The 57,671-nt window shown below is 61.3% G+C and carries 49 protein-coding genes and 1 pseudogene (2 of these 50 cut by a window edge); 40 read left to right on the top strand and 10 right to left on the bottom strand.

The genetic code is table 11. The annotated features are described in order from the left end of the window. Window positions 1-599, top strand: partial view of a 3D-(3,5/4)-trihydroxycyclohexane-1,2-dione acylhydrolase (decyclizing) gene (gene iolD / locus ACFX4T_RS12385; protein ID WP_377652138.1) — the end only. It extends 1,363 nt beyond the left edge of the window; 599 of the gene's 1,962 nt are visible here — the last part of the coding sequence; the start codon falls outside the window, past its left edge; it ends in the stop codon at window positions 597-599. 92 nt (window positions 600-691) lie between these two features. Next, on the top strand, window positions 692-2,047 hold the full coding sequence (locus tag ACFX4T_RS12380) for an aldehyde dehydrogenase family protein (RefSeq protein WP_377652137.1): 1,356 nt from the start codon (window positions 692-694) through the stop codon (window positions 2,045-2,047). Window positions 2,048-2,122: 75 nt separating this feature from the next. Here ACFX4T_RS12380 and ACFX4T_RS12375 read toward each other — a convergent pair whose 3' ends face one another. Then, window positions 2,123-3,307 carry a Gfo/Idh/MocA family protein gene (locus ACFX4T_RS12375; protein WP_377652136.1) on the bottom strand — a complete coding sequence of 395 codons (1,185 nt, stop codon included), beginning with the start codon at window positions 3,305-3,307 and terminating at the stop codon, window positions 2,123-2,125. 190 nt (window positions 3,308-3,497) lie between these two features. On the opposite strand from ACFX4T_RS12375, the gene ACFX4T_RS12370 reads away from it, so the two are divergent. The 13 genes from ACFX4T_RS12370 (at window position 3,498) to ACFX4T_RS12310 (ending at window position 19,269) form a co-directional block, all read left to right on the top strand. Next, window positions 3,498-4,265 (top strand): SDR family NAD(P)-dependent oxidoreductase, encoded by a 768-nt coding sequence (locus ACFX4T_RS12370; protein ID WP_377652135.1) that lies wholly within the window; start codon window positions 3,498-3,500, stop codon window positions 4,263-4,265. 53 nt (window positions 4,266-4,318) lie between these two features. Then, complete coding sequence (locus ACFX4T_RS12365; RefSeq protein WP_377652134.1) at window positions 4,319-6,079, top strand: IlvD/Edd family dehydratase; 1,761 nt, start codon at window positions 4,319-4,321, stop codon at window positions 6,077-6,079. A gap of 69 nt (window positions 6,080-6,148) precedes the next feature. Beyond that, complete coding sequence (locus ACFX4T_RS12360; RefSeq protein WP_377652133.1) at window positions 6,149-7,162, top strand: D-2-hydroxyacid dehydrogenase; 1,014 nt, start codon at window positions 6,149-6,151, stop codon at window positions 7,160-7,162. Window positions 7,163-7,194: 32 nt separating this feature from the next. Next, complete coding sequence (locus ACFX4T_RS12355) at window positions 7,195-8,655, top strand: APC family permease (protein WP_223949006.1); 1,461 nt, start codon at window positions 7,195-7,197, stop codon at window positions 8,653-8,655. 25 nt (window positions 8,656-8,680) lie between these two features. Further along, window positions 8,681-9,691 (top strand): Gfo/Idh/MocA family oxidoreductase, encoded by a 1,011-nt coding sequence (locus tag ACFX4T_RS12350; RefSeq protein ID WP_223949007.1) that lies wholly within the window; start codon window positions 8,681-8,683, stop codon window positions 9,689-9,691. A gap of 314 nt (window positions 9,692-10,005) precedes the next feature. Further along, window positions 10,006-10,890, top strand: coding sequence for an ATP-binding cassette domain-containing protein (locus ACFX4T_RS12345; protein WP_223949008.1), 885 nt, complete (start codon window positions 10,006-10,008; stop codon window positions 10,888-10,890). Continuing rightward, window positions 10,887-11,885 carry an ABC transporter permease gene (locus ACFX4T_RS12340; protein ID WP_223949009.1) on the top strand — a complete coding sequence of 333 codons (999 nt, stop codon included), beginning with the start codon at window positions 10,887-10,889 and terminating at the stop codon, window positions 11,883-11,885. The genes ACFX4T_RS12345 and ACFX4T_RS12340 overlap by 4 nt, the downstream gene beginning before the upstream one ends. Before the next feature lie 55 nt (window positions 11,886-11,940). Then, entirely contained in the window at window positions 11,941-12,909 is a 969-nt protein-coding gene (locus tag ACFX4T_RS12335; RefSeq protein ID WP_223949010.1) for a sugar ABC transporter substrate-binding protein, read from the top strand. A gap of 134 nt (window positions 12,910-13,043) precedes the next feature. Then, the gene (locus ACFX4T_RS12330; RefSeq protein ID WP_377652132.1) at window positions 13,044-15,980 is read left to right on the top strand and encodes an FAD-binding and (Fe-S)-binding domain-containing protein; all 2,937 of its coding nucleotides are present in this window, start codon (window positions 13,044-13,046) and stop codon (window positions 15,978-15,980) included. Next, complete coding sequence (locus ACFX4T_RS12325) at window positions 15,981-16,181, top strand: hypothetical protein (protein WP_223949012.1); 201 nt, start codon at window positions 15,981-15,983, stop codon at window positions 16,179-16,181. It abuts the gene before it with no gap. 91 nt (window positions 16,182-16,272) lie between these two features. Next, complete coding sequence (locus ACFX4T_RS12320) at window positions 16,273-16,470, top strand: hypothetical protein (RefSeq protein WP_223949013.1); 198 nt, start codon at window positions 16,273-16,275, stop codon at window positions 16,468-16,470. A 583-nt stretch (window positions 16,471-17,053) separates the two neighbouring features. Continuing rightward, entirely contained in the window at window positions 17,054-17,719 is a 666-nt protein-coding gene (locus ACFX4T_RS12315) for a TetR/AcrR family transcriptional regulator (RefSeq protein WP_377652131.1), read from the top strand. Window positions 17,720-17,805: 86 nt separating this feature from the next. Beyond that, window positions 17,806-19,269, top strand: a complete 1,464-nt coding sequence (locus tag ACFX4T_RS12310) for an APC family permease (RefSeq protein ID WP_377652130.1) — start codon at window positions 17,806-17,808, stop codon at window positions 19,267-19,269. Between the two features lie 12 nt (window positions 19,270-19,281). On the opposite strand, the gene ACFX4T_RS12305 is transcribed toward ACFX4T_RS12310, so the two are convergent. Further along, entirely contained in the window at window positions 19,282-21,429 is a 2,148-nt protein-coding gene (locus ACFX4T_RS12305; RefSeq protein ID WP_377652129.1) for a glycogen debranching N-terminal domain-containing protein, read from the bottom strand. A gap of 666 nt (window positions 21,430-22,095) precedes the next feature. Here ACFX4T_RS12305 and ACFX4T_RS12300 point away from each other — a divergent pair. The 6 genes and pseudogenes from ACFX4T_RS12300 to ACFX4T_RS12275 all read left to right on the top strand — a co-directional run. Then, window positions 22,096-22,204 (top strand): annotated as a pseudogene (locus ACFX4T_RS12300) (GIY-YIG nuclease family protein); the annotation flags it as partial. 542 nt (window positions 22,205-22,746) lie between these two features. Beyond that, window positions 22,747-24,246: a class I adenylate-forming enzyme family protein gene (locus ACFX4T_RS12295; RefSeq protein WP_377652128.1), complete on the top strand. Its 1,500-nt coding sequence runs from the start codon at window positions 22,747-22,749 to the stop codon at window positions 24,244-24,246. Window positions 24,247-24,257: 11 nt separating this feature from the next. Next, window positions 24,258-25,496: an acyl-CoA dehydrogenase family protein gene (locus ACFX4T_RS12290; protein ID WP_377652127.1), complete on the top strand. Its 1,239-nt coding sequence runs from the start codon at window positions 24,258-24,260 to the stop codon at window positions 25,494-25,496. Between the two features lie 90 nt (window positions 25,497-25,586). Next, window positions 25,587-26,798 (top strand): acetyl-CoA C-acetyltransferase, encoded by a 1,212-nt coding sequence (locus tag ACFX4T_RS12285; RefSeq protein WP_377652126.1) that lies wholly within the window; start codon window positions 25,587-25,589, stop codon window positions 26,796-26,798. A gap of 85 nt (window positions 26,799-26,883) precedes the next feature. After that, window positions 26,884-29,007: a 3-hydroxyacyl-CoA dehydrogenase NAD-binding domain-containing protein gene (locus tag ACFX4T_RS12280; protein WP_377652125.1), complete on the top strand. Its 2,124-nt coding sequence runs from the start codon at window positions 26,884-26,886 to the stop codon at window positions 29,005-29,007. A gap of 119 nt (window positions 29,008-29,126) precedes the next feature. Continuing rightward, a complete protein-coding gene (locus ACFX4T_RS12275; protein WP_377652124.1) occupies window positions 29,127-29,948 on the top strand; it encodes an alpha/beta hydrolase in 822 nt (273 codons plus the stop codon). Between the two features lie 101 nt (window positions 29,949-30,049). Here ACFX4T_RS12275 and ACFX4T_RS12270 read toward each other — a convergent pair whose 3' ends face one another. Continuing rightward, entirely contained in the window at window positions 30,050-30,511 is a 462-nt protein-coding gene (locus ACFX4T_RS12270; protein ID WP_377652122.1) for a hypothetical protein, read from the bottom strand. 204 nt (window positions 30,512-30,715) lie between these two features. Here ACFX4T_RS12270 and ACFX4T_RS12265 point away from each other — a divergent pair, with 204 nt between their 5' ends. The 10 genes from ACFX4T_RS12265 to ACFX4T_RS12220 all read left to right on the top strand — a co-directional run bounded on the left by ACFX4T_RS12265 (window position 30,716) and on the right by ACFX4T_RS12220 (window position 42,388). Beyond that, a complete protein-coding gene (locus ACFX4T_RS12265; protein ID WP_377652120.1) occupies window positions 30,716-31,564 on the top strand; it encodes an MBL fold metallo-hydrolase in 849 nt (282 codons plus the stop codon). 79 nt (window positions 31,565-31,643) lie between these two features. After that, window positions 31,644-32,402, top strand: a complete 759-nt coding sequence (locus ACFX4T_RS12260; RefSeq protein WP_377652119.1) for an alpha/beta fold hydrolase — start codon at window positions 31,644-31,646, stop codon at window positions 32,400-32,402. 66 nt (window positions 32,403-32,468) lie between these two features. Then, a complete protein-coding gene (locus tag ACFX4T_RS12255; RefSeq protein ID WP_377652118.1) occupies window positions 32,469-32,906 on the top strand; it encodes a nuclear transport factor 2 family protein in 438 nt (145 codons plus the stop codon). Continuing rightward, a complete protein-coding gene (locus ACFX4T_RS12250; protein ID WP_377652116.1) occupies window positions 32,899-33,819 on the top strand; it encodes an alpha/beta hydrolase in 921 nt (306 codons plus the stop codon). The genes ACFX4T_RS12255 and ACFX4T_RS12250 overlap by 8 nt, the downstream gene beginning before the upstream one ends. Before the next feature lie 43 nt (window positions 33,820-33,862). Continuing rightward, window positions 33,863-34,456 (top strand): CGNR zinc finger domain-containing protein, encoded by a 594-nt coding sequence (locus ACFX4T_RS12245; RefSeq protein WP_377652114.1) that lies wholly within the window; start codon window positions 33,863-33,865, stop codon window positions 34,454-34,456. Window positions 34,457-34,592: 136 nt separating this feature from the next. Beyond that, a complete protein-coding gene (locus ACFX4T_RS12240) occupies window positions 34,593-35,327 on the top strand; it encodes a flavin reductase family protein (RefSeq protein WP_377652113.1) in 735 nt (244 codons plus the stop codon). Window positions 35,328-35,681: 354 nt separating this feature from the next. Beyond that, window positions 35,682-36,974, top strand: a complete 1,293-nt coding sequence (locus ACFX4T_RS12235; protein ID WP_377652112.1) for a PucR family transcriptional regulator — start codon at window positions 35,682-35,684, stop codon at window positions 36,972-36,974. 603 nt (window positions 36,975-37,577) lie between these two features. After that, entirely contained in the window at window positions 37,578-39,527 is a 1,950-nt protein-coding gene (locus ACFX4T_RS12230; protein ID WP_377652111.1) for a DUF3556 domain-containing protein, read from the top strand. Beyond that, on the top strand, window positions 39,524-40,972 hold the full coding sequence (locus ACFX4T_RS12225; protein WP_377652110.1) for a phytoene desaturase family protein: 1,449 nt from the start codon (window positions 39,524-39,526) through the stop codon (window positions 40,970-40,972). The genes ACFX4T_RS12230 and ACFX4T_RS12225 overlap by 4 nt, the downstream gene beginning before the upstream one ends. 441 nt (window positions 40,973-41,413) lie before the next feature. Beyond that, the gene (locus ACFX4T_RS12220; RefSeq protein ID WP_377652109.1) at window positions 41,414-42,388 is read left to right on the top strand and encodes a zinc-binding alcohol dehydrogenase family protein; all 975 of its coding nucleotides are present in this window, start codon (window positions 41,414-41,416) and stop codon (window positions 42,386-42,388) included. A gap of 976 nt (window positions 42,389-43,364) precedes the next feature. Here ACFX4T_RS12220 and ACFX4T_RS12215 read toward each other — a convergent pair. From ACFX4T_RS12215 to ACFX4T_RS12190, 6 genes are all read right to left on the bottom strand, one after another. Then, complete coding sequence (locus ACFX4T_RS12215; RefSeq protein ID WP_377652108.1) at window positions 43,365-43,637, bottom strand: competence protein CoiA family protein; 273 nt, start codon at window positions 43,635-43,637, stop codon at window positions 43,365-43,367. A 194-nt stretch (window positions 43,638-43,831) separates the two neighbouring features. After that, window positions 43,832-44,620, bottom strand: a complete 789-nt coding sequence (locus ACFX4T_RS12210) for an SDR family NAD(P)-dependent oxidoreductase (protein ID WP_377652107.1) — start codon at window positions 44,618-44,620, stop codon at window positions 43,832-43,834. 79 nt (window positions 44,621-44,699) lie between these two features. Beyond that, the gene (locus tag ACFX4T_RS12205) at window positions 44,700-45,512 is read right to left on the bottom strand and encodes a sugar phosphate isomerase/epimerase family protein (protein ID WP_377652172.1); all 813 of its coding nucleotides are present in this window, start codon (window positions 45,510-45,512) and stop codon (window positions 44,700-44,702) included. 113 nt (window positions 45,513-45,625) lie between these two features. Continuing rightward, on the bottom strand, window positions 45,626-47,044 hold the full coding sequence (locus tag ACFX4T_RS12200) for an MFS transporter (protein WP_216923434.1): 1,419 nt from the start codon (window positions 47,042-47,044) through the stop codon (window positions 45,626-45,628). 309 nt (window positions 47,045-47,353) lie between these two features. Continuing rightward, window positions 47,354-47,896, bottom strand: coding sequence for an ATP-binding protein (locus ACFX4T_RS12195; RefSeq protein ID WP_216923436.1), 543 nt, complete (start codon window positions 47,894-47,896; stop codon window positions 47,354-47,356). After that, window positions 47,896-48,543, bottom strand: coding sequence for a bifunctional 4-hydroxy-2-oxoglutarate aldolase/2-dehydro-3-deoxy-phosphogluconate aldolase (locus ACFX4T_RS12190; protein WP_216923437.1), 648 nt, complete (start codon window positions 48,541-48,543; stop codon window positions 47,896-47,898). Before ACFX4T_RS12190 ends, ACFX4T_RS12195 begins: the two co-directional genes overlap by 1 nt. A 142-nt stretch (window positions 48,544-48,685) precedes the next feature. Between ACFX4T_RS12190 and ACFX4T_RS12185 the strand changes: the two genes are divergently transcribed. The 9 genes from ACFX4T_RS12185 to ACFX4T_RS12145 all read left to right on the top strand — a co-directional run bounded on the left by ACFX4T_RS12185 (window position 48,686) and on the right by ACFX4T_RS12145 (window position 56,835). Beyond that, window positions 48,686-49,672, top strand: a complete 987-nt coding sequence (locus ACFX4T_RS12185; RefSeq protein WP_377652106.1) for a Gfo/Idh/MocA family protein — start codon at window positions 48,686-48,688, stop codon at window positions 49,670-49,672. After that, the gene (locus tag ACFX4T_RS12180; protein WP_377652105.1) at window positions 49,665-50,660 is read left to right on the top strand and encodes a LacI family DNA-binding transcriptional regulator; all 996 of its coding nucleotides are present in this window, start codon (window positions 49,665-49,667) and stop codon (window positions 50,658-50,660) included. Before ACFX4T_RS12185 ends, ACFX4T_RS12180 begins: the two co-directional genes overlap by 8 nt. Continuing rightward, the gene (locus ACFX4T_RS12175; RefSeq protein WP_377652104.1) at window positions 50,657-51,223 is read left to right on the top strand and encodes a VOC family protein; all 567 of its coding nucleotides are present in this window, start codon (window positions 50,657-50,659) and stop codon (window positions 51,221-51,223) included. The genes ACFX4T_RS12180 and ACFX4T_RS12175 overlap by 4 nt, the downstream gene beginning before the upstream one ends. Window positions 51,224-51,226: 3 nt before the next feature. Then, window positions 51,227-52,126: a sugar phosphate isomerase/epimerase gene (locus ACFX4T_RS12170; RefSeq protein ID WP_223949065.1), complete on the top strand. Its 900-nt coding sequence runs from the start codon at window positions 51,227-51,229 to the stop codon at window positions 52,124-52,126. Further along, window positions 52,126-53,118, top strand: coding sequence for a Gfo/Idh/MocA family protein (locus ACFX4T_RS12165; protein ID WP_377652103.1), 993 nt, complete (start codon window positions 52,126-52,128; stop codon window positions 53,116-53,118). Before ACFX4T_RS12170 ends, ACFX4T_RS12165 begins: the two co-directional genes overlap by 1 nt. Beyond that, a complete protein-coding gene (locus ACFX4T_RS12160; protein ID WP_216923456.1) occupies window positions 53,088-54,371 on the top strand; it encodes a CynX/NimT family MFS transporter in 1,284 nt (427 codons plus the stop codon). The genes ACFX4T_RS12165 and ACFX4T_RS12160 overlap by 31 nt, the downstream gene beginning before the upstream one ends. Before the next feature lie 134 nt (window positions 54,372-54,505). Beyond that, window positions 54,506-55,492, top strand: coding sequence for a Gfo/Idh/MocA family protein (locus ACFX4T_RS12155; RefSeq protein ID WP_377652102.1), 987 nt, complete (start codon window positions 54,506-54,508; stop codon window positions 55,490-55,492). Between the two features lie 134 nt (window positions 55,493-55,626). Further along, window positions 55,627-56,376: an SDR family NAD(P)-dependent oxidoreductase gene (locus tag ACFX4T_RS12150; protein ID WP_216923459.1), complete on the top strand. Its 750-nt coding sequence runs from the start codon at window positions 55,627-55,629 to the stop codon at window positions 56,374-56,376. Window positions 56,377-56,382: 6 nt separating this feature from the next. Then, a complete protein-coding gene (locus ACFX4T_RS12145) occupies window positions 56,383-56,835 on the top strand; it encodes a VOC family protein (RefSeq protein ID WP_216923461.1) in 453 nt (150 codons plus the stop codon). Between the two features lie 110 nt (window positions 56,836-56,945). On the opposite strand, the gene ACFX4T_RS12140 is transcribed toward ACFX4T_RS12145, so the two are convergent. Further along, window positions 56,946-57,671 carry the 3' portion of a carbohydrate ABC transporter permease gene (locus ACFX4T_RS12140; protein ID WP_216923463.1) on the bottom strand. The gene runs 135 nt beyond the window's last position, so only the last 726 of its 861 coding nucleotides appear in the window; the start codon falls outside the window, past its right edge — the gene reads right to left on this strand; its stop codon occupies window positions 56,946-56,948.

Here is a 57,671-nt window from a genome sequence, read left to right as displayed (position 1 = left end):
TTCACTTTGAATACGCCAATTCCTGCATGGGCCACGAAATCCCCGCAGGCCTCGGCTACCGTTTGGCCCGTCCCGATGCGCCCGGCGAGGTATATGTCCTGATCGGTGACGGCACCTACTTCATGCAGCCCACCGAACTGGTCACAGCCGTCCAGGAACGCAAGAAGATCATCACGATCGTGATCGACAACCGCGGCCACCAGTGCATCTGGCCGCTCCAGGTTGCCAAGGGCGGTCCGGGCCGCGAATTCGGCACCCAGTACCGCGAACGCAGCAAGGAGTCCGGCCGGCTGGACGGGGCGGTCCTTGAGTTCGACATCGCCGCCAACGCAGCCAGCATGGGCTGTGCTGCATGGTCCACGACGACGATCGAAGAGTTCTCGGCCGCCCTCACCGAAGCGAAGGAAACCGAAGGTCCTGCCGTGATCGTGGCCCGTGTTGAGCCGTGGCGCTACCTTTCCGGCAATGGCGCCTTCTGGGACGTTGGAGCTCCCATGACTTCGGAGCGACCCGCCACCCTGGAGGGTATCGCCAAGCACCTCAAGGGCCGTGAGCGCCAGCGCTTCTACGCTGCCACCACCGCACCTGAAACGCGCTAAGCGCACTGGGCGGGACCGCTACGCAGCGGTCCCGCCCGTCGTCTTACGGGCTTACCGTTCTTTCTGATTTTCGTAACAAAGGAGCATTCATCATGAGCGCATTTGCAGTTACTGATCCAGCCACCGGCACCATCCACGCCGAGTACCCGGCCGCCACTGATGCAGAGGTGGAAGCCGGGCTCAGCGCAGCACAGAAGACCTACCAGGAGTGGTCCCGCACCACCACGGTCGCCGAACGCGCGGCCTTGGCCAAGCGCCTTGCGGAACTGTTTGTCGAGCGCAAGGACAAGCTGGCCGCAATCATCAACCGGGAAATGGGCAAGCCGCTGCAGCAGGCAGTGGGAGAAGCCGAGTTCTCCGCTTCCATCGCCGCTGCTTTCGCCGAGCACGCCGAAGAATGGCTTGCCGATGAGCAACTCGAGGTCGCCGACGGGCTCCGGAGCTTCTTCCGTTACCAAGGCCTCGGCGTGATCCTGGGCATCATGCCGTGGAACTACCCCTACTACCAGGTGGCACGGTTTGCTATTCCGAACATCATCCTGGGCAACACGGTGATCGTCCGCCACGCCAGCCAATGCCCGGAATCCGCATTGGCGCTGGAGGAACTCTTCCGCGACGCAGGCTTCCCGGAGGGCGCGTACGTCAACCTGTTCGCCACCCATCAGCAGATCTCGAACATCATTGCCGACGACCGCGTGCAGGGTGTCTCACTAACGGGCTCCGAACAAGTGGGAGCGATCGTGGCTGAGCAGGCGGGGCGCGCGCTGAAGAAGTGTGTGCTGGAGCTTGGCGGCGCCGACGTGTTCCTGGTCCTGGACACGGACGACGTGGACCTTGCGGTGAAGAAGGCCGTGATGGGCCGCATGGGCAACACGGGCCAGTCGTGCAACGGTTCCAAGAGGATCGTGGTGCTGGACAAGTACTTCGACGAGTTCTCGGAGAAGTTCAAGGCCGCCATCGCCGGACAGTCCTACGAGAATGGCGATTTCGGGCCGATGTCTTCCGATTCGGCCACCAAATTCCTAGCCTCGCAGGTGCAGGGCGCGTTGGACCAGGGCGCCGAGATCCTGGTGGGTAACAATGAGCCCCAGGGCAACGTCTTCACGCCGACGGTGATCACCAACATCACGCCGTCCATGGACGTTTACAGCGAGGAGCTCTTCGGCCCTGTTGCGCAGCTCTACAAGGTCAGCAGCGACGCTGAGGCGATCAAGCTCGCGAATTCCTCGCCGTACGGCCTGGGTTCCGTGGTGATTTGCGACGACGTTGAGCGCGCCGAGCGCGTCGGCAACCAACTCGACGTCGGCATGGTGTTCGTGGGTGCCTACGACCTCAGCGGTGCGGACGTGCCGTTCGGCGGCGTCAAGAAGTCAGGTTACGGACGCGAACTGGGCAAGGTGGGCATGCTGGAGTTTGCCAACAAGAAGCTGTTCCGCTTCGCCAAGTAGGATTCAGCACAGCAAAATCAGCGCACCAAAAAGGAGGCCGGATCATCGCGATCCGGCCTCCCTTTGTCTTCAGTCTCAGGCTCCGTACGTGGTCTTCCCGGAGACTTCCGGGATCTCCACCCAGTCCCCGGAACCGGCGCTGCGCAAGGAGGCATCCACCAGCTCCGAAGCCGACCAACCATCGGCGGCGGAGGGTCCGAGCTGCTTTCCTTCGGCCACCGAACGCAGGAAGAGTGCGGCCTCGATGGTCTTGAGATCGTTGAAGCCGATGCCCGGACCGGGGCCCGGCTGGAAGCGGCCGAATTCGCCGTAGGACGGCGGCGTCATGATGGCGCGGTAACCGCTGCGGTCGGTGGCGAGCTCAAGCTGGTTCATGCGTTCGAAGTTCCAGCGCAGCGAGCCTTCCATGCCGTACACCTCGATGATGTATTCGGCGTGCGGGCCAATGGCTACGCGGGTGGATTCGAACATGCCGATCGCGCCGCCCTCGAAGCGGGCCAGCATGGCGGTGTAGTCCTCGTTCTCCACCTCACGGGTGACATCCGAGGCTTGGCCCATGTCGAAGGAGTTGGAGGAATTGCCGGCCGGCAGCGGGCGGTCCTTGATGAATGTTTCTGTGACGGCATTGAGCGAAGTGATGCGCCCCACCAGGAACTGTGCAAGGTCAAAGCCGTGACTCAGCACATCGCCCAGGACACCGGAGCCCGCCCGTGCCTGCTCGTAGCGCCACGTGAAGACCTGCGTCGGGTCCGAGGCGTAGCCGGTGAGCAGGCGGATCTGCACGTTGGTCACTTTGCCCAGCGCGCCGGAGCGGATGAGCCGCCTGGCTTCAGCTACGGCCGGTGCATGGCGGTAATTGAAGCCCACCGAGGTGATCAGCCCTGCAGCCTCGGCACCTTGGGCAATATCGCGGGATTCCTGGGCACTGCGGCCCATGGGCTTCTCGATCCAGAAGTGCTTGCCCGCTTCGATGGTTGCCAAGGCGATTTCGTGGTGCAGAAAGTTGGGGGAGCAGATCGAGACGACATCGACGTCCGGGTTCTCGAGCACTTTGCGGTAGTCGGTAGCCGTTTCCTTGTAGCCGAGCGCGTCCTCGGCATGGTGACGGCCGGCGTCGTCGGGGTCTGCGGCGATCACAAGCTCGGGGTGGCGCGGCAGTTCAGGGAAGAACTGCTTGGTGGCGAGGTAGGCGCGGGAATGCAGGCGCCCCATCCAACCCACCGAGATGAGGCCAACGCCAATGCGGTTCTGGTCTTCCAAAGTGGACTCCTTAGTTTGTGCCGTTCTCCGGCGGTGTGCTGTGCCGCACAGAAAGGCGGCATCTGAGGATCAGCCTATGGACGCCGGGAGTGTGCGCTGTGTCTCAATCTGAGACATCCAGCGAAGGCCTCCGGCTGTTTGAGTAGAACGTACTAGTTCAGCAACGCCAACAAAGAGGAGCCCGTCGACGATGATGCACCGCAGCACATGGAATCGGACGGAACCCTTGCGGGTGCTCGTCACAGGCGCGACGTCCGGCGTCGGGGAAGCGACCGCGAAACTGTTCGCCGCCCGGGGTGCACGCGTAGCCCTGCTTGGCCGGCGTGCGGGGGAACTGCAGCGCGTGGCGGACGATATCGACGGCGGTGCGCATCAGGTGGTCACCAACGTTGCCGACGCCGAATCGGTCAGGAACGGCGTCCGCGGCGCGATCCACTCCCTTGGCGGACTGGACGTGGCAGTCAACGCCGCGGGCATTGCCGGCTACGCGCCCCTCGAGGACCTGGACGAGCAGCGCTGGCGCGAAGTGCTGGACACCAACCTCTCCGGCACGTTCTACGTCGCGCGGGAAGCGGGCCTCCACCTGCGCAGGGCCGGGGGAGGAGCGATCGTCAATGTTGCTTCGGATCTCGCAACCATGGGAGTCGCCGGGCTGGCCCATTACTGCGCAGCCAAGGCCGGTGTGGTGGGGCTTACCAAGGCGCTTGCCGTGGAGCTGGCGCCCCATGTCCGCGTCAACGCCGTCTGCCCCGGCCCGATTGATACGCCCATGCTGCGCTCGGGCTTGGACGCCGAGCCGGATCCCCTCCGGGCCCTGCAGCAGAAGCAAAGCACCGTGCCGCTGAGCCGGCTCGCTGATCCGGAAGAGGTGGCAGCAGCCATCTATTTCCTGGCCGTTGACGGCACCTTCGCCACCGGCACCAGCATGGCATTCGACGGCGGCACGTCCGCCGCGTAGCTGCAACACCCAAGACCTCATATAGACAAACAAGCCAAGGAGCCTTGAAAGATATGTCCGAGTCGAATTACAACGACCTCCGCAGCGCACGATGGTTCGCGCCACACGACCTCACGGGATTCGTACACCGCACCGCCATCCAGGCCGAAGGTTTCTCACGCTTCGCCCTCAAAGACAAGCCAGTTATCGGCATCGCAAACTCCTGGTCAGAACTGGTCAACTGCAACATCCACTTCAAGCTGCTGGCCGACGCCGTGAAGCGCGGGGTTCTCATGGCCGGCGGGCTCCCACTGGAGTTCCCTACGATCTCCTTGGGCGAGAGCTTGATGAAGCCCTCTGCCATGCAGTTCCGGAATCTGATGGCCATGGACGTTGAAGAGTCCATCCGCGCCTACCCGCTGGATGCAATTGTGCTTCTGGGCGGCTGTGACAAAACCGTCCCGGCGCAGCTAATGGGTGCCGCCAGTGCGGATGTTCCGACCATCATGCTTACGGGCGGACCCCAGGAACCCGCCCATTTCCGGGGGAAACAGCTCGGGGTTGGCACGGACACCTGGAAGTACGCAGATGAGTTGCGTGCAGGAAAGATCACCGAGGCGGACTTCGACGAGCTTGAATCCGCCGCGAAACCTTCTGCCGGGCACTGCAGTGAGATGGGCACTGCCTCCACCATGACATCCCTCGTCGAAGCCCTGGGCATGTGTCTGCCGGGTACTGCCTCAATCCCTGCAGTGGACGCGCGCCGCGCCCAAGCAGCCGAAGCCACAGGACGCAGGGCAGTGGAAATGGCCCTGACGCAGGGGCCAAAGCCCAGCGAAATATTGACCAAAGAGGCGTTTGATAATGCCATCACGCTCTTGATGGCTGTAGGTGGTTCCACCAATGCCGTGGTGCATCTCCTGGCGCTGGCGAGGCGCGTTGGTTATGAGCTGCCGTTGGATCGGTTCCACGAAATCTCGCAGCGCACGCCTCGCATCGTCAATGTCCGCCCATCGGGTGAGTACTTGGTGCAGCAGCTGTTCCAGGTAGGTGGCATCTCCACGGTACTTAAGGAGCTGGCTCCACTCCTGAACAAGGACGCAATTACCGTCACGGGTGAGTCCCTGGAAGATGGCTACAAGACGGCACCGGAGCCGGATGGCGTTGTAGTCGGCACGCTCGAAGCGCCCTTCGACGCTTCAGGTGGCATCGCCGTCGTCCGTGGATCCTTGGCACCCAACGGTGCTGTGATCAAGAGAAGCGCAGCGTCCAAGGACCTGCTGCAGCACAAGGGTTCGGCGGTGGTGTTCGAGGACATTTACGACCTCGGCCGCAGGATTGATGATCCAGATCTGGATATCACGGAAGACTCCGTACTGGTCTTGCGCAACAGCGGGCCGGTGGGAGCTCCCGGTATGCCCGAGTGGGGCATGCTTCCCATTCCGGAGAGGCTGCTGCGCCGGGGCATCCGGGACATTGTCCGGATCTCCGATGCGCGAATGAGTGGCACGGCCTTCGGCACCACAGTTCTGCATGTTTCGCCGGAGTCTGCGGTGGGTGGCCCGCTGGCCATTGTCCGGGACGGCGATCCGATAGTGCTCGACGTCGAGAACCAGCGGCTCGACCTGGATGTCCCTGCCGAAGAGATCGAGGCCCGATTGGCCGAGCTCAAGCTCCCCGAGCCGAAATACCGGCGCGGCTACGGACGCCTCTTCGTCGACCACGTCAACCAGGCACATGAGGGCTGCGACTTCGACTTCCTCAAGGGTTTGCCGGGTGAAGAGCCGCAACGGCTGCCGTACGGACTGATGAGCGGTTGGCAAGGCGGCTGGTAGGCCGCCACCGGTACTAAGCACGAGTTTTTAGGGGCGCTTCTGCGGGAGCGCCCCTTGAAAGGAGAAAATGTGTCACGACCTAAAGTGATTGTCATCGTCCAGGAGGGCCGCCCGGCACCTCCCGTGGAACGTCTGGATGCCGAAGCGGAGGTGGTGGTGGTCCGGACCGCAGACGAGTTCCGGGCGGCGCTGCCGGGAACGGAGATCCTGTTCCTCAACGATTTCCGGACCACGCTCCTGCGTGAAGTGGGCCCCGGTGGCCTCCGCTGGATCCACACTTCCAGCATCGGCGTCGACAGCCTCATGACCGAGGAGATCATCAACAGCGACATCGTGGTCAGCAACTCCCGTGGGGTATGCGAGCGTCCCATCGCTGAGTGGGTCCTGGGCGTGCTGCTGATGTTCACCAAGGACCTCCGCCGCACGATCGAGCTGCAGCAGGCGCGGACATGGCAGCACCGTGAGACCGAGCCGTTGCTGGGCCGCAAGGTGCTGGTGGTCGGCCCGGGACCGGTGGGACGCGAAACTGTATTGCTGCTGCGCGCGGCGGGCATGGATGTCTCAGTGGTGGGCCGGACCGCCCGCGAGGACAAGCAGTTGGGCGCCATTGCCTCCTTCGACGAGCTGGATGCGCTCCTTGGAGAGGCCCAGGACGTGGTGCTGACTGTTCCCCTCACGGAGGAGACCCGTGGCCTGTTCAACGCTGCCCGGTTCGACAAGATGCGTGCCGGTGCCCGCTTGGTCAACGTGGGCCGCGGGGCCGTGGTGGTGGAGCAGGACCTCCTCGATGCCATCGACGCAGGTCACTTGGGTGCGGCAGCCTTGGACGTTTTCGAGAACGAACCTTTGGCGGCCGAAAATCCGCTGTGGAGCCGCAGCAACATCCTGGTTTCGCCCCATGCCTCCGGGGACCTGATCGGGTGGCGCGGACGAGTGGTGGACTGCTTTGCGAAGAACCTGCGGCAGTGGAAGACAGGACAGCCGCTGGGCGACGTGGTGGACCTGAAAAAGCTCGGCGGAACTGCTCCAAAAGGGCTGTCTCAAGCTGGTACAGTACTCCCACAATCCGCGTCGGTAGTGTGATTCAGCACTCTAAATTTCGTGACGAGGATTACATGTCTAGCTCAATAAAAGGCAAGCCGATAACGCCTACCCAAACCCAGGAAAACAAGCTCAGCGGAAATATGGGGGTGGGCGAGCTCGTGATGAACGTGCTCGCCTTTTCCTCCCCGCTGACCACAGTCGCGGGCACCCTGCCCGTGATGCTCCTCTTCAGCGGCCACACCGCTCCGGGAATCTACCTCCTGGTGACGCTGATGCTCCTGATCTTCTCGGTGGGATTCGTCAAGATGAGCAGGAGTGTCGAGGCTCCCGGCGGCTTTTACTCCTTCGTCACGGCCGGTCTCGGCAAGCCTGCGGGCTTGGGTGGCGCCCTCCTGGCGCTCGTGGGATACATCTTCATCGGTTTCTTTGCGCCGTCACTGTTCGCCCTGACGCTGCAGAGCTTCGTGGTCAATACCCTCGGTGGTCCGGATATCCCGTGGTACTGGTACGGACTGGGCATCATTGGCATCACAACACTCCTGGCCTACAACCGGATCGACCTTTCCGCGAAGGTGCTAACGGTTGTCATGCTGCTCGAGTCCACCGTGGTCATCGTCTTCGATGTTGCGGCGTTTGCCTCAGGTGATGTGTCCCAAGGCGTCGGCTTCTCCATGCCGTGGATCACCGACGCCGGATTGGGCCTTGCGCTGCTGTTTGCAGTTGGCAACTTCTTCGGCTTCGAAGCAACGGTCATCTACCGCGACGAGGTTAAGAATCCGGACCGGACGATTCCCCGGGCAACCTACCTGGCGGTGGTTGGCATCGGCTTGTTCTACGCGGTGGCTGCCTGGGCCTATACGGCGTTCCTTGGTGCTGACAACGTCCAGGAAGAGGCCAAGGCCAACACGGTAAACCTGTTCAACGACGGCTCAACCGTGTTGGTTGGCAAGATCTTTGCGGACGTCGGGGTTGTCCTGCTCATCACGTCCATCCTGGCTTCCATGCTGTCCATCCAGAACATCGCTGCGCGGTACAGCTTTTCGCTTGCCGCTGATGGGGCGCTTCCGAAGGCCCTGGGCCGGGTGCACCCTCGCCACAAGTCCCCCTATGTTTCAGCAATGGGAGTGGGGCTCCTCTGGGCGGTGGCCACCGTGGTGTTCACCTTGCTGGGCGTTGCTCCCGAGGCCCTCTATCCGATCGCGAGCGGAAGCGGTACTTTCTCGGTCCTGCTGTTGATGTTCATCACGAGCTTTGCTGTGCTGGTCTACTTTGTACGCCGCCGCAGTTTCGCCCCGGAATCGGTGTGGAAGACGATCGTGGCGCCGATCGTCAGCGTGATCTTCCTCGGCTTGATCACCTACTTGGCTATTGCGAATTATCCGGAACTGATCGGCGGTTCCGCCCTGATGACGGCTATTTTCATGACCTTTACTTTCGCGCTGTTCATTGGCGGAATTATCTACGCATACGTCCTGCGTTCAAAGCGTCCGGAAGTTTATGCACGCCTGGGCCGGCAAAAAATCGAGCAATAGACATTTCAACATCTGGAGACCTGCAATGACGCAACAGATCAGGGTTGGCCTGTTCGGGACCGGCAGGATCGGTCAAGTGCATGCCATGAGCTTGGCGACACTGGAAGAAGCAACGTTGGCTTGGGTGTGCGATCCCTTCATTGAGGGTGCCAAGCGAACAGCCGCCGAGTTCGGAGGCCGCGTGAGCGACGATCCCGGGGAAGTGTTTGCTTCCGGGGAAGTCGATGCCGTCATTGTAGCTTCGCCAACGGCCACCCACGTGGACCTGATCGAACAGTCGATCGACGCCGGCATCCCAGTGCTGTGCGAGAAGCCCATCGACCTGGAGATTGGGCGGGTCGATGCGCTCCGGGCCAAGGCGGCTGCTGCGGATGTCCCGATTGCTTTGGGCTTCAACAAGCGCTTCGACAGGCACTTCGTGGAACTCAGGCGGCGTGTGGGGGCCGGCGAGATCGGTGCCTTGGAACAGTTGGTCATCACCAGTCGGGACCCGGGGGAGCCTCCCGCAGCGTACCTGCCGCAGTCCGGTGGGATCTTCCGGGACATGACTATCCATGACTTGGACACGGCCCGCTACTTCATCCCGGACATCGTGGAGGTCTCGGCCAGGGGCGCGAACGTCTTCAGCGACGCGATCCGCGAGGCCGATGACTTCGATTCGATTGTGGTCACGCTTCGGGGGTCCAAGGATGAACTCGTGACCATCCTCAACTCGCGGCATTCCGTGTATGGCTATGACCAGCGCATCGAGGCCTTCGGATCCGCGGGCTTGCTTCAGGTGGCCAACAAGAACGACAGCCTGGTCCGGCACTGGGGCGCCAGGACGGTGGAGGGGATGGGGCCGTACCAAAGCTTCTTCCTGGAGCGCTATGCGGAGGCGTACCGGCTTGAGGTGGCAGAGTTCCTGCGCGCTGTCCGCGGGCTTCCCTCGCGGAGTCCTGGTTTCGAGGACGGCCGTGCGGCTTTGATCCTCGCTGACGCCGCGGAGAAGTCCGCCCGGACCGGTGCCGCGATAGCCGTAGACCTCGCGGCCTGACCCTTGAACTGCCCGGTTTGGGCACGGATTCTTTCGCAACAATCCGTGCCCGGACCGGGCTTTGCCTTTTAAGTCGAGGAATTGTTTCCCGCGGCAACAATTTTGGCAGGGCCCGTGTTCCAAAGTGGCACACATGCCCGGTTATCCAATCCGTCAAAGTTCAAGTAAGTGAAACAGTGTGGCGAAGGTCACGCAGTTATGGGGCTTTCCTTGAATTACCCCGGATTCTGCAAAATCAAACAACGTTGTTTGATGGTCCATCGCCAAAGGTGTTTCACCGGTTCATTTGCATGGCCCTATCAAACGAGGATGAGATGACCGACGCACCACCGGCGACAGCTCCACTTGTCGCCCTCAAGGACATACACAAGACATTCGGGGCGGTGTCCGCTTTGCGCGGAGTCAGCATCGATGTCATGCCCGGCGAAACCTTCGCACTTCTTGGAGACAACGCCGCCGGCAAGTCAACGCTCATGAAAGTGCTAACGGGCGTTTACCAGCCAGACCGCGGCTCGATTGAGTTGGACGGGAAGCGGACCGAGTTCCCGACTCCTTCCGCTTCCCGCGACCAAGGCGTCGAGATGGTCTACCAGGATTTTGCCTTGGCAGACAACCTCGACGTCCGGACCAATATCTTCCTGGGGCGGGAGCCGCAGAAGAACATCCTGGGTCCGCTGTTGAGGATCATCGACAGGAAGAAGATGGAATCCGAGACCAAACGGGTACTGGAACGCTTGGACATCCCCATCAACCCGCGCCTGAAGGTCAAGCGACTCTCCGGTGGCCAGCGGCAGGCCGTCGCGATCGGACGCGCCCTTGCCTTCGATGCACGCCTGATCATCATGGACGAGCCCACCGCGAACCTGTCTGTGGCCAAGGTGGACAAGCTCATCGAAGTAACCCAGCGCCTCAAGGACCTGGGCATCGCGGTAATCATCATCACCCACCGCCTCGACGAAGCCTTCGCAGTGGCAGACCGCTTTGCCGTCATGCGCCAAGGGCAAGTGGTGGGGCGGTTCCGCGTTGGCGAGGTTTCCGAAGCCCAAGTGGCCCACCTGATTTCCCACGGCACTCTGGACGACTACGTGGACACCGGCAGCGGCATCCCTGAGGAACGCCGCAGGATCGGAAGCACTTCATCAATGGAAACCGTTGATGCCCTGGCCGCGCGCGGTACGACGAACGGGAGCGACTCATGAGTATCACCATGGACAATCTGAAGACCAAACTGGGCCCTGCCGATCTCAAGGAAGGCATGACCGCCACCAAGGTCAAGCGCTTCATTGGGGATTACGGAATCATCATCCTGTTCGTGGTGATCCTCGTCTTCCTCGCCGCGGCAGCACCGAACTTCCTGACCCTTAACAACATCGTGAACGTCGTCAGGCAATCCTCCATCATCGGGCTGATCGCGCTGGGAATGACCTTCATCATGATCACGGCAGGAATCGACCTGTCCGTGGGCTCCGTAGTCGGTCTGGCCGGCATGACGTTCGCCCTGCTCGCTCCTGCCAGCGGCGGCGCCTTCTGGCTCCCGCTGATCGCCGGGCTTGGCGTCGGACTGTTGGTCGGTTTCCTGAGCGCGGCAATGGTTGTCTGGGGAGCCATCCTTCCCTTCCTGGCCACATTGGCCACCATGGCCATAGCCCGCACTGCAGCATTGGTGATTACAGACGGGCAGGTTGTCTCCGGCCTGAGCGGACCGGCCGAGTGGCTGGGATCCGGCTTCATCGGGCCTATCCCGGTCCCAGTGATCATCTTCCTGGTGGCCGCCATCATCTGCGAGTTCGTGCTGAGCCGAACCAAATTCGGCTCCCATGTCTACGCCGTAGGTGGCAACGAGGAATCGGCCAAGAAGGTTGGCATCTCCACCAGCCGCGTACTGTTCACCGTCTACCTCATTGGTGGCGTCACTGCCGCCCTTGGCGGCCTCGTCCTCACCGCGCGTCTGGACGGCGCCGCACCGGTGGCCGGTACCGGTTACGAGCTCCAGGTGATTGCCGCCGTCGTCATTGGCGGAACGAGCCTCTTTGGTGGCGTCGGCACCATCCGCGGAACCGTCATTGGCGTGCTCCTGCTGGGCGTGGTGATGAACGGCATGAACCTGATGGGCGTTTCCTCCTACTTCCAGCAAGGCGTACAGGGCGTGATCCTGGTCCTCGCCGTCCTGCTGAACCGCTGGAAGTCCGACTGACCCACAGCAGCAACAATCTCCCAACGCACAGACAAAACCACTGAAAGGAACAACCATGGGTATGCGACGTAAGATCGCTGCGGCGGTCGCAATGATGGCAGCGGGGGCACTCACCCTCACCGGGTGTGCCGGCAGCAGCAACGCAAGCAGCAGCGGAGGGGCGGCCAAGACCTACAACATCGGCGTTGTGGTCCTTGACCTGCAAGATCCTGACCTGGCCCACATGACCGACGCCATGAAGAAGACGGCGGAGGAAAAGGGCGTCAAGCTCAACATCACCGACTCCAAGAAGGACGTTGGCAGCGAACTGAACCAGGTTGAGGACCTCCTCACCCGCCAGGTGGACGCGGTCATCATGCAGCCGCTGGACGGCGATGCCAGCCAGAACGCGGCCAAGCGGGTCATTGCGGCCAACATTCCGCTGTTCATCCTGTCCACCGAGTTCGCCGACGGATCGAACGTCGGCTACAAGAGCTACATCGGCGTGGATGACACCGTGGCCGGCCAGATGCAGGCCGAATACCTCAACAAGCTGATGCCCAACGGCGGCAACCTCGTGTTCGCAGCAGGTATCTACGGTGCATCCTGGACCGACCGCCGCAAGTCCGGCTTCGACAAGACCATCAATAAGAACTTCAAGATCGTGGCTGAATTCCAGGCCAAGGGCAGCCGGGATGACGCCAAGCGCAACATGGAGGACACCCTTCAGCGCTTCCCGTCCGGCCAGATTGACGCGGTTGTGGCCAACAACGACGAAATGGCCATCGGTGCGGCTTCCGCCATTGCCGATGCGGGACGCACCGCGGAGTTCAAGGCCGTGGTTGGCGTCGACGGTACCGATCCCGCGTTGCAGGACATCAAGGCGGGCACCATGTCCGCAACGGTCCGCCAGGACTCCGCGGGTCAGGGCGTCAAGGCCGTCGAGGTAGTGACCGACTTCCTGAACGGCGCAAACGTGGACAACCGCTACACGCTGCCGTTCACGCTCATCACCAAGGACAACCTGTCTGAGTTCCTGAAGTAACTCCCTTCCGGACCCGGACGCGGTAACGGGCACAGTGGATCCCTCCACTGTGCCCGTTCTGTTTTGGCACACTACGGCAGGGTGGACACCTGCCTAAACTTCCAGGGGACCACTACGAATTGGAGAAGGCGAACATGCCCCATGGTGACGACGGAGACACGAAAGTAGAGCAGTTGCTGGCCGCGTTGCGCGGGCGAGGCATCGAGGTGGATGACTCTCCGCGACGGCTCTCCGAGTACTCCTACGATGCGTCCAACTACCGTGTCCGGCCTGCCGCCGTCGCCTTCCCGGCAAGCGTCGACGACGTCAGGAAAGTGGTGCGCGAATGTTCGGCTTCCGGCGTTCCCATCACCCCGCGGGGCGGCGGAACGTCCATGGCAGGCAACGCAATCGGTCAATCGTTGGTGATCGACCTCTCGCGAGGCTTGACTTCCGTAGGAGAGGTCGACGGCGGCAACGCGGCTGTCTGGGCGGACGCTGGCGTCGTCCTTGGCGAGCTGCGCTCCTACGTCGAGAAAGCGAGTGGCGGGGAGCTGACCTTCGCTCCGGACCCTTCGTCCATGACGCGGGCCACGATCGGCGGCTCCATTGGCAACGACGCGTGCGGCAACCATTCAGTGGCCTACGGGCGCATGACCCAGCATGTGCAGGAACTGGAACTCGTCACGGCCGATGGTGCCCACCTGCATGCGGGAAGGGACTTCCTGCGGGCCGTTGACGCAGATGACCAGCACTCCGTCGACCGGGCCAGCGAACTGCTGGTGGGCTTGAAGGAACTGGCCCAGGCCAACCTCGCCCCGCTGCGGGTGGAACTGGGAAACATTCCCCGGCAGGTTTCCGGCTACCACTTGGGGCACCTCCTGCCCGAAAGCGGCCTGGACGTGGCGGGCGCTTTGGCAGGCAGCGAAGGAACGTGCGCCATTGTGGTGCGGGCCAAGGTCCTGCTGGTCCCGAAGCCCCGGACCACGGCCCTCCTGTGTCTCGGATACGCGAATACCATCGACTCGGCCCGTGATGTGATGACCATCCTCGCTGCCAAGCCGAGTGCCATCGAGGGGCTGGATGCATCGATCGTGGACATCATGCGCCACCGACGGGGTGCCTCCAGCGTCGACTCCCTCCCGCGGGGCAACGCCTTCCTGATGGTTGAGTTCCCCGGGGACACCATGGAACAGGCGGCCTCCGATTGCGCACAGCTGCTGGAGAAACTCAAAGCCGACGGCCGGGTTGTGGATCACGCCCTTGTCACGGAGTCCCAGGAGCGTGCCAAACTCTGGCGGGTGCGCGAAGACGGGGCGGGACTCTCATCCCGGCGGATCGATGGTGTCCAGACCTGGCCCGGCTGGGAGGACTCGGCGGTCGCCCCGGAGCGCCTGGCAGATTATCTGGCGGAGCTTCTGCCCCTCGTGGAGAAGTACGGCTACACGGCCTTTATGTACGGGCATTTCGGTGCGGGCTGCGTGCACATGCGCCTGGATTACGACCTCCGAAGCGACACTGGCCGGGAGTCGTTTGCGAACTTCACCCGCGAAGCAGCCGCACTCGTGGTGGCCCACGGCGGCTCGCTTTCCGGAGAACACGGCGACGGCCGGGCACGCAGCGAACTGCTGGACGTGATGTATTCGCCCGCGATGGTGGGCATCTTCAGGGCGTTCAAACACCTCTGGGATCCTGCCGGAATCTTGAACCCGGGAATCATCGTGGACCCAGAGCCCTTCGCTGCTTCGCTGGCTCTTGAGGGCGTACCCCAACCGGGTCCTGCGCACGGTGAGCCGGCCGAGGTGCCGGGTGCCGCCGTCGTACCTTCTTCAGCTGGCCGCAGCCTGCTGCCGGTGGTGAGCCCGTTTGTCGGCAATACCCACGCATGTATCGGCGTGGGCCGCTGCCGGGCGACCACCGGCGGCTTCATGTGTCCCAGCTACCGTGCCACCAAGGACGAGAAGGACTCCACGCGAGGCCGGGCAAGGGTCCTGCAGGAACTCACCCGCACCAAGGGCACCAGCCACGACGGCTGGTCGAGTCCGGAGGTCCGGGAAGCCCTGGATCTGTGCCTGTCCTGCAAAGCCTGCTCGGCCGACTGCCCCACGGGCGTGGACATCGCAGAGGCCAAGTCGCAGCTGGTGGATGAGCATTACCGCGGCAAAATCCGACCCTTCACGCACTACTCCATTGGTTGGCTGCCGCGGTGGCTGCCGCTGTTGACTCGCATCGCGCCCATAGCCAACGCGGGGACCGGCTTCCGTCCGTTCCGTTGGGTGGGCGAAAAGTTGGGCGTCAGTGCCCGACGCCGGCTCCCGGCCTTTGCGCCGTCTGGCCGCATACAGCGGCGGGTGCGGGAAGCGCAGTTCACGGACAATGCCGACGTCCTGCTGTTCATCGACAGCTTCACGCGCGCCTTCCGGCCCGAAGTGGTCCCGGCCGCGGCCCGGGTGCTCCGCGACGCGGGCGCCTCCGTGGGCTGCACGCCCGACGCCTGTTGCGGGCTGACATGGATTTCCACGGGACAGCGCGATGGAGCACGACGGCGGCTGGCCAAGTTGATCAGCGGGCTCGACGACGGCACGGACCGCGACATCGTGGTGCTGGAACCGAGCTGTGCTGCGGCCATCCGGGACGAGGGTCCCAAGATGGTGGGCGGTGCTGCGGCCGCGCGCGTGGCTGCCCGGGTCCGATCGTTCTCCGTGGCTGTCGATGAGGCTATTAAACGTGGTTGGAAGCCGTCCGCCGTTCCGCCCAAAACCGCTGTCCTGCAAACCCACTGCCACGAGCATGCAGTCTTCGGTTCAGGTGCCCAGAAACGCGTTTTGGAGGCGTGGGGAGTGCCCAACCTCGTTGAATCGTCGTCGTGCTGTGGAGTGGCCGGTAACTTTGGTTTTGAGGCCGAGCACTTCGACATGTCCATGAAGGTGGCGGAACACTCCATTGTCCCGGCGCTGGATAGTGGTGAGGGGCTGGTCCTCACCGACGGGTTCAGTTGTGCCATGCAAGTCTCGCAGATCGATCCGGAACGCTCCAGTAAGCACCTGGCAATTGCCTTGGATCCGCAGAGTGCCCGATGGACGGAGAACTAGGTGGCGTACCTCGGCATTTTCCTCATCCTGGTGGCGGCCGGATTGCGCTTTGCAGGTTGGCATTTTGCGGGACCGTCCCGTGAAGCGAGGCCAACGGCGAGCTTCCGCGGCGTCCACGCGGTTCCCCTGGGGGCCGCCGCTTTTCTGGTCGCTGCGAGTGGGGTCTTTATCTTTGTCATGGGAATCAGTGTGGAGGGTTAACCCGTGTCTCAAACTGACACGGTTGCTGCGGGAGCCAGGGGCGGATCCTTGAAGGACCCAATAGCTCTATTACTTTTGAGAGTTGATCTCGATGATGAACAGGAAGCTCGCACAAGGACGGCACGTCGAATGGTTGCGGGAATCGGCACACTTCAAGGAAACCGATCTCGGCGAACGCACCGACCTTCAGCTGAAGCGCTCCGGAAAACTCGTTCACCGTCTCCTTCAGGACATGGCAGAAGGCCGCGATAGCAGCGATGCCTCACCGTGGCCCGCGCCGGGCTCCTGATACCCACAATCTGCGGCCCGTAGCGCCTGTTCCCTGGCACTGTGTGCAGGCGTTACGGCCGCTTCCTTAATTCCAGGAGGCAGAGTTGGCCGTTCGTGGATCCGCCGGCATGGCGGCTTCGTCCCAAGCGGAGTGCGGGACCTGGGACGCCCCGCCAGCTACCTACGTATTGCCCGTCAACTTCGGCGGTGCTGACGGGCCGGACCTGGCTACGGCTTGCCTGCTCCTTAATATGCCACCGGGAACATTGATCCGGCGCCTGTGCCGCACCAAGCACACCGTTAGGTTGTTCGCAGCGCCTGCGGCCTCCGCCCTGATAGAGGTTCCGTGGGGGAGGGACTGGCACCAAATGGCCTACGCCGGGAGACAGATCAAAGCCGTGCCCCAGGGTTCCCTCACGCTTTCTGTCCTCGGCGTCACTCTCACCAGCTGTGACGGGTACACGGACGACCTCGTGGTGGGCCGCGTACGGGAGTGTTTTGCTGACTGTCTCATCGGTAGAGGTGATTCTGTGTGGTTTAGGTCTTCTCAACCTAACGAATGTTAGTTAGACTCATTCCGTTACGACCCTTTTGAGGATGAAATGAGTCCATCTCCGCGTGAGCAGGCGAACGCTGCTGTCCGGGAATTCCTGTCCAAACGCGACTGGTCGGCACAGACGCCCGCCAGGAGGCGGATCCTCGTAGCTTTCCTCCGGCTGGCTGCCACCAACGGTTACAACTCAGTGAGCATGCGTACGCTGGGCCGCGAGCTGGGCCTGAAGGCCCCAAGCCTCTATTCCAGTTTTCCGCAGGGCAAGGACCAGATCGTGGCCGAATCGCTCCTGTGGTTCACCCACGGATTCGCCCGTGACCTCCTTGATGCAGTGCAGGGAGCTTCGTGCGCGGGCGACTACTGGGCGGCCCTTGTCCGCTTCCATGTCGCCCAGCAAGTGAGCACCCCCGAGGCCGATCTCTGGAATCTTCTGGTTGCTTCGGACAAGGTGGCGGGATTCCTTGGTCAAGGACTGCGTGAAGAGTTGGCCTTTTGGCAGAGCCTGCACGAGGAGATGTATACCGCTGCGGCCGAAGAGATGGGACTCGCCGTCACGCGGCAAACCATCCAAGCCATTTTTACCCTGCTCGACGGCGCCGCTCAGTGGTCCGCTTGGGACGGCACGGTAACGCATCTTGAAAGCCTGGCGGACCACGGGGTGGCACTAACCCGTTCCTTACTTGAGGTCGGCACCCGAAGCCGGGCGAGCGCATAGGCCGCGCTGTCCCAACATGGCACAACGCCCTTCCTAGCCCCGTCGATACTGTGATTCAGAACTCTATATTTGGTGATGAGGATTACATGAATAACACCACTCTTGACGCACCAAAGGTGTCGCGTCAGATCCAGGAGAACCGGCTCAGCGGCAACATGGGAGTGGGCGAACTCGTGATGAACGTGCTCGCTTTCTCTTCACCCCTGGCCACGGTGGCCGGAACGCTGCCGGTCCTGCTCATGTTCAGCGGGCAAACTGCACCTGCCATCTACTTGCTGGTTACGCTCATGCTGCTGATCTTCTCGGTGGGATTCGTCAAGATGAGCCGCAGCGTCCAGGGCCCGGGTGGTTTCTACTCCTTTGTCACAGCCGGACTGGGCAAGCCGGCAGGACTCGGGGGCGCTTTCCTGGCACTGTTTGGCTACATCTTTATCGGCTTCTTCGCGCCATCGTTCTTCGGGGTGACGCTCCAAGGGTTTGTAGCCAACACCCTCGGCGGACCGGATATTGCCTGGTACTGGTACGCGCTGGCCATCACGGCCCTTACCACCCTGCTGGCCTACAACCGCATCGATCTGTCCGCCAAGCTGCTGACCATCGTGATGTTGCTTGAAGTGGCGATCATCGTCGTGTTCGACGTCGTTTCGTTCTCGGCCAACGGGCTAGGGGCAGTGCAAAGTGCAGGGTTCGCCCTGCCGTCCATCGCTGACGCGACGCTGGGCCTGGCGCTCCTTTTCGCCGTGGGTAACTTCTTTGGGTTCGAAGCTACCGTTATCTACCGGGACGAGGTCAAGAACCCGGATAAGACCATCTCTCGCGCCACGTATTTGGCCGTGGCAGGCATCGGCATCTTCTATGCCGTGGCAGCGTGGGCCTTCATCGCCTTCTTCGGTGCGGACAAGATCCAGGCCGAGGCAGAGAACAACACGGTGAATCTGTTCAATGACGCACTCGTCGGCCTCGTGGGCAGGATCTTCGCCGACGTCGCCGTCCTTCTGCTCATCACGTCCGTCTTGGCTTGCATGCTGTCCATCCAGAACATTGCCGCCAGGTACAGCTTCGCGCTGGCTGCCGACCACGCGCTGCCTTCGTTCCTGGGCAGGGTGCATCCCAAGCACAAGTCGCCGTACGCCTCGGCACTGGCCGTAGGTATTGTGTGGGCGGTAGCAATCGTGCTGTTTACAGTCATCGGGGTGGCTCCGGAAGTGCTCTATCCGATCGCCAGCGGTAGCGGAACCTTCGCCGTGCTGCTTCTGATGTTCATCACAAGCTTCGCTGTCCTGGTGTACTTCATCCGCCGCCGCGGCTTCGCTCCGGAATCAATCTGGAAGACGGTCATCGCACCTTTCATCAGCGTGCTGTTCCTGGGCGCTATCACCTATCTGGCTATCTCCAACTACCCGGAGCTTATTGGGGGCTCAACGGTTATGACGGCCATCTTCATGACTTTCACTTTCGCGCTTTTCTTCGGCGGCATCGTGTACGCCTTCTTCCTCCGCTCGAAGCGCCCCGACATCTACGCGCGCTTGGGTCGCCAAAGGATCGACTGATTCGAACTCCCCCTATAGACCCCGGTCCGGGTCGCCTTCCATGAGATCGCCTACCCATGGCAGGTACCCGCGGTGGAAGACCATTCCCTCCGGCAGTCCGTCTACGGAAACCGATGAGCCGGAAATGTTGATATTGATCCTGCTCTCACCGATCGGCGCGTTGGCGATGTGCAAATCGCCGTAACTTTCTGGAAGGACAGGGTCCATCCAGATCCCACCCTGGGATACATCGGGATCGTAGCGCATGAGAGTGGACACCAGCATGATGGGTGCAGTGGCGGCCCACGCCTGTGGCGAGCAGGCAGTGGGGTAGGGCACGGGAGCTGAGAACGCCTCCCGACTGAAGCCACAGAACAATTCGGGCAGCCGGCCATCGGAGAACTCTGCAGCCTCCAGCAACGCCGTCGAGATACGCTGTGCTTCCTCCACGAAGCCATACCGCATAAGGCCTACCTGGATAATGGCGTTGTCATGCGGCCAGACAGATCCGTTGTGGTAGCTCACGGGGTTATAGGCGTCCATGTCGTCAGCCAAGGTACGCACTCCCCAGCCGCTGAACATTCGATCGGACATCAGGTGCTCTACTACGCTAGGTGCCTTGTCGTCGTCGATAATTCCGGTAGCCAGACAGTGTCCCATGTTGGAGGCGCAGGCATCGATCGGACTCTTGTAGCGATCCAGGGCGATTGCGAAATAGCCTTTGTCCGGCAGCCAAAACCGTTCATTGAACTGTTGCTTCAGGCGTACAGCGCGGGCGCGGAGTTGGGCCGCTTTGGCCTCGTCGCCGGCCTCATGCGCCATCCAAGCCGACGCTAAACATGCGCTGTAAACATAGCCCTGCACCTCGCTCAGCGCTATGGGAGCTTCGGCCAGGGTTCCGTCGGCGAAGTTAATGCCGTCCCATGAGTCTTTCCATCCTTGGTTGATGAGGCCTCTATCGTTGAGGCGGGCGTATTCGATAAAGCCGTCTCCATCCCTGTCGCCGTAATTCCAGATCCAGTCCATGGCGCGGTCCGCATGGGGCTGCAGGGCAGCGATGGTCTCTTTGGCGAAACCCCATCGGCTGACTTCGCCCAGAACCATCAGGAATAGCGGCGTAGCATCGACGCTCCCGTAGTATGCCGACTTTCCGCCAAGGGCAAGGCCACTGGATACGTCAAGGCGTACCTCGTGGAGGATCTTTCCGGGTTCTTCCTCGCTCATGGGATCCACGACACTGCCTTGCAGGTCCGCCAGCGTTTGCAACGTACCCAGTGCCAAGGAGGGATCAACGGGAAGCGCCATTGTCGAGGCCCAAAGAGAGTCCCGCCCGAACAGTGCCATGAACCACGGCGCCCCTGCAGCAACCACCACACGCTCGGGATGCTTGGGGTCCTCGATCCGGAGTGCCCCCAAATCTTCGTAGCTGCGCCGCAGGGTTCGTTCAATGGACCGGTTGCCCATCTGCACCACGGGGATTTTGGCCACCCACTCCTGCCGCCGACGGTCGCTTGGCGAAAGGGCGTCTTTGCCGGAGTGCGCACGGGGCTGGGTGTCTTCCACGCCCCAGGGCGCCACCGTCAGCCGCACGTTCCAGTGTCCGTGCGGAGGAACGGTCGTCCGGTACGTCACGGCCTCGGGCGTCACCACTGCGGTGGGGCCGCCGTCGATATTGACGCCCTTGGTAATGTCCTGCCATGTTGCCCGGATGATCAGCGAGTGGGCCTCCACTTGCCGGGTTTCCTGCCAGCTCCGCTGGACACGGGCCTCCTTGACTTCGAAGAGGTCCGCAAAATCCGACTCAACCGTCAGTGCGATGACACACTCCGCGGGGAGTCCGGAATAATTCCGGACGGTGATCTGCTCGGTGATGCCGGTGCCCACTTCCCGTAGTCGTTCCACGACCAGCGGGCTGTCGGCCCTCCCGTCCCGGCGTGCCACTCGACCTGCAAAGAGAGCCCGGTAAGGCTGTTTGACGTCCGCTGCAAGCGCCTCAACGGCTTGTTCGTTCACGGAAAGCTTCCAACAAGACAGGATGCGTGTGTCTTCGTAGAAAACCCCGTGTGGAAGGCCCGGAACTATGTCCCCGTTGGTTAGCGAGATGCAGAAGTTGGATCCTTCCACCAGCGTGACGGCCGCGCCCAATGCTCCGGCCACCGTGTCAGCATTCCACCCAGCCATTGCGGCTCCTTTGAGGATCGACATCGGAGTGGCCGTTCACGGATGCCCACCGTCGCCGTGCCTTCTGATGCCTCGTCGTCAGTATTTGTGACGCTACGCTTGTCGTCGCGTGGGTACCAGCCTTCAGCCAGCTCAGAGTCCGGGTTGTGTGAGTCAGGCTCTGGGGCGGTGCTGGAAAGGATGAGCGCAATCGTGCATGGGTGAGTGACGCACTGGAACGGCGAAGGCCCGACTAGGAGCTAGAGATCCGGCTTACTAATGTTCGACCTGGCCCACGAACTCGGCGTCTTCATCAGCCCGGAAATCCATTCAACGACCCCAGGAGTCAAGAGTCCCCATTACCGCAAAGGCGGTTTGACGTGTGGAACGCCCACGCCCCTGCTGCTTCGTCACGGGACGGGAATTCTCGCAGATACTTCCCACTCCCGTGGTTTTAACGCCGATGACGGATCTTTCGTCAGCTCGAGATTTGGACCCAGGGCACTCGACGGCGTGGTGCGGTGGCAGCGCTCTGAAGAGCCGTTTCTCGGCATTTGCTGCTGCGCCAAAGAACGCGCCACGGATCAAGCAACTTTGGAGGCACTGATAGCGAACGGTGACCTCGAAGGTGCCGAACGCATGCGAGCGAAAATCGCCGAAGACGAACTAGCCCTCGCCGACGTCAAGCGCCGCGCCGCGAACATCCGAGCCGGCTACGTCTATGTCATCTCGAACATCGGTGCGTTCGGGGAGAACAATGGTCAAGATCGGCATGACCCGCAGGCTCGAGCCCATGTGGGTTGGATCCTGAATCCAGACTCAACGGCACCGGGCGAGGTCATCCCCTCCCTATAGGCCCTGTATCTGTCAGGTGGCCAGCCTGTCACCTGTGTGGAGACGTGCGGGCAAGCCCGTCTCGCGCGCGGCCCACACCTAGAGCTTTCGCAACGACACTGCCCAAGTCGAGCGGGGACTGGTCTTTTCCCGTGGCTTCGGAGATGTTGAGTTGGCCGGCGAGATACTGCTTAAGGCATCGGCGGATCTCCTTGTCGTGGGGCCGTCAGTGTGCCGTTTCCCGACGCAGGAGCCGGTATCGGGCTCCTGGATGATCGTTGCGAGGTGTAGGGCGCGGTTCAGCACCGCCGCGGTTGAGTCGATGGCGGACGGTTGTCCCCGAAGGAGGCGGGGATGGAGAAGGGCATCGAACGGCGGCTTCGGAGTGGACCCGTTCGGCGTGGGACCATGCGCTCAGGATCTGTTCACGGATGACGAACTTTCATTCCCTGCTCGTCCTCGGGGGACGAAGCCAAGTGCTGCGCCGTTTCCTATTCTGAAGCGATGACTATCGAACAGGCTCATAACACTGACGTTTCCGTGCTTGTCGGTGTCCCCTTTGAAAGGGCACGCCAAGACCCAACGGGCGAATGCATCCGCGACCAGAAACGCTCGTTGGACAACCTTACATTCGCCCTGGAAACGGCTGCTCAAGCAGCCCGCCTCGCCGCCAGCGGCGTATCCCGGGGCGACGTGGTCGCCATCCTGCTGCCAAATTGCGCCGAGATCGTCACGACGATGTTCGCCGCTTGGTCTCTGGGAGCTGCCCTCACGCCGATGAACCCGGCGCTGACAGACCCGGAGGTCATCTACCAGCTCCAGGACTCCGAAGCGAAGGTCATCATCGGGGACGAACGGGCCCGGCGTCTTGCAACCGGACTGGAAATAACCTACGTCGACGCCTCCACGATCCACGCGGGCTCGCCTGCTGATCCGGACAACGCTCCTGCGGCTGTTGCCGCCGCAGGACCAAAGGATTTTGCTCTCATCATCTACACCTCCGGAACCACGGGAAAGCCCAAGGGCTGCGTCCTTGACCACAACAACATCACAGCCATGGTGACCTCCATCTCCACGCATTTGGAAATTGACGCCCAGGACACCAGCCTTCTAGTCCTGCCCTTGTTTCATTGCAACGGGCTGCTGATCGGGGTTTTGTCAGTCCTGGGTGCCGGCGGCACAGTCGTTATCGCCCCACGGTTCGATGCCAAGACATTCTGGGACGTGGTGGAAGCGGAACGGCCCACGTTCTTCTCTGCTGTCCCCACGATGTACGCAATGCTCGATGCTCAGACCACCGCGGCAGTAGATACCTCATCGCTGCGCTTTCTCGTGTGCGGAGCTGCACCGATGCCGGCCGATCTCCTCGAGCGCTTTCAAGACAGATTCGGCGTGCCTGTCGTTGAGGGCTACGGCCTCTCAGAGGGATCGGTTGCGTCAACATTGAACCCTCTGCGGGGATCCCGCAAGGCAGGCACGGTGGGGCCGGTGCTGCCCGGGCAACAGGTACGGATCGTGACCATGGACGGTGCCGCGGCCAAACAGGGCGAACATGGAGAGATCCTCATCAAGGGGGCCAACGTCATGCGTGGATACCTCGGGCGCCCGGAGGAGACAGCGAAAGTGCTCCACGAAGGATGGCTGCATACAGGCGACGTGGGCTATCTCGACGAGGACGGGTACCTGGTCCTCGTCGACCGGATCAAGGACGTGATCATCCGGGGCGGCGAGAACATCTTCCCGAAGGAAATTGAGTTCGTCCTTTACCAGCATCCCGATGTGCTCGAAGCCGCCGTGGTCGGACTCCCCGATCCGCTCTTCGGGGAGGTACCCGTCGCTTACGTGGCGCCGGTCCCGGGCCGGCAGCTCGATGTTGCCGAGCTGGAGCGGCATTGCCTGGCGTCCCTGGCCAAATTCAAGGTTCCCCGCCAGTTCGTCATCATTGCCTCCCTGCCTAAGAACTCTGTCGGCAAGATCGTTAAAGCCGGGCTGACGTCATGCTGACTCCTTCGTCTATGGCAACAGAGAGCACTACCGCCGGCCTCGGAACCTTCCCGGCGGGAACCGTTGAGCCCGCTTATGTGCTCACCGGGGCTCCCACGACAGACCCGGCTGGAGTGTTCAGCGACATCTCGGGTGCCGATGGCACTTTCTGGGCACGCGCCCGGTCGTTCGTCCAAGAGGAGGTCCTGCCCGTCATCGCCGGGTACTGGGAGCGGGGGGATTATCCACTGCATCTTGTCAAGCGGCTGGGGGAGCTTGACCTGCTCCGGGACGGCGTCAATTTGGACGGCTTCGCCCCTATGAGCAAGATGGCCGCCGGCCTGGTCATGATGGAACTCAGCCGCGGGGATGGCTCCATCGGAACCGCCGTCGCTGTCCAGGGCGGTCTGGCGTTGAGGTCCATCGCTTACTGCGGCTCGGACGAGCAGAAGAACCGGTGGCTTCCCGCGCTGGCGAGGGCGCAGCAGCACGGAGCCTTCGCGCTGACAGAGCCTACCCACGGTTCGGATTCCGTGGGTCTGGAAACTTCGGCGACAGCCACGGAAGGCGGCTTCCTGCTCAACGGCGAGAAGAAGTGGATCGGCAACGGCTCAATCGGCGGAATCACCGTCGTGTGGGCCCGCGGGGACGACGGGCAGGTGCACGGCTACCTCGTGCCCCAGGACTCACCCGGGTACCTGGCGACCACGATTGAGGGAAAGGCATCCCTGCGGGCGATCTGGCAGGCTCACATCCGGTTGGAGGGCGTCTTTGTCCCGGACAGCAATAGACTCCCCGATGCCAATTCGTTTAAGGACACCTCACGGGTGTTGGTGGCCACGCGTCTCGGCGTCGCCTGGTCCGCCGTCGGTCATGCCACTGCGTGCTATGAAACTGCGGTCCAATACGCCGCGCAGCGCAAGCAGTTCGGCCGTCCGCTCGCCGCGTCTGCGATCGTGCAGGAACGTCTGGCCAGGATGCAGAGCGAGCTGGCCACCATGCAGTTGATGGTCGTGCAAATGACGCGACTGGACGAAGCCGGCGCCCTCACACCTGCGCAGGCTTCTCTTGCCAAGTTCACCTGCACCCGCACGGCCCGCTCCGTGGCCGCCAACGCCCGCGACTTGCTGGGCGGCAACGGCATTCTCATCACCAACCGTGTTGCCCGGCACATGGCCGATATCGAGGCAATCCACACGTATGAGGGCACCGAGTCCATCCAAGCCCTAATCATTGGCCGATCCATCACCGGGATCTCGGCGTTCAACTAAACAGCCCGCATCCCACTAGTTCCGCGCCTGCCAGCCCAACCACCAACACCGCATTATCTGCCCTGACTTCTTTGCCCTGAAAGGCCCTCCATGAACTCCTCCAACTCGAACATTCCAGTCATTCTCGGTGGTGCCCGTACACCGTTCGGTCGTTTCCGTGGCGGCCTGTCAGCCTTTTCCTCCAGTGGACTGGGCGCCCATGCCATCCGCGCAGCGTTGGAACGCTCCGGCGTCCGTGCCGATCAGGTTGAGGCCGTTGTTGTCGGCCAGGTCTTTCAGGCCGGCGCAGGCCAGGGGCCCGCCCGGCAGGCCAGCCTCGGCGCGGGTATCGGTTGGGACGTCCCGACCGTCACCGTCAACAAGCTGTGCCTTTCCGGGCTTACTGCCGTGATTGACGCCGCCAGGATGATCCGTGCGGGCGAAGCCGACTTCGTTGTCGCCGCAGGCCAGGAATCCATGACAAATGCACCGCACCTGCTAAAGGGACTACGTTCCGGCGTTTCCATCGGAGATACCCCCTTACTGGACACACTGAACCATGACGGCCTCCAAGACCCCTTCAACGGACAGCTCATGGGCGGGGCCACAGATGCAGGCAATCCAGGCCGAGGGATAAGCCGCCTGGAGCAGGACGAGGTGGCAGTCCGCTCGCACCAGCGCGCCGAAGCTGCGCGCGCTTCGGGTATCCTCGCCGAGGAGATCGCTGCGCTGGAGGTACCCCAGCGCAAAGGGCCTGCCGTCACACTTTCCGACGATGAAGGCATCCGTCCGGCCACCACAGTTGACGCGTTGTCCCAGCTCACGCCTGCCTTCGCCAAGAGCCAGGACGCCACCATCACGGCAGGGTCTTCGTCGCCCCTGTCCGATGGCGCCGCCGCCCTTGTTATTGCCAGCAAGTCAGCAGCAGACGCCCTGGGCCTGGAATGGATTGCTGAGATCGGAGCTCACGGCCAGACGGCCGGCCCCGACGGCTCCCTTCACTCGCAGCCCTCACGGGCCATCGAAGCGGCGCTGAAACGCGAAGGGATCACGGCCGCTGAGCTGGACCTGATCGAAATCAACGAAGCTTTCGCCTCTGTCGTGATCCAGTCCGCGCGGGACCTTGGCGTCGAGACGGAGCGGGTAAACGCTGAAGGCGGGGCAATAGCGCTCGGTCACCCCGTGGGCGCTTCTGGTGCCCGCCTGGTGCTGCACCAGGCTCTTGCACTCAAACGTCGCGGCGGAGGAACGGGTGTGGTCGCTCTATGCGGCGGGGGCGGTCAGGGAGATGCCCTAATCATCAAGAAGCTAACCGGTGACTGACACTCGAGTTTCCCCATCAAAAATCCCCGCTGAGCCGCCCAACGCACTCTTCACCCCAACTCAGATCCTAGACAGGACAATCAAATTGAATTTTTCCGACTTCAAGGCCCTAGCCGATCTTTTCCCGGGCGAGGCGGTCTCCTATCCTCAACTCCGCGACATCCAGCTGGCCGGAGTAGGCACCTTTGCCCTGATCACGTTGGACAACAACGTCGATGGGAAGCCCACCCTGCTGGGGCCCAACACACTGATTGAACTGGCCACCCGGCTCAACCAGCTCAAGGAACGCGCAGCAGCCGGGGAGATCGTCGCAGTCGGTGTCACCGGAAAACCCAACTATCTCGCTGCAGGCGCAGATCTCCTCGCGATGCGGTCCCTGAAAGACCACAAAAGCAGGACGCTCATGGCCCGGCTCGGCCATGAGGTGTACGCGGTCCTGGCCTCGCTGGGCGTGCCGACATTCTCATTCATCAATGGAGCTGCGCTAGGGGGCGGTCTTGAGCTCGCTCTTGCGGCCAGCTACCGCACGGTCTCCGCCGGTGCCAGCAACATCGCTCTTCCCGAGGCCTACATCGGACTCGTGCCCGGATGGGGCGGCGTCTACCGTCTGCCACGGCTGATCGGGCCGAGGAACGCCGTCACGGTGATGATCGAAAATCCGCTCAGTAACAACCGAACGCTCGACGGCAAGGCTGCTTTCGCGCTTGGCATTGCCGACGCCATCTTCGATTCGTCCAATTTCCTCGCGGACTCCCTGGCGTGGGCAAGAACCATTCTTAGCGATGCCACTGCCGTTGAAGCCGTAGCCGCACGGCGGGCCGAAAGAACCAATTACGATGACACCGACTGGGACGCGGCCGTAGCCGGGGGCCGGGCCTTCGTTGAGCGTAAGACATCAAATGCCGCTCCCGCCCCAGCCAGAGTGCTGGACCTGCTGGATAAGGGAAAGTACTTTACGCAGGGGGACTCTGCCCAGGCTGAAGTGGAGGCCTTGGCCGAGCTCATGGACACACCGCAGTTCCGGGCTACCGTGTATGCCCTCTTGGACGTCGTTCGGAAGAAATCCAAACAGTCCGTCAGCGCATCAGAATCGACCCCCGCACGACCGACCAGAAAAGTCGGCATTATAGGCGCCGGCCTGATGGCCACCCAGCTCGCCCTGCTCTTTGCACGTGAACTCGAAATTCCAGTCGTAATCACGGACATTGACCAAGCGCGCGTGGACAAGGGCCTCGCCTACGTTCACGCTCAAGTCGACAAGCTGCTCAGCAGCGGGCGCATCTCAGAGGACTCCGCCAAGAGCACAACTGCACTTCTGACTGGGTCCGTGTCCAAGGAAGCGTTTGCCGACGCCGACATGGTCATCGAGGCTGTCTTCGAGGACATGACAGTGAAGAAACAAGTCTTCGCTGAGATTGAGGCCATAGTTTCGCCCGCATGCATCCTCGCGACAAACACCTCGTCATTATCCGTGACAGAGATGGCGGCAGATCTTCGGCACCCCGAACGCGTCATCGGCTTCCACTTCTTCAACCCGGTTGCCGCCATGCCGTTGCTTGAAATCGTTCGCGCTCCGAAGGCGAGCGACGAAGTTCTAGGCAAGGCATTCGCACTCGCCCGACAGCTGAGGAAATCCCCCGTCCTCGTCAATGACTCCGCGGGATTCGTCGTCAACCGTATTCTGCTGAGACTGATAGGGGAGGTCATTAACACCTTCGACGAGGGCACTCACCCCGAAATTGCAGACAAGGCGCTGAAACCCATGGGCCTGCCCATGACCCCGTTCAATCTCCTCGCCATGATCGGAATCAAAACAGCCCAGCACGTGACAGAGTCCCTCCACGCCGCATTCGGCGATCGGTTCCGGGTTTCGGCGAACCAACAGAGGCTCATCGACCATGGCATCGATGCCCTATGGGTCAGAAACCCTGACGGTACGCAGTCCGTCCCGGAACCGACGCTACAGCTTCTCCATTTCGGGCAGACCCCCAATAACCACACGGAGGTCCTGGTCCGCGTCCAGGACGCGCTCGCTCAGGAAATCGGACTCATGCTGGAAGAGGACGTGGTCCCGACCGCTGAGGACATCGATCTCTGCATGATCACAGGCGCCGGCTGGCCCATGCACCTCGGAGGCATCACCCCCTACCTGGACAGAGTGGGCGCCGCAGAACGGGTCAATGGCAAGACATTCCACCCCGCACCATGAATGCGGTAACCGGTCTCGCAGTCCGGGTTGGCACATATTTTGAGGTGGCGAAATGTACGGCGATACGACGCCTTGACCAATTGCACCAGTAGATACGATCAAATGAGGTTCTGGCAACGATGATGTTTGGCACAGGAAACGATATACACCTCGAAATGCTTGCTGCGGCCCCTGCCTGCGCCGCCGAGCCTCGCCCGACGCTCCTCTTTGTGCATGGGCTCGGTCACGACGCCACATGCTGGCGCAATTGGATGCGGGCGGCTTCCGCCGACGGTTATGCGGCATACGCGATCTCTCTCAGGGGTCACGGCGCGAGTGGAGGAAGCTTGCGCTCGGCGTGGCTAAAGGACTATGTGGCTGATGTCCTTCGCGCAGTTGAGGCTGTCGACGGAGATGAGGTCGTGTTGGTTGGGCATTCGCTCGGCGGCTTGGTTGTGCAGCGGGCGTTGGCATCGCATCCGGCGAAGGTCAGTGCCGGTGTGCTCGTCGGCTCGCTGACTTCTGGCCCGGCCTTCGGCACGTTTATTTCGGTGCTCCGAAACCATCCTTGGCAGGCGGTGCGGTACATCGCAGGTCGAAGCCTTCGGCTGCCCCCGGACATGCTGTTCGAGCGGCTTGGAGCCGAGGAGGCTGCGGAGATTTCTCGATCTCTTTGCGGCGAGTCGCCGTGGGTCCAGTACCAGCTGCTTTTCCACCTGCCCTCGAGGATAAAGCCTACTTACCCGCTGCTGTGCGTGCACAGTACCCACGACCGGATGGTTCCCGTATGGTCGGCGCGGGCAACCGCACGTCGCTATGACGCGGATGTACGGGAGGTGGCCGGGATCGGGCACGACATGATGCTCGACCACGGCTGGGAACTGGCCTGGAGCGCGATCAGTGACTGGTTGAAGGCGCTGCGGGTCGAAGAGATCACCAACAAAGCGAAGCAACATGGTTGAGGGCCAAGATGTCGAGTTCGAGGCCGCAGGGGAGGGATGCTGCGTGGCGGGCTGTAGGTCCAAAACGGCCCGGTCCGATCCAGGGATCTGATGGCGCACGGTTACACGGCGTCAAGAAGCGGCGGCTGGACGGGTTCGGCCGCCGTTTCGCTGCACTTGTCCAGACCACCATGCCACCGTAGCCACCGGTGTCGTTGATCAGCAGGCCGCTGTGTGGTCCATACCGGACGACCGCGATGCGCGATGACCCCGCCATAGTCGAAGGTCGCCGCCTTGGCCGGAAACCTGCTGTAGAAGACGTCATCGCCGCCCCGGTCATCGGCACGCTGCCGTCGAAACTCTTCACCCCTTGCAGGTCCACGATGCTGATCGTCCAGGAGCCCCGGCGGTGATTTCAGGTTAGTCGTCTCGGTGCGCTTGTATGTCGGCGGCGGCGAAGGGCGAATCTTCTCGTCAGACAGGCTGGCTGGGCAATGGGGGAAACGCGGCGCCATCGGCGCCGCGTGGTGGCCAGATATCCCGACGTCCAAGCCGATGAATACGTCGATGTTCTGCTCGTCCAAAAATACTGCACCACCCGTTCCCTCGTTCGGACGCGCTTAAACGCTCCGTCGGCAGTCTCGCCGGGGTTACCAGCGGCCAGGTGTGCAGATGGTGCGTACAGGATCGCGGAGGAATTGCACGCAAAGGCTTGTGTAAGAGGCATCACCTATGTGACTATTACAACATCGACTTAGTGCTCTGATACGGAACGGAACAACAACGCAATGACAAATCTGTCCTATGAAGTTTTGGTGCTCGACGGCACTCCGCGTGCGGGAGACCAGCGACTTCCCAGCGGCGAAGCGATCGTCTCTTCACCATTGGCGATCACATTGATTTCCGGGGAGCAGGACGCCGTACTGGTTGACGTCCCCTATACCTTCGGTCAAATCGAGCGCGTACGGAACTGGATCCAGGACTCGGGTAAGACACTCCGGTACGTCTACATCACCCACGCTCACGGCGATCACTGGTTGGGTGCTGGAGAGCTGCTTTTCAGCTTCCCCGGCGTGACGGTCTATGCAACACCCGGCACCCTCGGCCGCATGGAGCACGAAGCCACTGTCGGTCGGGAGAAGGTCTGGGATGCAATCTTCCCGGGGCTTGTCCCTGCGTCACCCCTGATCGCCGAGGCGGTTCCCGCTGACGGCTTGGAAATTGAGGGGAACCGGTTGGTTCCGATTGAGCTCGGGCACACCGACACCGACGACACAACCGCCCTGTGGGTTCCGTCGCTGGAGCTCGTTGTTGCGGGTGATTCGGTGTACAACGGCGTCCACCAATATGTGCTCGAATCTTCCCAAGAAGGATTTGCCTCATGGCTCGCGGCGCTTGACACCATCGCAGCGCTGAAGCCCAGGTTCGTCGTCGCGGGCCATAAGGCCCCCGGTGCCCCCGATAATCCGGAGAGCATTGAAGAAACACGTGCCTACCTCAAGGATGCGCAGCATCTTCTCGCGACGGTATCCAGCCCGGAGGAGTACTACAACGCAATCATGCGCCGGTACCCCTTCCGGATGAATCCAGGGCCCGCCTGGTATGGCGCAGTAGGACTTTTGAGCCGCACGCGTTAGAACCAGTTTTTACCAATTTTCCTGCAACAGCTTTCCCCTGACCCAATATCTGCATAGCTAATGACAAAGGAGTCATGCAATGTCCAATGATCAGCATCAAACGCTGCGGACCAAGATCGTCTTCGTTCACGGATTCCTCGATGACCGCTCCGCCTGGGAGGAGGTTCTGTCCCTGCTCGGAGAGGACTTCGAAGCGGTTGCCCTTGACCTGCCCGGCTCCGGTGCGCGCTTGAACGATGAAGGACCCTTCACGCTCCCGCGGCTTGCGGAGTCAGTGATCGCCGAGATCGACCGCTCCCACGAACCCGTCGTGCTCGTGGGGCAAAGCATGGGAGCTCAAGTCAGTGAACTTGCAGCCGCCGCACGCCCGGAAAAGGTAGCGGGACTGGTGCTGCTTACGCCTGTTCCTCTCGCGGGCGTCCACCTCGCCGGGGACGCGGCCGACTCCTTCCGCTCGCTGGGAGGCGACGCTGACGCGCAACGGCAGGGACGACTTGGCGTTTCGGTGTCCCTCAGCCCGCATGGTCTTGAAATCCTGCTCGCCTCTGGAGCAGCAATGCAACCCACTGTCGTTGCTCAGGTGTTCGATGCCTGGAACAACGGCGACGCTGCCGGGACTGCTCCCTCAGCCTATGCCGGCCCCACCCTCATCGCCCGAGGAATTGGCGATCCGTTCGTCACTGAAGATGTGATAAACGCAGGCGTGCTTCCGCGCTTCGCAAACGCTCAGCTGGTCAGCATCGCCGACGCCGGGCACTTCCCACATCTCGAAAAGCCGGAAGACGTTTCACGGATCGTGGGCGACTTCGTCCGCTCTTTGGACCGGGTTGAGGCCTGAATGTCCAAGGTAGCGTCGCGATTGGATACAAGCGCGCCCCTCGGGAAAGAAAAGGAATCAAAAACAATGAACCCCACAAACAGCATCAAAACAGACGAAGTCAGTGAGGAAAGCTGGACCGGAGCGTTCGCGGCCAAATCCGAGGAAGCCTTCGGAGAAGCGTTCACGGATGACGTTGTCCTTGAGGCGGCGGCCCTCCTGGTCCCGGTCAAGGGCCGCGCCGACGTAAAGACCGTGATGTCGACGGCCAGCAATTACTACAAGGCCCTTCGGTTCACCCACGAAGCCACAAACGGCCCCCGGACCTACGTGGAATGGGAAGCCACTGGCGCCTCAGGAGTCGAGTTCTCCGGCGTGACCGTACTTACCCGGAACGAGGAAGGGCTGATCCAGCACGTCTCGATCAGTCACCGTCCCCTCGCGGCCCTCCTTGAATTCTCGGCTGAGATGAACCGCCGCACCCAAGGCAAACTCGAACCAGGACACTTCCGCGCTGATGACTGAAACCCAGAACAAATACACGATCGAACGGGTCGGCTTCCGTGCCGACGGGAACGTTGAACTCCGGGGCAACCTCTACATCCCCACGGCAGGTGATGGCCCACATCCCGCACTGACATTGTCCATGGGGTACGGAGGAGTCAAGGAGCAAGGCGCCCTCCCTTACGCCGAAGCCTTTGCCAGCGCCGGTTTCGTTGTGCTCTTCCACGATCACCGGGGATTTGGGGAAAGCGACGGAACACCACGCCAGGACATCAATCCCTGGCAGCAAATCGAGGATTGGCGCAGGGCCATCACCTTCCTCGAATCGCGGCCGGAAGTGGATCCGGACCGGATCGGTCTGTGGGGCTCAAGCTACTCGGGGGGGCACGCACTCGTCCTCGGTGCCACCGAACCCCGGTTGAGGGCGATCGTCTCGCAAGTGCCTACCATCAGCGGCTATCAGCAAGGACTCCGGCGGGTGACCCCGGAAAAACGGGCAGTATTGGAGGCCTCGTTCGCGGCCGATGACCGGGCCCAACTGGCAGGCGAGGAACCGCACCGTATTGCCTTGGTCTCTGACGGGTCCGTCCCTGCCAGCTACACGGACCCGGAAGCCGTATCGTTCTACCTGCAGCCAATCCCTGACGGGCTCTGGGAGAACAACGTCACCGTACGCTCAACAAGAGCGGCCCGGGCATACGAGCCTGGGATATATATAGAACGCGTCTCACCGACGCCACTTCTCATGATCGTGGGGGACAACGACCGGGTGACACCGACTGATCTGGCTCTGGAGGCCTATCAGCGTGCCCTCCCACCCAAAGAGCTGCTGGTCTTCCCCGGAGGACACTTTGACGCCTACCTTGGCGAATTCGAAGCGACCTCCGGTGCAGCCCTGCAATGGTTCACCACGCACCTAATGCAGGACAAGTAGAGTAAGAGAACTGATCAACATGCCCAAAGGATCCGGACGCTATATGGCTTGGCCCGCTACAACCCGCTACGGTCTCTCTGTTGCGCCCGGAAATCTCGGTCTTGTCCAGGACTTCCTCAACACCATTACAGAGGGAACCATAGCTCCCCCTGACCTGCTCGCCACCCTAACCTCCGCGCAGGAATGGGCCGACAAGGTGACCGAACAGTGGATATCCATCGACGACCTGGGCTGGGCGAAGACCCTGCCCAGGTTGACGGAGACCGACCGCAAAGCTTTGCTGGCCTTCAGGGACCGGCTGTTTGAAGGCCTCTTCGGCCACTCCCACTCCGAAACCGCGCGCGGACTCGGCCGGAACAACCCCAGCTATCATCCCGTGATGACGGTTTCCGCCGGAGGTATCGAGCTCCGCCCCGACGGGGAGGGCTGGAAGTACTTCGAGACGGCGCTGCTGCTCATGTGCCACCAAGGTCAACTCGAAGGCGTCCTGCGGCGCATGAAGTCATGCAAGAGCGAGACGTGTGACGTCGTCTTCTACGACCGCTCCAACAACAACAGCGGCGCCTGGCATGACGTCAAGGTCTGCGGAAACAGGGCGAACGTCCGGGCCCACCGGGAACGCGCAGCAACCAACTAAAGGCCAACCAGGCGAACCTTAGTTTCGTCTGCATCAGTTGCATCCAGTTCCGCTGGACAGACCGCTACGGCTGCTCGCCGTCCATATCCACTGGCATCCTGCCCCGCCAACTCCAAGCAGAGGGCACTTTGCCGCCATGAAGAAAGCCATTGACCATGATCATCTCCACCGAGTCCCTCTCCGCAGAAGCCGCCTACAAGCTGCTGATCGGATCGATCCTGCCTCGACCCACGCCTGGGTCAGCACCATATCCCCCCAAGGGATCGCCAACATCGCCCCGATTTCTTTTTTCACGTGCGTCGGCCGCAGGCCGCCGATGATTTCGATTTCCCTGCAGCCCCGCGCTGACGGCGTGTCCTTGAAGGACACGTTCACGAATATCCGCGATACGGGGGAGTTTGTGGTCAACATGGCCACCGTGCCTAACTCCGATGCCGTGCACCGCTCCGCTTACGAATTCGCACCGGAAGAGGACGAGTTCGACCTCCTTGGCCTTGAAAAAGCTGCATGCGAGGTGATCTCCGTGCCGCGCGTAGCAACGGCGCCTATCGCTTATGAATGCAAGGTAGACAGGATCATCGCAGTCAATGAGGTGGAACATGTGGTTTGGGGGAAGATAGCGCGCTTCCACGTACGCGACGATCTCTACCTGGAACGCGGACGCATCGACACCGCCGCACTCGCACCGGTAGGACGGCTCGCGGCCGAATACACCTACGTTGAAAATGCGTTCACCACGCCACTTCCCGAGGAGACCCTGGCAGCGGTAAACGGCACCAGAATGCGGCGCATCGACGGATTGGACACCAACTTCTCCCCAATCGACACCCCACTCTGGTCCCCGTCAGGATCCACCAAACCTTCCGAGTAGTGGCATTGGCGACGTCCCTCACAACCACGGTTGCCGACGGACGTCGCCAGGACGCAACGGTCCGACACAACATGCCGGCGGGCAACGAGCGGTCTTTTGGTGACACTCGGCGTACGCCGATGTCAGTGGCGCCAGCACTCGATGCCGGATGTTGGTGATCAACCGGCCGCCGTCGGTGGTGTCTGGTCCCGGTCAGCACGCCGATCCAGCTCGCGAATGAGAGCCGCCACGTCGCGTCGTTATTATTTTTGCCCCTGGAGCGGTCGTGGGTACCCCGGGGAGCTCGCTGTCGTGTCCCGGCCGAGCTCCCGGCGCGATAGACGGCATGCTCGCCGACAATGATGCGGAGGCTTTGTGAGCGAACTGGTCGTGAGCACCACCGATGACCCTGTAACTGCACACGTGATCCAGATCGGAGCCGTGCTCAATGCACAGCTCTCCGGCATCGTCGCCCAGATGCGAAGCGGTTTGGTCGAGCGGATCACTGAGCTCGGCGGTGATACCGCACTCATCGGCCTGCTGGGGGCCAGCGTCGAAGGCAATGTTGATAACATCGTGCACGCCCTGCAGCACGGCATACGCGGTGAACAACTCGAGCCCCCTTCCGCGGCCTACGAGTATGCGCGTCGGCTGGCTCAGAGGGGGGTTCCCGTCAACTCGTTGATCCGGGCGTATCGGCTCGGGCAGCAGTACGTCCTACGACACGCATTCGACGTCTCATGCCGAATCGAGACAGCAGCTGATATCAGGGCCGGCGCATACGACCGCATGGTGACTGAGGTGTCCGATTACATCGACTGGATGTCGCAGGGTGTGGTTGGGGTCTACGAAGAGGAACGTGAGTCATGGCTGGCCGGCCAAGCCGACAGCCGTAACGCCAAGGTGCGGGAGTTGCTCGCCTCACCGGGGAACGACGTTGACGCCGCCGAAGCCACGCTGGGCTATCGGTTGCGGGGCCGCCACATCGCGGTCGTAGTGTGGGTCGATCAGCGCAGCACGAATCAGGACCAGCTCAGCCGGTTCACTAAGGCAACCCGCGCCCTGGCTGAGCGGCTCCGCAGCACCGGTCCGCCGCTGCTCGTCGGCGTCGACGGAGCTACGGCATGGGGGTGGATACCCGTTCAAGGCGACTACTGCTTTGATCCTGCCGTGACCGAATGGAATAAGGGATCCAGGCAGGAGATGCCGGTTCCACGCTTCGCACTGAGCGCCAGCGGAGTCGGACTTGAGGGGTTCCGTAACGCTCATCATCAGGCGCTTCAAGTCCAGCACCTGGCACTACACGCTCAGCACCCCACGCGCACTGTCCTGTCCTACGAGGAACCCGGCCTGGCCTTGGCGGCGCTGTTGTCGCAGCAATTGGACGCAACACGTGCGTGGGTCGCCACTGTTCTGGGCGATCTGGTGATCGACGACGAACTGCACCAGCGGCACCGGGAAACCCTCCTGGCGTTCCTTCGGCACGAGGGCAGCTACACGGCGACCGCGGAGGCAATGCTGATGCACAAGAATTCAATAAAGTACCGCATCGCCTCGGCCCAGAAGATCCTTGGTCGTGCGCTGCTGGAAGACCGGCTGTCCATCGAGGCAGCCCTGACTGTATGTCATTGGCTCGGGCCGGCCGTTTTGCGTCAAGTCCCGTCCTGACCGTCGGCCCTGCGGCATGCCACTGCCCGATGGGACCCTCTCAGATGGCTTTTGGTTTCTACGAACAAAGACGGCAGCAAGCTTCGTTTCGACGTGACGTAGGACACCTTCCCGTACCGGCCAAGAGTCGTGACTACCGCAATATCCGATCTGCGGATAGTCCCTCAAAGGGACCTTTGAACGGCAACGTCGCCGTACGAAAGGACACAGGCTATGGGCTATAAGACAGGGGATTTCCCTCCCGTGAACCTTGAAACATTTCTTGACAAACCTCTGTTTGAGCGCCTTAAGTCGCTGCACTGGGTGGATTAGGGGACGACCAAGGTGTTCCAGCTGATGAAGGTGAAAGTACCCGCCGCCATATTGTCCTCGAGTCTTTGCCGAGAAACCCCGTCGGCACGATCGATAAACCTGATCTGAGGCGGCGAACAGCGCCGTTCTAATCTCCCAAACCGGGGAGTGGCCAGCCGGCCTCTAGCCACGCCACATCAACTTCTATGCGCGGTTTTCCTCAGCCTGATGCCCGCGGTAACACCGCGATTTTCGATGCCAAAGCCACCGCACGATGAGTCGTGCCCAAAATCTGCCACCAAAGGAGTTGTCATGGGTTACAAAGTTCCACGGTTTCCGAATGCGGATCCCGAAGAGTTGATTCGCCGTCCGCTACAGAAACGTCTGAAGTTCCTGTCAAAGGAGTGGGGTGAGTGGGGGTTCGGCGCAGCGCGCAAAATCTCCGTGATGTATCTGGCCAAGCTGTTCGGGGCATGGCTGATCGGTGGCGCGCTCCTCGTCACCCTCACCTCGCACCTGAACCCGCTTGATGTGGGGTCATGGTGGACGAATCCGATTGTCTACCAGAAGTTCGTCGTCATGACCATGCTGCTCGAAGCCATTGGAATCGCAGGGTCCTGGGGTCCGCTTGCAGGGAAGTTTGGCCCGCTAACGGGCGGAATCCTATTCTGGTCCCGCCCCGGCACGATCAAACTGAGCCCTTATAAGTGGGTGCCCTTCACCGGTGGTAGTCGCCGCACCGTGGTCGATGTGTTTCTCTATTACGGCTTCTTGTTCTCCTTGAGCGCGGCGCTTTTCCTGCCGGGGCAATCTGCAGCGGACCTGCCGGCCCTTGAGCGATTCCAGAGGTTCCTAACAGACCCCGCTGACGGCGTACCGAGCTGGCTTTCGCAGAATGCCGAGAGCTTCCTGCTGATTCAGACCACGCCGCTCATTTTTGCGGTGATCTTCCTCGTGCTCGTCGGACTACGGGACAAGATCATCTTCCTTGCCGCGCGATCTGAGCAGTACCTCCTGCCAGTGGTGTTCTTCATCGCGTTCCCGAACCTGTTCGAGGTCACCGACATGATCATCGCGCTGAAGATCTTCCTGGTCACGGTTTGGGTGGGGGCGGGCTTCTCGAAAATGAACCGACACTTCAGCCTGGTGATCCCGCCGATGCTCGCCAACACGCCGTTCTGGCCGCCTCGGTGGCTTAAAAAGAGGACGTTCAAGGATTTCGACAATGATGACCTACGCCCGGGCCCCCTGGCACACTTCTTCTCGCACGTGTTCGGCACGATAGTCGAACTTACAGCACCCCTCACCATGCTCTTCGTCGTCGGCACAGCGTTTGGAGGCCAGACAATGGTAACCCTGGCGACGCTGCTCATGGTCGGTTTCTGCTTCTTCATCATCTCGACGTTCCCGGTTGCTGTGCCGCTTGAGTGGAACCTACTGTTCGCGATTTGCGCGGTGATTTTCTTCATCGGCTACCCGAACTCTGCCGGGTTTAGTGCGTTCGATATGTCGGAGCCGTGGATGCCTTTTGCGGTCATCGCTATTCCGCTGTTCCTCGTGATCTTCGGGAGCATTCGCCCCGACAAGGTCTCGTTCCTCGCCTCGCTCAGGCAGTACGGTGGCAACTGGGCTACAGCACTCTGGGCTATCCATCCGGATGCCGAAAAGAAGCTTCACCGGGTGTACCGCCCGACGAAGGATCAGATTGATCAAATCCAGGCGATGGGGCTGCCCTATCCACTGGCAGAGGCCTTCTTTGAGATGGTCCTAGGTTGGCGCTCACTTCACAGCCAAGCTCGTGGACTATTTTCGCTGCTGTTGAAGGAGGTACCTGATATCGACCACCGACGCATCCGCGAAGCAGAATTCGCCTGTAATGCGATGATCGGCTTCAACTTCGGCGAGGGACATTTCCACAACGAAGAACTCATCGCCGCGATCCAGGAAGAGGCGCAGTTCGAGCCGGGGGAGTTGATCGTGGCGTGGGTGGAGTCTGAAGCGCTCTGGCACGGCTACCAGGAATACAAACTGATCGATGCCGCACTCGGCGTCGTTGAGCGGGGAAGATGGCAGGTGAAAGATGCCGTCGAAGAGCAGCCCTGGCTGCCGAACGGGCCCATTCCCCTCACCATGACCTGGCGCTCGCCAGACTTCAACAAGCTGCAATTCACCGCGACCGATATTGTTGGGCCAGATGCGGTTCCCCAGCCACTCGATGAGTTGGTCGAATCCGAAGCGCACGCGGAGGAAATGGCTCGATGACCAGTGCGATTGTCGTCGGAAGCGGGCCCAACGGGCTCGCAGCCGCAACCGTGCTGGTTCGCGCCGGCGTCGAAGTCACCGTTGTTGAGGCCGCGGATCAGTTGGGCGGGGGCGCCCGCTCAACCGAGTCACCCCTCGCGGGACTTGTGCAGGATCACTGCGCAGCCGTGCACCCGATGGCTCCAGGATCCCCATTCTTTCAGACGCTTGACCTGGAAGAAATGGGGGTCCGTTGGGCCTACGCGCCCATCGATGCCGCGCACCCGCTCGACTCCGGCGAGCCCGGGCTTCTCCACAGGTCGATTGGGGATACGGCCGCGGGGTTGGGACGAGACGGGGGGAAATGGGAGACAGCGTTTGGTCCGCTGTCGCGGTCCTTCGACCGATTGTCTCCGGTCATCATGTCGCCGTTGCTCCGGATCCCGAAGCACCCACTATTGCTCGCCCGGATGGGAGCCGTCGCCGGCCCACCACCCACGCTCGTTGCACGGTGGTTCAAGGATGAGCGGGCGCGCTCGCTCTTCATGGGCGTGGCAGCGCACGCCCTCCAGCCCCTCACTCTGCCCCTGGTCACGGGCATCGGTGCCGGAATCATCATCGCCGGTCACGCTGTGGGCTGGCCCGTGGTCGAGGGCGGCACTGGCCGCTTCACTGAAGCGCACATCAGCACACTTCGGGCGCAGGGCGTTCAGTTCGAGACCGGACAGCGCATCAACCGGCTGCACGACCTCCCGCCCACGGACATCACTATTCTCGATGTGCACCCGCATGCCGCTGCAGGCATACTGGCCGAGCAACAGCCGCAGAGTGGCCAGCGCGCGTACCGGAAGTTCCGGCCCGGGGCCGCTACGTTCAAGATCGACTTCGCGGTGGACGGGGGCGTGCCGTGGCGAGACCCGGAAGTAGGCCTTGCAGGCACCGTCCACCTCGGAGGCAACTCTGCGGAGATCATCGCCACCGAGCGACAGGTCGCCTCCGGGCAGATGCCAGAGAGGCCTTTTGTGCTTGTCGGGCAGCAGGCCGTTGCTGACCCTACCCGAGCGAACGGCTCGATCGTTCCAATCTATGCCTACGCTCATGTGCCGAATGGCTACACGGGGGACGCGACAGAGCACATTCTCGCCCAGATCGAACGCTTTGCTCCCGGGTTCCGGGACCGGATCGTTGGGCTGAGCGTGCGCACTCCGGCCCAGACCGCGGCCGAGAACCCGAACTTCGTTGGCGGCGATATTCTCACCGGCGCCAAATCACCACTGCAGTTTCTTCTCGGCCCCAAGCTGAGCGCCCATCCGTACGATACCGGCGTCCCCGGCGTCTACCTGTGCTCGGCAGCAACGCCGCCCGGCCCCGGCATTCACGGCATGGGCGGATACAACTCGGCGCAGCGCGCGCTCCGGTACTTGACTCTTCATGCCGCAGGAAGAAGGGAGGTCTCCATATCTTGACCACACCAGGATTCACGGACGGTGATCAGCAGATGCGCGAGCTCGTGGCGCAAGTAGGGCGCAAGCTGCAAGAAATGGGTCCACAAATCGGCGACGACATGACAGAGCTGCTCTCAACACCTGTATTGGGATTGGATCAAGACCCCACTCGTCGAGATGCTTCATGCGAGCATCGACGGAAACGTCCGGACCCTGGGCGGGAACCGTAGCTCCCCCCGTCCTGCTCGCCACCTTAAATGGCCGGCAGAAAGAGCCGACAGGTGACCGAGCGGTGGATCTTTATGGACGACTTGCTCTGGGCGAAAACCCTGCCCAGGTTGACGGAAAACGACCGCAAAGTGCACCCACTGCCCTCATTGCCCAATCACCGCGCCTGCGAAAACCGAGCATCACGAACACCCTCAACGCAACATTGTCTATAAAGGAAGATGGAAGAAACCAGTGAAAGCAGCAGTCATACGTAGTTGGGGCGGTCCGGAACAATTTTCCGTTGAAGCGGTGCCCGATCCGGAACCCGGACCGGGCGAGGTAATCGTCGAACTTCATGCCAGCGCCTTGAACTGGCACGACGTCCTCGTCCGGCAAACCGGCCGGGGGTTCACAACGCCTAGCATTCTCGGCATCGACGGGGCCGGAATCCGCCAGGATACGGGAGAGAAGACTGTCATCTTCCCGGGGCTGAATTGGGGAAAGAATGCGGCAGCGCCCGGAAAGGATTTCTCTATCCTCGGTGACAGTACAGACGGAACCTACGCCCAACTTGTTGCAGTTCCCGTCGAAAACCTGTTCCCGATGCCCCAACACCTCTCGTGGGCCGAGGCGGCAGCGCTTCCCTGTGCGGGGCTCACCGCCTACCGGGCACTCTTCAAACGGGCCAAGTTGCGGCCGGGTGAGACCGTGTTGGTCATTGGCGCCGGCAGCGGCGTCTCCACTTTCGCCATCATGTTCGCTGCTACGGCCGAAGCCCGTGTGCTGGCAACGTCATCGAGTCGGGACAAGCTCGACTCTGTCCGTGCCATCGGTGTGGATAAGGGATTTCTCTACACAGACCCCGATTGGGTCCAGCAGGTACTCGAAGCCACCGGCGGCGGCGTGGACGTCATCATCAACGGTGCCGGCGCCAACCTGCGCGACTCCATGGCATGCCTGAAACCAGGAGGACGGATTGCCGTATTCGGCGCATCTGCAGGAACCACAGCTACAATCGACATCCCGGACCTCTATTGGGGCCACGTGTCGGTTCTCGGTACGACACTTGGAAGCCCCGATGACTTCGGACACATGCTCGAAATGATCGACAAGTACCAGATCCGCCCGATAATCGACTCCCTCTATTCCCTGACGGAAATCGTGGAGGCACACCGCCATCTCGAATCCAGAAACCATCTCGGGAAGCTCGTCCTGAGCCTCAGATAAGACGCTCCAAACCGCGAAGGAAATATCCGAGCAATCCGTGATAGCGCCGCTCGTCCCATCCTTCCGCGGCCCAGGTCGTTCCCGTCAATAGCTGGGCGGGACAACAGAATCTGGTCCCCAACGCGTAGTCGAAGTACTTGCCAGCGTTAGTCGCCGTTCAGGCACCCACATTGTGGGGCTCTCGCATGTAGCGAGGCTTGCTGTTGGCGATAGAGCCTTGGGCGGCTCCAGCCTATGAGGCAAACCGCGCCTTCCGCAGCGTCCTTTGACGCGGGCGTGCGCTATGCCAGTTTTTCCCGGATGATGGGGTTATTTGTTTTCCGTTCTAGGCTGTCGTAGCGGTGCCTTGGGCCGCCGCTCACTAGTTCATGGGGTGCGGTAGTGACGTCGACATGACTTATTGGAGACTCTGTCGGATATTTCTCGTGAAAGCGTGCTCTTCCTGAGCCATGGCGTCGGCGCCCGGTTTATACAGCCAAAGAGCATACGGCGGCATGGGCCAACCCGGGCCGGGGCCATGCCGCCTCGATCTTCAAAGTAGACACGGGGCTCACAGGCGACGCCTTCGGGTTCAGTCTGGGAGGTTCGGCCCACCGATGATCGGCACGATCTGTGCTGTTCTAGTCTTCGTCCCTCTCGGAGCCCTTGCCCCCTTGGACCGACAGCTCGCACACCGGCGACGGCGTCAGCCCACTGCGCTGCTCTTCAAATTCGCCTCGGCCTGGACAGGTTTACCGCACGATGTCAGCACCAACAGCAGAGCGGCGAACAACACCGACAGGAGATGCTGTGGTCGTCCTTGTCGCCGCATACTGGCCACCTGCAACCGGTAGATCGTGACCAACTGTATACGCCGAGTCTGCAACGGCGTCTAGAGCGTGTGGCGCCATTTAGAAGGCAGACCAGAGCCGCCTATACCAGCCTTGCGTCAAGCTGTGTCTTGGTCGCTGCATCCAGAGTATGCGCGTTGCCCGACTCAATCTTTGGGGGCATGCGTGCCAGCCCGCCCAGTGCGGCTTCCAGTTTCTGCAAGGAATGTGAAGGCGCTCCACGGCCTCGAAACCAATCGGCACTCCTGCCTGTGTCGGGCAGCAAACGCGGGCTGACGCTTCTGTCCCGCTCTGAACACAGCACGTCCCTCGCAGGACAGGCATACCAATTCCTGGCGAGTTGCTCTCTGCTCTTCCGGAGTAAGACCTGCAAATTGTGTTGCCGTCCATTCGGTGCCGTCCAGAACGCTTTTTGCCATATACAAGGGGCCTCCTCGTGTATTGCTAAATGAAACTTCGAGTGCCTCGCGAGGCCGTACAGGTCACCACACTGGGCACTATGGGTCTCGGTTCTTCATCTCGTACCCCGTGTGGTCGCGGATCCAATCGGATGTCCAAATGCCATGGACCCGCTGGTATCGTGCAGCGAGTCCATGACGAAACATCGGGACTGCTACTTCGAGCTGGGTCGTCCGGGGATATGGCTCAGGATGGACTTTGAGAAGCCGCCATCGACACAGATATCTTGCCCGGTGACGTAGCCCGACAAAGGGCTAACAAGAAATTCGATCACGTTTGCGATGTCCATAGGATCCCCAATTCTTGCCAGCGGGATAATATCCTCCCTTGCCTTCTTGATTTTGGGATCTTCATACATTTTTTCCGTCATCCGTGTTTGAGTCATGCCAGGGGAGACCACATTGACACGGATGCCGTCGGGCGCCCACTCCAATGCCAGAGTCTGCGCCAACATCGTCAACGCAGCTTTGCTTGGGCTATACGCACCTGATCCCGCATGGGGTTGTTGGCCGGACATGGAGGAGGTGAAACAGGCGGCGCCATGGCTGTCCTTCAAGTGCGGGTAACTCGCTTTGGCAAGAAGCCATGGGCCGCGGAGGTTCACGGAGAACATTCCGTCCCAGTCCTCAACGGACAGGTCGCATATGGCTCCGGGGTTGGCGATTCCGGCGTTGGCTACCAACGCGTCCAGGCCACCGAATTCTGCTACAGCAGCTCCGACCAGCTGGCTTGGCACATCCGGATCCCCGAGATCACCTGCCAAGGCGATGGCAGTGCCTCCGATTGCCTGGATTGAACCAACAACCTGCTCTTGGCTGCTGTTCGGTTCGTGTCCGCATACGGCAATCATCGGGTGCACCCCACGTGCAAGAGCCGCCTCTGCGAGTCTCAGGGATGCCGCTGCGCCGATACCGCTGCTTCCGCCACTGACCAAAGCCCTCATTTGCACAAACTCCTCTTTAGGGTTGATTCGCATTGAAAATTCACTACCAACAATTTGTAGAGCTGGATGTCCGGCGGAGCTAACTCTCCAGTTCCCAGCCGTGGTTCTTGAGGTCTTGCATCGCCTTCGCAAATTCTTGTACGGGCTTTTCCTCGCGGATGATCTCAAGTACGACGTTGTTAACTCCGCAGGTGTCCCTGACGACGCCGCCCAGCCCGTCCCAGTCGATGACGCCTGTGCCGATAGGGTCGTGACCCCAAGTATCCGTGCCGGTATCGGAAATATGCACGAGTCCTATGGATTCGTGGTGCTCACGGAGATTGGCCACGGGATCCTCTTCGATGTATGCGGCATTCGCCACGTCGTAGACGATCTTGACTGACGGGTCGTTAATTGTGCTGACAACACTTGCCAGGTCTTGAATGGTGGGGGTGAAGCAATACGGTGTGTTTTCAAAGAGCAGTCGTGTGCCACCCTGCTTGGCCAGTGGGATGAGACTTTCCAGGCTCTCATACATCCATCCGTAGGTGTTTTCAAGTGAGGGTGAAATCATCGGGCGGCGCGTGCCGGGTGATATGACAACCTCGGGTACGCCCCAGTCGGCAGCCAGCTCAATCACTGACTTGATGTGATCAATGCTTTTGCGACGCATGTTGGCGCCGGGGCTGGCCAGGTTAACGTCATATCCGCCAGCGTTCAAGGACCTGATTTTGGCGCCGTATTGGTTCAGTCTTGCTTTGATTGCCGTGCGCTCAGACTCTGGTAGTTCATCCGGCCAGCAGTGCGGAGAGCTGACTGGAACTTCGAACGTTTTGTACCCGTTGTCGACAAGTTCGGCTATCGCATCGATTGCCTTCGCTGACCAAAGATATGAAAACGTATTTATAATCATGCTGTTCACGTCGTAAAAGTCCTCTCAGTTCCGCGCCATGTAGAAGAAGGCTTCCCTTCATAACGCACTATGAATTTGCGCTGCGACCGAGCCGCCACAACTCCGCCGACCGTCTATTTGGAGTGCGTGGATACGTCGACCATCGACGTCGTGCCCGAAACCAGCTGCTTGCCTTCGAGTACCTCGGGGTCAGCCAGTGCCACCGTGGAACGGTCGCCGCGGTTGCCGGTCTCCGGCAGCGTGAAGTAGGCCACGAGGCAGAGGGCAACGACGACGATCATGTAGACCGCGACGAGCATCGGCTGCCCGGCACCAACGAATGCGGCGGCGATCAGCGGCGCAGTGCCACCGAAGACGGCAATCACGATCTGGTGCGCGAAGCCGATGCCCGATACACGGACGGATGCCGGAAACAGTTCGGCCTGGATGGTTGGATACACCGACTGCCAGATACCGAGAACTACCCACCCGGACGCCGATACCAGGACGTATACCCAGAAGCCCGGCTGGTTGAGGAGCAGGAGCAAGGGGTAGAAGAGAACGATCATGCCGATGGCGCCGATGATCGGGAAGATTTTGCGTCGGCCGAGTCGATCAGAGAGCGCGCCGCAAACAGGCACGATGATCACGAGCAAGGCGAGCCCGATGACGCTCCCGGCCAGGGTGGAGGCCAGGTCCCGCCCGGAGGTCAGCTTGGCGTAAGTGGGAAGGAACGTCGCCCAGGTGTAGTAGGCCACAGCCGGCGCCGAGAGGGCTGCTGCCTGAAGCAGGGCCTTCGGGTGTTCGCGAAGCAGGTCCATCAGGCGGGCTGCAGCGGACTTCTGATCGACGAGGGCCTCGGCCTCAAACTCGGGGGTTTCTTCTGCCCGCGCCCTCAGGATTAGGCCGACGATGCCGAGGAAGCCTCCCACGACGAATGGGATGCGCCAACCCCAGGCGGCGAGGTCGGCGGTCGAGAATGATGATGTCACCATTGCTGCGGCGCCGGTCGCGGCGAGGGTCGCGAGGCCGCTCGCCATGTTGGTGAAGGAGCCGAACAGACCCCTCCGGTTCGCAGGAGCGTGTTCGACCATGAATGCGATGGCGCTCTGTCCCTCACTGCCGGCCGAGATGCCTTGGAGGATGCGTGCAACCAGAAACAGAACCGGCGCTGCGTAGCCGATGGTCGCAAACGAAGGGGTGAGGCCGATGAGGAGCGAGCCGAGGGCCATCCCGGAGATGGACAGCGTAAGAATGACCCGGCGGCCAAAGCGGTCGGCCAAAGGAGAGATGATGATTCCGCTTAGTGGGCGTACAACGAACCCGACGGCGTAAGTGAGGAGTGCGGCGATCAGGGAGGCGAATGGGGAATCGCTTGGGAATATCTGCGACGAGAATACTGCCGCGAGCAGCCCGTAAATGTACCAGTCGTACCACTCAACGAAGTGGCCGATCGTGCCTGCCACCATGTTCAGGGTGCGGCGAGGATGCTTAGGCGTTTCGGGACGCCCCGAAGTGTCGGGACTCCCGACGGCCTCTTTTGAGGTCTTCATTGAACTCTCCATGTTTTCACGTTTGGTGCTGTGGTTGTAGTGCTTGTTCTGGGCACCTGGTGTGCGGGGCCGGGCCGCCTGCAAATGGGTCCGGCCGGATACCGGATGCCGAGAGCGGCGGTCGGTGCGGCGCAGGGGGTGCTGCTTGCTTTAAAGCGGAAGATCTTCCAAAGACCTCCAGGTCCCGGAATGAGATCGGTTGCTGAGATCGGTTGCATTCAACGATAGGGATGGCATGTGATGCTTGTCAATGCCCATTCCCTGCGCATCATCCAAGCCAATGCCACTGATACCCCACCTGCGGCCGCATCAATCGGCGGGGAGGGGAGCCTCGTTATTGAGGTCCTGAAACTGCACTCCGGACCAGGCGCATTCGAGGCTGCCATAAGTGGCCCAGTAGTCATCCCAGTGTGTAAGTTTCCACTGGTCGCGCTCAAGGCCACGACGGGTGAGCCGCGAACGCAGAACGTCCTGCGGCACCCGGACCCGTATCACTGTGATCTCGGGGGAGGGCCAGTCGAAGTCGGTTGCCGCCTGGGTCAGATAGTTCGGGTCGCCAAAATAGGCCCCGAAGGGGGCATCGAGGACTACGGAGCGGCCGAGGCGAAGGTTTACTCCTGCCACATCCATGAGAGTCTCGTACTCAAGGGGCAGCAGGTTGGCGCGATAGTAGTCGTTGGACTCGCGGTCGGTTGGGTCATGCCCCGTGGCAGTCAGTGCGAACTCGACAAAGCGGCCGCTCACCCGGTCCTTGTCAAGGTATGTCGCCTTATGCTTCTCAGCCGTTTGTTGGGCAATCGTCGTTTTTCCTGAGCCGGCGGGTCCAATGACGATGAAGACTTCCGGGGACATTATCGGCGGGCCTCTGCTACTGCAGCGAGGAAAGACCGGGCTGCTTCGGTGACGCGGGTAAAGTCGCCGTCCGGCTGCCATGCCTTTGTCACGTAGCTGCCCACGCCGACCCCTGCCACACCTGCGGCGAACCATTCGCCCACATTTTCCAGCGTTACACCACCTGCAGGCATGATGGGCAGATGTGCCAGTGGCGCCAGAACTGCTTTCGCATAGGCCACCCCGCCGGCTTCGGTGGGGAAGAGCTTGAGGATGTCAGCGCCTGCCTCGGCGGACTCGACGAATTCCGTCGGCGTGTACGCTCCGCTGATTGTTGGTACCTGGTATCGGTTTGCTGTGCGGATCATCGCGGGATTCAGCTGGGGGCTGACCAGGAACTCGGCGCCGGCGCGAATGCACTCGTACGCGGAGTGTTCATCGAGCACAGTCCCCGCCCCGACGGCCACGCCGCTTGGTCCGTGCTTTGCTGCCAGGCGGCGGATCACGTCTACGGCGCCGGGAATCGAAAGGGTGATTTCCAGTGCCCGGAAGCCTCCCTCGATGGCAGCCTCCGCGACCTTTTCGGCGATTTCGGCGCTCTCAAGTCGAACGATGAGGACGGCCCCGGACTCATCGATGGTCTGCAGGGTGCGAAGTTTCTTATACATGGTGGCCTCTCTCTGGCCGGGTGACGTCATTCTCTTGAGCCAACCCCGGCTCTGTTGATGTTTCGTTGACAAACTCTCCCACCATCCATAGTGTTATTGCAACCGATCTCAGCAACCGATCTCATACAAGGAGGTATCGCGGTTGACTCATGTACGAACAATCATTCTCGGCGCTTCCCATTGGCATGTTCCGCTCTGCGCACAGGCCATGGCCGAAGAGCACGAAGTCATCGCAGTAGGCGACGATGATGTCTCCCGTGTGCAGGTAAAGAGACTGGCCGACGGCTGGGGAGCGCCGGTTGAAGCTGACTGGCGGAAACTGGTGGATTTGCCCGACGTCGGGCTTGCATATGTGTTTGGTCCCCACGAGGGAATGGCAGAAAAGTGCATGGCCCTGATCGAGCGGGGCATTCCATTCGTGGTGGAAAAGCCATTGGGCACTTCGCTTGGCGAGCTTTCCACCGTGCGCCAAGCTGCCGAAGCAGCTGGTGTACCGGCCACTGTGCCCCTCGTCCAGCGCGGCGGACCCACAGAGAAGTGGTTGGCCAAGGCCGGCAGGCCCACCTACCAGCGAGCCTCATTCATTGCTGGCCCTCCGGGCCGGTATCTCGCCAATGCCAATCCGTGGATGCTGGACCCGGTCAAGGCCGGGGGCGGCTGCCTCGCGAACCTGGGCCCGCATTTTGTTGACCTGTTCCTCAGAGGGTGCGAGGAGTCTGCAGCGCAGGTGGATTCCCGACTCTCATCGGTTCTTCACGGCCAAGCTATCGAGGACCATGCCAGCCTGATCATCACCACGCCGGAAGGACGCGAAGCGATTGTGGAGGTGGGCTACGCATTCCCTGGTTCGCCGCTGAAGCGGTATTGCAGCTTTACCTCGGTCGGTGACACTGGATTCGCCACCGTTGATTCCGATGGCACAGCTACTTTCACGGCCCTGGACGGAACCACGGACGTCGACAAGATCAACGTGGACAGCGACCCTCTCTACGATCCATTTGTGCGCAGCGTCGCCCGGACACTGGAAGATGGATTCCGGGGCCTGCCAACGCTGGCCCAACTCGAAGATGTCATGCGCCCCATTTGGCAGGCCTATGACGACCAGTACGGAGGAAGAGAACATGCCTGACTTGAGTATCGACGTCGTCGCAAAAGCCGCCGGTGTCCATCGGTCAACGGTCTCCCGGGCCTTCTCACGCCCAGAGGCGGTGAAGAGCGAAACACGCGAGCACATCCTTCGGGTCGCCGAGGGGCTCGGCTACACGATGAGCCCGCTCGCACAGGCGCTGCGCCGGAAGACCAGCACCATCATTCCGCTGATCGTGCCCGATATCACCAACCCCTTCTTCGCGGAACTTGCCAAAACGATGACACAGGCAGCAGACGAGCGCGGCTACCAATTGATGCTTTGCGTCACCAACGGGGATCCGGCCAAAACCGATGGATATTTCACGGCCATGCAGGCCATGTACGCCCCGTTCGGGATCGTTGCTCCGTCGACAAAGGTAGATACCGGGGCGCTGAAGCGCTTCGCCTTCGGCCACAAGGTTGTGGTGATCGACCGCGTGGAGGGCGACACCTCCGTGCCCACCGTCACGGTTGACAGCCGCCGAGGCATCATGCTCGCACTGGAGCACCTGCATGGTCTGGGGCACACCCAGATCGGTTACGTATCCGGCATCGCGGGCACGCACACCGCTCAGGATCGGATGGACGCCTACTTGGAACTCACGGCCCAGAGCGGTAGCACACCTATAGTGCTGGACAGCGGGTCTGATCTTGATGCGGGCACCCGCGGGGCCGAGCATTTCCTGGACATGGACAATCCGCCAACGGCTATCATCGCGGCCAACGACATGGTGGCTTTTGCCGTGATCTCGGCGCTGGGTAGCCGCGGCGTGCGGGTGCCGGAAGACGTCTCGGTGGTCGGATTCGACGGTCTGGCTCTTGGTTCCCGGTTCAACCCTGCCCTGACAACGGTCCGCCAGCCGATCGCTGACATGGGGCACATTGCCATCGAACTGGCTGAAAAACAAAATCTGGACGGATCGGTGGATCATATCGTCCTTGAGCCTGAGCTTTTGGTCCGGGCTTCCACCTCGGGGCCGCGCAAATGAGCGGGGTACAGGAGCAGAGGCTCCGGCGTCTGCCGGGACTCCAGCACACAGACCACGTCGGGTTGACGGTTCCAAACCTCGAAGAAGGCATCCGCTTCTTCGTCGACGTCCTCGGAGCCGAAGAGTTATATCGCTCCGAACGCGGGCCCGACGAAGAATTCATGCCCACAAACTTCGAAGTCCCTGCAGATGCCAAGCTCACACTCGCGATGCTGCGCCTGCCACCAAACCTCAACATCGAACTTTTCGAATGGAGCAGCGCCGAACGGCGAGAAACGCAGCCGCGGCACTGCGACGCCGGTGGCCACCACTTGTGCTTCGTCGTGGACGACGTAGACGAAGCGATCGCAGTGCTGCAGGAAACACCCGGGGTACGCGTGCTCGGTGAGCGCAAGGAAGTCGCCGGCGACAGCCCCCGAGTAGCCGGCAACCGCTGGACCTACTTCATCACCCCTTGGGGATTGCTGATGGAAATCGTGGATCGATCCCGCGTCGCAGCCCCACCCCGGCTGGTCGGTCCTGCGGACTGGACAGCACCTCCAAACACTCCAGAAAGGACATAAACAATGCGGCTAGCCGGTCACACACTAGGCACCCCGGACCACACGGTTCCCCAAGCAATTGATCTATTCCGAGCCGCAGGGCTCGATGCCGCCGAAGTCATCTACCAGAATGACTACAAATCCGGATTGCCTTTAGGTGACCGTCGTGCCGCGATGGAGGCACTGAAAGCGGCTGAAAACGCAGGGCTTCCCATCGTAGGTCTGACGCCCTACACAACCGCCATCAACTCCCTCGACGACGCTGAATGGCGCACAGCTGTCGATGAATTCCGTGGCGCCATAGAAACCGCACACCTGCTTGGCGCCGACCGGGTCCGTGTCTATGCTGGCTCGTGGCACCCCGGGGACAACGACCACGATGCGCGGTGGGGACAACTGCGTAGGGCGTTGGAGACCCTTGCACCCGAAGCAGGCCAGGCCGGTGTTCGCCTATGCGTGGAAAACCACTTCGGCACCATGACCCAGACCGCAGCGGACACCGCTGCCCTTGTCCGGGAAATAGCCCATCCGGCCGTTCGCGTCCTCTATGATCAGGCGAACCTGACATTCACGCACGATGAAACCTACGAACAGGCCTTCGCCGTCCAAGGCGACCTTATCGGTCACGTCCACGTGAAGGATCTTGTCTTCACAGATCCCAACGCGGCCTTCCGCGCCACAGAAACAGCCAGGGTCAACGCCTCAGAGCGGGCAGTCCGTTCACGCGTCGTCGGAAGCGGCGTCGTTCCGTGGTCCCAGATCCTGGCTGCGTTGCTGCAGCACGGCTATGACGATGTGCTGAGCATCGAGCTCGAATACCGTTGGCACCCTCAAGACCTCCCCGCGCCCGAGGACGGATTCAGGGAATCCGTATCCGTTCTGCGCTCAATGCTCACCGATCTTGCTGAAGTAAGGAACGCCTGATGAACAACAACCGCCTCCGTGTCGGCGTCATCGGCGCCGGTAACATTGGCACCATCGCCCAACTGCCCACCCTCGTACAACGCGACGACGTGGAATTGGCCGCTCTGGTGTCCCGGCGCGAAGATCCGAGCAGCCTGGTCCGACGCTGGGGCTTCAACGCCGCCTACAAATCGGTGGAGGACATGCTTGCTGCGCAGGAGCTGGATGCCGTCTTCGTGCTGACGCCACGATCCGAGCATGCCCATGCCGTCCAGCTCTGCCTCAGCCGCGACGTGGACGTGTTCTGCGAGAAGCCACTGGCTCCAGCGACCGGTGAAGCAGAACGCCTGGCAGATCTCGCCGACGAGCGGGGACGGATACTGATGGTTGACTTCAACCGCCGTTATGCGCCCGTCTACACGGCCGGCCGGGAAGCTTTTGGCGACAAGGGTGCTACCTTCTGCGTTGCTCAAAAGAACCGCCCAGGATCCGAATACCGGGCGACATTCGAGAATGCAATTCACATGGTCGATCTCCTTCGCTGGTACTGCGGAGGCGAACCAGAACAGGTCGCCGCCCACGCCGCAGGTGAGGACCCCTGGGAAGAAGACGGCGTCGCAGCGACCATCCGCTTCAGCACCGGCAACACCGGCGTCCTGATGGCCGCCCGTACAGCGGGGGCATGGAACGAGAAGCTGGACGCCTATGGTGACGGCAAATCCGTCGAAGTCAGGGCACCTGAAGCGGTGTCCACCACCATCAACGGCATCACGACATCGCGGGAGCTGAGCGCCGAAGCGTACGGCTGGGCCACTGCGACAGACACCCTCGGGTTCTCTGCCGCCGTTCACCACTTCCTGGACCGGGTCGCTGACAGGGCACAGCCGCTTACCTCGGGCCGCGAAGCTGTTCACACCCAGCGCCTGCTGGACCAGATTCTCGCAGCCGCCGGTTTACCGACAGAAGAACAAGCCGGGCGGGAATGGGCCAGCCACGCAGTCAACGCAAGCTAACAGCAGAGAGACGGCCATTCCGGGGGCGTCTCACTGCGCTTGCAGGCATCCTGCTGGTGGCTTTCAGCGCCAGAGAAGCGGTGTCGGCAGTGTCCCCGCTCCTTGGCCAAATAAGCGCCGACCTTCCCTTCGACGCGGTAAGCACAGGGATCCTTGGGATGCTGCCGACGGCCGCCTTCGCAGTGATGGGTTTCTTTGCGTTGCCGCTCCTGCGGCGTATCCAGCTCGAACACCTTCTACTGATTGCCATCCTGCTGACAACATGTGGTCAGGTCGGCCGCGCAGCGGGATGGAATGTGTTGGCATTCCTGGTGTTCACCTGCATCGCCATGCTCGGGATTGGCCTGGTCAATGTCGTGGCTCCGCCTGTGTTGATGAAGTACTTTCCCGACAGAATCGGGATTCTCGCAGCGCTCCATGTCACGCTCCTAGGTGTCAGCACGGCCGTGGCCGCCCAATTTGCCATTCCTTTGGGAAATCTTCATGGGTGGCGGTTCTCCACAGGAATTTGGGCTGTCCTCAGTACGCTTGCCGCGATCCCTTGGCTGATTCTTCTTCGTTTAGCCAACCGGACCGTTGCCCACTCCGGGACCTCACTAGCCAACGATAGGCCGTCGACCCCTGCGAACTTGGTCAAACCCTGGAGATCATCGATCGGCTGGGGCACTGCCTTGATCTTTGCTGGTTGCTCCAGCAATACTTTTGCAGCGCTCGCTTGGCTTCCTGTTGTTCTCGTCGACAGGGGAATGGGACAGGAAGCTGCTGGCTCCATGCTGGCTCTCTATTCGATCCTCGCGTTGCCGGTCGCCCTGACTGTGCCCCTGGTTGTCGTAAGAATGCCCCGCCCCCTACCTATGGCGATCCTGTTTGTCGTCGCCTTTGCCATGGGGTACGGGGGCATCATCTTCGCTCCGCCAGCCACTGCAGCGGTTTGGGTTGTCTTGGCGGGACTAGGCCAAGGCGCATATTCCTTTGCGTTCACCATTATCAATAAGCGAACACGCACGCAATCCGGCTCAGGAAGTTTATCCGCGTTCGCCCAAGGAGCCGGCTACGCACTCGCAAGCGCAGGCCCATTCCTTTTCGCGCTCCTGCACCGTCCAAGGGACGGCTGGCTGCCCTCGTTCGGCATGCTCGGTGCCTGGCTCGTAGTGCTTGTGGCAGGGGCAATTATGGTCAATAGGCCACGCATGCTGGAAGATCAATTGCCGGTTCCAAAGCCCGCTCCGAAAACAAAAGTAAAGGGTCTCTAACACCCCTTTCTTACGACACCAAGATATGCCGATGGTCCATCAATCCGATCGCATTGGCTTATTGAATGCACTCAAAGGAGAGATTTCATGAGTAACTCTTTCACCCCCGGTCGGGCCTTCGCGGGGTCTGTCTCATGACGACGGCGGCACGGGCCCCGCGCGTGGCGGTGGTCGGAGCGGCGGGCTGGGCCGGGTCCCGGCATGCACGGGCATTCGCCAATGCGGGTGCCAATGTCACCCACCTCGTGGACAAGGACGAGCGTGCGTTGGCCTTGGCCCAGGAGTTCGGTGCACTCTTGGTGCCCGGTGCCCAGAAGCTCCATTCTGATCAGCTGGACCTGGTGGTTGTGGCTTTACCTACAACTCTGCAACCGGCCATCTGTGCGGATCTGCTGAACAAGGGATTCCGGGTGCTGACGGAAAAGCCGGTGGCGGCGGACGCAGAAGGTGCTGCCATTCTTGGCGCCGCCTCGGGAGTGGACGAACGACTCATGGTGGGGTACACACTCCACCAGCATCCGTGTGCTCCACTCGTCTCCCAGTGGGTCAGGGACAACAATGTGATCGCCGTCAATGTTCGATCGGTTGCCCATAAGCAGAACGTCGATTCATGGCGTGCTGATCCGAAAGAGGGAGGCGTCGCGGTAGTCAATGGCATTCACGCCATCGAACTGGTCTCATCGTGGTTTGAGGGTGCCCCGAAAGTCCTGGCCACCAGCGCCAGCAGCAGCCTCTACGGGTCTCCGGTACCGGAACATGTCGTTTCCACACTGGAATTTCCCTCTGGAGTGGTGTTCACCATGCAGAGCTATTGGTCGCCCTGGCAGGAGCCCCAGGGCCTGAATCAAGGCGATTGGAGCCTTACCATCGATGTCCTTGCCACCGCGGGGCGGTTCCTGTGGTCCAACGATTCCCTTCGCATGTGGGACCGTGACGGCGGCCAGTACGAAAAGACTTTTGCCCCCTCCGATCTATTCCTCCGGCAGGCAGAATCTGCGCTGAGGTTCTACACGGGCGAAACGCCTGCCGTTACATTCGCCCAGGCACTCCGCGCCACAGAAATCGCCGATGCAGTCCGGGCAGGGGCAGCCTCTGGCGCCAAAGAGGTGATAAGCCCCTAGCAGCACCAAACACGAACAAACGGCAATCGCCCGGACTGAGCAATATCGAGTAAGGAAATGACCATGAAGCAAGCACCTCACGCTCCGACCATGGGAGCACCGCTGTTAAGCCGCGCCGAGAGCGGAGCGAACCGATGAGCCTCAAAGACCAGGTGGTTCTGGTAACCGGGTCAAGCGGAGGAATCGGCGACGCCGCGGTCAGCGCACTCACAGCAGCAGGAGCAATCGTTATCGGCGCCGACCGTTCCGCCAAGGAGGACCAGTCACTGGAGGCGTTCTACCCCCTGGACATCACCGCGCAAGAGCAATGCGCAGCAGTCATACAGGACATCCAAGCCAAGTACGGCCGCGTAGATGTCCTCGTCCACGCGGCCGGAGTGCTCGGCCCCACCCCGGACATCATGGACACAACCACTGAAGAGTTCGACTCCATCCTGAGGATCAACACGACGGCGACTTTCACGATGGTACGCGAGACCTCGAAATCCATGCTTGAGACAGGCACAGCCGGCGCGATCGTGGTCCTGTCCTCAGTAGCGGCCAAAGAAGCACGCCTCAACTATCTGCCCTATAACGCGAGCAAGCTCGCCGTCCTTCACATCATGTGGTCCTTTGCCGAATTGCTCGGACCCGACGGCATCTCCGTGAACGCGATCGCACCAGGGCCCGTGAACACACCCATGTGGGCACAATTCGCCCGGGACTCCGGCCCGGACGCGGCCGCCAACCGTGCGAAGCGGGCAGCACAACTGCCGATGCGTCGCTTTGCCGAGCCCGAAGAAGTTGCCCGCGCCATCCTGTTCCTGTCCGACCCCGACAACCGTTACATCACGGGAGTGTCCCTCGATGTGGCCGGCGGAGCACATTTGGGAATAGGAAGCTGACACATCATGCGACATCACCACACTGCTCTGCACGTTGCGGACCTCGAGCGCAGCGCCCGGTTCTACGAGAAAGGGCTGGGCTTTACGCGTTTGAATGAGTGGACGTCGGGCCCCTACGTCGGCGAACTTTACGGCCGTCCTAACGTCAAGGTCAAGGCAATGATGCTCACTGCCGGTGACGGATCCTTTCGGCTGGAACTCGCCCATGCTGAGCCTCTACTGCCGGCTGTCAATCCATCAGAGGCGCAACCGGGCACGGCTCACCTTGCCTTCACAGATATCGACGTGCGAGAGGTGTACGCCAGGATAACAGCGCTTGGTTACAGCGCGGTGTCCGAACCCGTTGCACCGACTTCAGGTCCCATCGCAGGCGGGTGGCTGGTTTACCTCCTCGATCCGGACGGAAATCGCGTAGAGCTGATTCAGTCACCCGACTGGCGCTCGAGCGAAGACTCATAAGTCACTCACTTCGGAATCATCAGCAACACCGCAGGCCCCGTAACCGCTGGAGGCGGTTACGGGGCCTGCTTGTTGAGTTGTCGGACCTTGCGGCTGAACGGTTGCTTCAGCTACCCCTTGACACCGCCGGACGTCATGCCGGCAACAAACCAGCGCTGGAACGCCAGGAAGATTGAGAGAACGGGGATGAACGCAACCACGATGAATGCGGCGAAGAGTCCCCAGAAGCTACCGAAGCCGGTGGTTATGTATCGCACTATGCCGTTCTGAACGGTCTTCATATCTTCTGTGGTGGCAAGGACGGTGCCCACAAGGAAGTCGTTCCAAACGAAAACGAAGATGAAGATGGCTACGGCAGCGATACCGGGGCGGATGAGTGGGAGGATGATGCGCCACAGGATCTGCAAACGGGAGCAGCCATCGATTGCCGCCGCTTCCTCGATTTCGACCGGTATGTTCTCGATGAAATTGCGCAGAAACAGGATGGTTTGTCCACAGATGATCGCTGTGTAGACGATGATCAGCATCGGGTAGGTGTTGATCAAGGCGGTCTTGACGAACATGGAGTACAGCGCGATAAATACCACGATCGCCGGGACCATGGACAGGACCAGAATCCCGGTCATCAAAGTTTCCATGCGGCGGCTCCGGTACCTCGTGGCTACATACGCCGCCGGGATACAAATGGCCAGTGCAAGGAGGATAGAGCCGCCGGCATAGATGAGGGAGTTCACGAAGAAGCGGATGTTGGTCGATGTCAGGAGACCAACATAGCCCTCGGGGGAGAAGGGGGCAGGTATCCACCTTGGTGGGAATTCCAGGGTGCCCGAAGCGGT

This window comes from Paenarthrobacter sp. YIM B13468 (assembly GCF_042788025.1).
Classification (GTDB): Bacteria; Actinomycetota; Actinomycetes; order Actinomycetales; family Micrococcaceae; genus Arthrobacter; species Arthrobacter aromaticivorans.
The sequence above is the reverse complement of the archived record's forward strand: the minus strand, read 5'-3'. Positions and strand labels throughout refer to the sequence as shown.

Excerpts from the sequence above, each read along its gene's own strand:
- ACFX4T_RS12230 (WP_377652111.1), top strand. The coding sequence starts at position 37,578 with ATGGGTTACAAAGTTCCACGGTTTCCGAATGCGGATCCCGAAGAGTTG.
- ACFX4T_RS12380 (WP_377652137.1), top strand. The coding sequence starts at position 692 with ATGAGCGCATTTGCAGTTACTGATCCAGCCACCGGCACCATCCACGCC.
- ACFX4T_RS12150 (WP_216923459.1), top strand. The coding sequence starts at position 55,627 with ATGAGCCTCAAAGACCAGGTGGTTCTGGTAACCGGGTCAAGCGGAGGA.
- ACFX4T_RS12190 (WP_216923437.1), bottom strand. The coding sequence starts at position 48,543 with ATGTATAAGAAACTTCGCACCCTGCAGACCATCGATGAGTCCGGGGCC.
- ACFX4T_RS12210 (WP_377652107.1), bottom strand. The coding sequence starts at position 44,620 with ATGAGGGCTTTGGTCAGTGGCGGAAGCAGCGGTATCGGCGCAGCGGCA.
- ACFX4T_RS12340 (WP_223949009.1), top strand. The coding sequence starts at position 10,887 with ATGAGTATCACCATGGACAATCTGAAGACCAAACTGGGCCCTGCCGAT.
- ACFX4T_RS12295 (WP_377652128.1), top strand. The coding sequence starts at position 22,747 with ATGACTATCGAACAGGCTCATAACACTGACGTTTCCGTGCTTGTCGGT.
- ACFX4T_RS12335 (WP_223949010.1), top strand. The coding sequence starts at position 11,941 with ATGGGTATGCGACGTAAGATCGCTGCGGCGGTCGCAATGATGGCAGCG.
- ACFX4T_RS12370 (WP_377652135.1), top strand. The coding sequence starts at position 3,498 with ATGATGCACCGCAGCACATGGAATCGGACGGAACCCTTGCGGGTGCTC.
- ACFX4T_RS12265 (WP_377652120.1), top strand. The coding sequence starts at position 30,716 with ATGACAAATCTGTCCTATGAAGTTTTGGTGCTCGACGGCACTCCGCGT.
- ACFX4T_RS12350 (WP_223949007.1), top strand. The coding sequence starts at position 8,681 with ATGACGCAACAGATCAGGGTTGGCCTGTTCGGGACCGGCAGGATCGGT.
- ACFX4T_RS12365 (WP_377652134.1), top strand. The coding sequence starts at position 4,319 with ATGTCCGAGTCGAATTACAACGACCTCCGCAGCGCACGATGGTTCGCG.
- ACFX4T_RS12245 (WP_377652114.1), top strand. The coding sequence starts at position 33,863 with ATGGCTTGGCCCGCTACAACCCGCTACGGTCTCTCTGTTGCGCCCGGA.
- ACFX4T_RS12260 (WP_377652119.1), top strand. The coding sequence starts at position 31,644 with ATGTCCAATGATCAGCATCAAACGCTGCGGACCAAGATCGTCTTCGTT.
- ACFX4T_RS12155 (WP_377652102.1), top strand. The coding sequence starts at position 54,506 with ATGACGACGGCGGCACGGGCCCCGCGCGTGGCGGTGGTCGGAGCGGCG.
- ACFX4T_RS12205 (WP_377652172.1), bottom strand. The coding sequence starts at position 45,512 with ATGATTATAAATACGTTTTCATATCTTTGGTCAGCGAAGGCAATCGAT.
- ACFX4T_RS12175 (WP_377652104.1), top strand. The coding sequence starts at position 50,657 with ATGAGCGGGGTACAGGAGCAGAGGCTCCGGCGTCTGCCGGGACTCCAG.
- ACFX4T_RS12305 (WP_377652129.1), bottom strand. The coding sequence starts at position 21,429 with ATGGCTGGGTGGAATGCTGACACGGTGGCCGGAGCATTGGGCGCGGCC.
- ACFX4T_RS12215 (WP_377652108.1), bottom strand. The coding sequence starts at position 43,637 with ATGGCAAAAAGCGTTCTGGACGGCACCGAATGGACGGCAACACAATTT.
- ACFX4T_RS12160 (WP_216923456.1), top strand. The coding sequence starts at position 53,088 with ATGGGCCAGCCACGCAGTCAACGCAAGCTAACAGCAGAGAGACGGCCA.
- ACFX4T_RS12275 (WP_377652124.1), top strand. The coding sequence starts at position 29,127 with ATGATGTTTGGCACAGGAAACGATATACACCTCGAAATGCTTGCTGCG.
- ACFX4T_RS12320 (WP_223949013.1), top strand. The coding sequence starts at position 16,273 with ATGATGAACAGGAAGCTCGCACAAGGACGGCACGTCGAATGGTTGCGG.
- ACFX4T_RS12355 (WP_223949006.1), top strand. The coding sequence starts at position 7,195 with ATGTCTAGCTCAATAAAAGGCAAGCCGATAACGCCTACCCAAACCCAG.
- ACFX4T_RS12145 (WP_216923461.1), top strand. The coding sequence starts at position 56,383 with ATGCGACATCACCACACTGCTCTGCACGTTGCGGACCTCGAGCGCAGC.
- ACFX4T_RS12200 (WP_216923434.1), bottom strand. The coding sequence starts at position 47,044 with ATGAAGACCTCAAAAGAGGCCGTCGGGAGTCCCGACACTTCGGGGCGT.
- ACFX4T_RS12195 (WP_216923436.1), bottom strand. The coding sequence starts at position 47,896 with ATGTCCCCGGAAGTCTTCATCGTCATTGGACCCGCCGGCTCAGGAAAA.
- ACFX4T_RS12165 (WP_377652103.1), top strand. The coding sequence starts at position 52,126 with ATGAACAACAACCGCCTCCGTGTCGGCGTCATCGGCGCCGGTAACATT.
- ACFX4T_RS12290 (WP_377652127.1), top strand. The coding sequence starts at position 24,258 with ATGGCAACAGAGAGCACTACCGCCGGCCTCGGAACCTTCCCGGCGGGA.
- ACFX4T_RS12330 (WP_377652132.1), top strand. The coding sequence starts at position 13,044 with ATGCCCCATGGTGACGACGGAGACACGAAAGTAGAGCAGTTGCTGGCC.
- ACFX4T_RS12310 (WP_377652130.1), top strand. The coding sequence starts at position 17,806 with ATGAATAACACCACTCTTGACGCACCAAAGGTGTCGCGTCAGATCCAG.
- ACFX4T_RS12240 (WP_377652113.1), top strand. The coding sequence starts at position 34,593 with ATGAAGAAAGCCATTGACCATGATCATCTCCACCGAGTCCCTCTCCGC.
- ACFX4T_RS12250 (WP_377652116.1), top strand. The coding sequence starts at position 32,899 with ATGACTGAAACCCAGAACAAATACACGATCGAACGGGTCGGCTTCCGT.
- ACFX4T_RS12170 (WP_223949065.1), top strand. The coding sequence starts at position 51,227 with ATGCGGCTAGCCGGTCACACACTAGGCACCCCGGACCACACGGTTCCC.
- ACFX4T_RS12180 (WP_377652105.1), top strand. The coding sequence starts at position 49,665 with ATGCCTGACTTGAGTATCGACGTCGTCGCAAAAGCCGCCGGTGTCCAT.
- ACFX4T_RS12285 (WP_377652126.1), top strand. The coding sequence starts at position 25,587 with ATGAACTCCTCCAACTCGAACATTCCAGTCATTCTCGGTGGTGCCCGT.
- ACFX4T_RS12345 (WP_223949008.1), top strand. The coding sequence starts at position 10,006 with ATGACCGACGCACCACCGGCGACAGCTCCACTTGTCGCCCTCAAGGAC.
- ACFX4T_RS12255 (WP_377652118.1), top strand. The coding sequence starts at position 32,469 with ATGAACCCCACAAACAGCATCAAAACAGACGAAGTCAGTGAGGAAAGC.
- ACFX4T_RS12315 (WP_377652131.1), top strand. The coding sequence starts at position 17,054 with ATGAGTCCATCTCCGCGTGAGCAGGCGAACGCTGCTGTCCGGGAATTC.
- ACFX4T_RS12225 (WP_377652110.1), top strand. The coding sequence starts at position 39,524 with ATGACCAGTGCGATTGTCGTCGGAAGCGGGCCCAACGGGCTCGCAGCC.